We start from the raw sequence: 55,078 nt of genomic DNA on the forward strand, positions 1-55,078 counted from the left end.
CCGGCCGCCGACAAGGGTATCGAGGCGGGCGACGTGATCGTGCAGATCGACCAGACGCCGGTCTCGAAGCCCGAAGAGGTGATCCAGAAGGTCAAGGACGCCTCCAAGGACGGCAAGGCCAAGTCGGTCCTGCTGCTGGTCAACCGCCGGGGCCAGAACCGCTACGTGGCGCTCACCCCCGAAGACAAGGCCGGCTGAGCCCGCCTCCCACGACCGCGGCCTCCCCTCACCCGCCTCGCCCTGCTCGGCACCCTCTCCCCCATCCGGGGGAGAGGGTTGGGGTGAGGGGGCTGCCTCCGAAGATTGCGATCCCCAGGGTTCGTGCCATGAAGCTGCTCGTCGTCGAAGATGATCGCGAGGCCGCGGCCTTTCTGGTGAAGGGCCTGAAGGAGAGCGGCCACACGGTCGACCATGCTGCCGACGGCCGCGAGGGGCTGGTGCTGGCGACGACCGAGCGGTTCGATGCGATCATCCTCGACCGCATGCTGCCCGGCATGGACGGGCTCGCGATCGTGGCGGCGCTCCGCGCGTCCGACAATCACACGCCGGTGCTGATCCTGTCTGCGCTTGACCAGGTTGACGACCGGGTGCGCGGCCTCAAGGCCGGCGGCGACGATTATCTGACCAAGCCCTACGCCTTTTCCGAGCTCCTGGCCCGGCTCGAGTCGCTGCTGCGCCGCGGTGCCGGCGGCAAGACCGAGACCAAGCTCAAGGTCGGCGAGCTCGAGATCGACTTGCTGGCCCGCACCGTCCGGCGCGGCTCGACCGAGATCGAGCTGCTGCCGCGCGAGTTCCGCCTGCTCGAATATCTGGCGCGCAACGCCGGCCATGTGGTGACGCGCACCATGCTGCTCGAGCAGGTATGGGACTATCATTTCGATCCGCAGACCAACGTCATCGACGTGCACATCAGCCGTCTCCGGCAGAAGATCGACAAGGGCTTTGCAAAGCCGATGCTGCACACCGTCCGAGGAGCCGGCTACTGTCTCAAGGCCGCCTGATCGACCTTCTCAAGACCTCGACCTTCCGGCTCGCGGTCTATTATTTCGCGCTGTTCGCCGGCTCGATGCTGGCGATGCTGGCGCTCATTTACTGGCAGACGGTCGTCTACAGCACCCGCCAGACCGATGAGACGATCGACGCGGAGATCACGGGCCTCGCCGAGCAATATCGCGAGCGGGGCCTGGCCGGCCTGGTCGCCGTCATCAACGAGCGCTCGAACCCCGAGCGGGGCTCGAGCATGCTCTATCTCCTGACCGATTCGCGCCAGCGGCCGCTCGCCGGCAATCTCTCGCGCTGGCCCGACCTCGAGGTCGAGAAGGACGGCTGGATGCGCTTCCATTTGAGCGATTCGGGCCAGCGCGGCTCGGGCCAGCGCAGCTCAGGCCCGCACATCGCCCAGGCGACGACGTTCGTGCTGGCCGGCGGCGTGCAACTGCTGGTCGGGCGCGACCTGGCCGAGAACGTCACCTTCCGCAACCGCATCATCGTGGCGCTCGCCTCGTCCGGCGGCCTGACCCTGCTGCTCGGCCTCGTCGGCGGCATCGTCCTCTCGCGCCGGGCCTTGGCGCGCATCGACGCGATCAACCGGACCGGCGACCTCATCCGCGCCGGCGAGTTCAGCCACCGCATCCCCTTGAACGGCACCGGCGACGAGTTCGACCGGCTGGCGCAGAATCTGAACGCCATGCTCGACCAGATCGAGCGTCTGATGGCCGGCATGCGTCAGGTCACCGATAATATCGCCCACGACCTGCGCTCGCCTTTGGGCCGGCTGCGCTCGCGCATCGAGATGGCGCTCATCGAGGAACCCTCGACCGATCGCTATCGCGAGGTGCTGCAGCAGACGATCGCCGAGGCCGACCAGCTGCTCGCCACCTTTACGGCACTGCTCGACATCGCCGAGGCCGAGGCCGGCAATCCGCGTGCGCAGCTGGCCCCGCTCGACCTCACCGCCTTCGCGCGCGATCTAGCCGACCTCTACGAGCCGGTCGCCGAGGAGAAGGGGCTCCGCTTCACGATCGAGACCACGCCCCGTCCGGTCGAGGTGCGCGGCGACCGGCACATGCTGTCGCGCGCAATCGCAAACCTGGTCGAGAACGCGCTCAAATACACGCCCTCCAGCGGCGCCGTCGCGGTCCAGGTCCAGGTCGCCGGGACCATGGCGAGGCTCACCGTCAGCGACAATGGCCCGGGCATTCCGGCCGCCGAGCGGGAGCGCGTGTTCGATCGCTTCTATCGGCTCGAGGCGAGCCGGACGACCGAAGGCAACGGCCTCGGCCTGAGCCTCGCCCGCGCCGTCATCCGCCTGCACGGCGGCTCGATCGCGCTCGAAGACAATGCCCCGGGCCTCAGCGCCGTCGTCTCGCTGCCGCTCATGGTGGGGAACAACGGCGAGGGGGCGTGAGCCGCTCAGGCAAACCAGTCCTCCGCTCGCAGGCCGTCGACGCGGGTGAATTCCTTCAGATTGCCGGTGACGATGACGAGCCCTCGGCTGCGCGCATGCCCGGCAATCAGCAGGTCATAGCCCCCGATCGGAAGCCCACGACGTTCGAGCGTGGCTCGGATATCGGCCGAATGATCGGCTGCGGCCTCGTCGAACGGCAGGACTGCCAACCGGGCCGCGAACCGCTCGACCTCCTGCCGGTTCTCGATCGGCTTTGCTGACTTCGCCGCACCGTGCAACAGCTCGGTCAAGGTGATGGTTGTAATGCACAGCCCGTCGGCTTCCGCATTGAACCGTGCCCGCAAGCCAGCGGGCCGGTCGCGCAGCACACGGATGCAAAGGTTCGTGTCGAGCATATAGCGCAACATTTTAGAAGCCGCCGCGCTCCTGAACAGCCGGCTGATCGCGGTCACCAAGATCGATGCCAGGCGAATCGAAGAAATCGTCCCACACCGCATTGGCCGGCACGATGACCCGGCGAGTGCCATCCCGCAGAATCGCGACCTCCCGGACGCCTTCAGGGAACGCCACGTCCTTCGGCAGCCGAACGGCCTGAGAGCGATTCGTCTGGAACAGAGTTGTTCGGTTCATGATGCAGCGGTCCAGAGGCGGGATATCCAATATGTATATCCCGCCTCTGAGCAATTGTCCAGCCCAGTGCCCTCAATACCCGACCGTGAACCGCGCCCGGACGTGCCTCGGCTTTTCGATCTCGTCGAGCAGGGCTACCGCATAGTCCTCGTAGGAGATCCAGCTCTTGCCGTCGGCGCCGACCAAGAGCTGGTCGCCGCCGAGCCGGAAGTGCCCGGTGCGCTCGCCGGCGGTGAAGAGCGCCGAGGGGCTCAGCATCGTCCAGTCGAGATCGTCGACCCGGCGCAGCGCATCGAGGAACAGTTTGCCGCGCGTCGCCTCCTCGAGCACGAAGGCCGGGAAATCCGGCATCTCGATCAGCAGCTTGCCGGGTGCCACCTCGAGGCTGCCGGCGCCGCCCACCACGAGGTAGCGCTTGACGCCCGAGCGGCGCACCGCGTCGATCAGCAGCGCCGGATCGCTTGCGCGGAACCCGACCGTGCTCACGACCGCGTCATGGCCCGCCAGACGTGGTGCCAGCGCCGTCGGCTGGCTGGCATCCCCCACGACCGGCGTCAACCGATCCTGCGCCCGAAGCTTCGCCGGGTCGCGGGCGATGGCCGTCACCTGATGACCGCGGCCGAGCGCCTCCGCCACGAGGCGCGTCCCGACATTGCCGGTGGCGCCGATGATCGCGAGCTTCATGTCGTTGTTCCTTGTTCCCGATTGCGTGATAGTCTCTTTCTGAGACCAGCATCAGGTACGAGACGATAGAATGCCCGTAAAGACGGCAGGTTCGACGCCCATGGTTACCTCGAAGGAACCGCCTCGCCCGGCGCGCAACCCGCGCGGGGCGTCGGGCGGGGCGCCGGATTGCCCGATCCGCTCAGTGCTCGACCGCATCGGCGACAAATGGAGCTTCCTCCTGATCCTGACGCTGGCGCCGCGGCCGCACCGGTTCGGCGAGCTCCGGCGCGCGATCAATGACATCTCGCAGCGCATGCTGACGGAGACGCTGCGCAGCCTGCAGCGCGACGGCCTCATCGAACGGACTGTGTTCCCGACGACGCCGCCCAGCGTCGAATATCGCCTGACGACGCTCGGCCAATCCCTGCTCGAGCCGATGCAGGGTCTGGTCGCCTGGGCCGACCGTCAGCTGCCGACGATCGTGGCGGCCCGGGAGCGGTTCGACCGTGCGGCTCAGGACCAGGCCGCATCAGAGGCCGGACGCTCATTCGGCGCATAGCACACCCGGCCTGCCGCGCGCCGGTGGTAGGTCTCTAATGTGCCGAAATTACGGACAGTCTTATTGTACGCGCTTTGCTTGACATTACATCCCCGCCACGGCGACAAGATGGCGTCGTCATCGGTTGTTTGCGCCTTGACCACGGGCGGCCCGCTGGATCACCTGCCAGGTCGCGATGTAACTTGCCGCCCGGCATCGGCTGCCGGCGGCGTCTGAACGTCTCTCGACCGATCCGGGGGATCGGCTTGCTCTGGCTTTGAAGGTAGCGCTCGCTTGCTCGACGGTTTCGACATTCCAGGGGACGTGGCGATTGGCGTGAGCCTCCTGGGCGTCGCCTATCTTGTTGTTGCGGCCTTCGCTGTCTGGTCTTTCGGACGGCAGCGCCCGGCCGCCCCCACCCGACGCCCCTCCGTCACCATCCTGAAGCCGGTGTGCGGTGCCGACCCGGGCCTCTACGAAAACCTGCGCTCGTTCTGCCGCCAGGCCTATGACGGGCCGGTCCAGGTCGTGATCGGCGCCCATCGCGAGTCGGACCCAGCCGTCGCGATCGCGCGGCAGGTGATCGCCGACCTGCCCGACGCCGACGTAGCGCTCGTCATCGACGGCGCGCTGCCCGGCAGCAATTTCAAGATCTGCAACCTCGCCAACATGATGGCGGTGGCGAAGCACGAGGTGCTGGTCATCGCGGACAGCGACATGCGGGTCGAGCCCCATTACCTCGACGCGGTCGTGGGCCCGCTGATGCAGGCCGGCGTCGGTCTCGTCACCTGCCTCTACAAGGGCCGGCCCGAGCGCGGCATACCGTCGGCGCTGGGTGCCGCCTTCATCAACAACGGCTTCCTGCCGTCCGTGCTCGTGGGCCGGCTGTTCGGCACCGACCCCGGCTGCTTCGGCGCCACCATGGCGCTTCGCCGCTCGACGCTCGACGAGGTCGGCGGCTTCGGGGCACTCATCAACCATCTGGCCGACGACTATGTGCTGGGCATGCTCGTCCGCCAGGCCGGCTACAAAGTGGTGATCGCGCCCTACGTCATCGAGAACATCGTGCTCGAGGCGGACATGGGCGCCCTGTTCCGCCACGAGTTGCGCTGGCAGCGGACCATCCGCTCGATCACGCCTGCCGGAGCCGCCGCCTCGATCATCACCAATCCGGTGGCGCTGGCGCTGCTCGCATTGCCGGTGAGCGGCTTCGCCCAAGGCGCATGGCTGGCGCTCGCGGCCGCTCTGGCGGCCCGCGGGGCTCTGATATATACGTGCAGCCGAATGTTCGGCCTGATCCCGCTGCGTGCGGCCCTGGTACCGATCCGCGACGCCTTGTCATTCATCATCCTGGTCGCCAGCTTCTGTGGCCAGCGGGTGACATGGCGCGATCAGAGCTTCCAGGTCGATCGGCGCGGTGAACTGACTTTCGAAGGAGATCCTTTGGCATGATGAAGACCCTGTTCCTCCAGGCCCCGTCCTTTGAAGGCTTCGACGGCGGCGCGGGGTCCCGGTACCAGGCGAAGCGCGAGATCAAGTCGTTCTGGTTCCCGACCTGGCTGGCGCAGCCGGCCGCTCTCGTGCCGGGCTCCAAGCTGATCGACGCGCCGCCGGCGCGCGTCAGCCTCCAGGACGTGCTCGCCGACCAGGCCAAGGAAGGCTACGAGCTCTGCATCATGCACACCTCGACCCCGTCCTTCGCGTCGGACGTCAAGGTCGCGGAAGCGATGAAGCAGGCGAATCCGAAGCTCAAGATCGGCTTCATCGGCGCCAAGGTCGCGGTCGAGGCCGAGAAGAGCCTCGCGGCCGCACCGGTCGTCGATTTCGTCGCGCGCAACGAGTTCGACTTCACCATCAAGGAAATCGCCGAGGGTCGCGACTGGGCCGACGTCGACGGCATCTCGTACCGCAATGCCGCGGGCGAGATCGTCCACAACCGCGACCGCGCGATCCTCGAGAACATGGACGAGCTGCCGTTCGTCACCGAGGTCTACAAGCAGAACCTGCACCTCGAGGACTATTTCATCGGCTATCTGATGCACCCGTATATCTCGATCTATACGGGCCGCGGCTGCAAGTCGCGCTGCACCTTCTGCCTGTGGCCGCAGACGGTCGGCGGCCACCGCTACCGCACGCGCTCGGTCGAGCACGTGATCGAAGAGATCAAGCTCGCGAAGAAGCACTACCCGCAGGTCAAGGAGTTCTTCTTCGACGACGACACCTTCACCGACGACCTGCCGCGCGCGGAGGCGATCGCCCGCGAGCTCGGCAAACTGGGTGTCACCTGGTCGTGCAACGCCAAGGCGAACGTACCCTACGAGACCTTGAAGGTCCTGAAGGAGAACGGCCTGCGCCTGCTGCTGGTCGGATACGAGTCGGGCAACCAGCAGATCCTGCACAACATCAAGAAGGGCATGCGGATCGAGGTCGCGAAGAAGTTCACGTCCGACTGCCACAAGCTCGGCATCAAGATCCACGGCACCTTCATCATGGGCCTGCCGGGCGAGACCAAGGAGACGATCGAGGAGACGATCCGGTACGCGACCGAGATCAATCCGCACACGATCCAGGTGTCGCTGGCCGCCCCCTATCCCGGCACGTTCCTGTTCAACCAGGCGGTCGAGAACAAGTGGCTCGACATCGATCATGCCGAGCTCATCGACGAGCATGGCGTGCAGATGGCGCCGCTGCACTATCCGCACCTGTCGCACCAGGAGATCTTCGACGCGGTCGAGACCATGTATCGGCGGTTCTATTTCCGCCGGTCGAAGATCCTGTCGATCCTGAACGAGATGATCCGCAGCCCGCAGATGCTGGTCCGTCGCCTGCGCGAAGGCGTCGAGTTCTTCCAGTTCCTGCGCGAGCGCCATCAGGTCGCGGGCTGACGCGGGGCTTCGGCCTTGCGACAGCTCACCCGGCATGAAGCGGGTCATCTTCTCGGCGGACGATTTCGGTCTCGACCCGGCGGTCAATGACGCGGTCGAAATCGCCCATCGGGACGGCCTGCTCGCAGCCGCGAGCCTGATGGTTGGCGAGGATGCGGTCGAGGGCGCCGTCGCGGTAGCACGCCGGAACCCGGGCCTCCGCGTCGGTCTTCACATCGCATTGGTCGAGGCGACGCCGGTGTCGGATCCGGCGTCGATCCCCGATCTCGTCGATGCCTCCGGCCGCTTCCCCTCGGACATGGTCCGGGCGGGCTTCCGCTTCTTCTTCAAGCCCGGCGTGCGCGCCCAGCTCGCCCGCGAGATCCGGGCGCAGTTCGAGGCGTTCCGCCGCACCGGCTTGGCGCTCGACCACGCCAACACTCACAAGCACATTCACCTGCACCCGACCGTGGCCCGGCTCATCGTCGAAATCGGCCGTGACTATGGCTTGAAGGCGGTACGCCTGCCGGTCGAGCCGGGGGGCCCGGTGGCGCGGGCGGAGAATGCGGCCGCGGCCGGCGGCTTCGGCGCCGCGGCGTTGCGCACCTGGACCGGCCAGCTCAAGGCGATGCTGAAGCGCCAGGGCATGGTGACGAACGACCAGGTGTTCGGCCTCGCCTGGTCCGGCGCCGTGACCGAGGCCCGCGTCGCGGCGTTGATTCCGCATCTGCCGGACGGCGTCAGCGAGATTTATTTCCATCCGGCGACCAGCCTCACGCCCAAGCTCGCGCGCACCATGCCGACCTATCGCCATGCGGACGAGCTCGCCGCCCTCGTCTCGCCGGCAGTGAAGCGCCTCGTCGCCGCGCACGGCATCGAGTGCACGAGCTTCGGCGAATTGGCCGAGGCGACGAAGACGCGAGTCGCCGCATGATCCGCTGGGCCAGCCTATTCGGCCTCATTGGCGTGGCGCTCCTGACCGCGATCCTGGTTTACGAGGGTATCGGGCCGTTGACCTCGGCGTTGCAGACCGCCGGCGTCGGGCTCGTCTGGGCCAGCCTGTTCCATGTCGTGCCGATGATGGTGATGGCGATCGCCTGGCGCGTGCTGTTCGTGGCCGGCCCGGCGCCGTCGCTCGGCCAGATGACCTATGCGGTCTGGCTGCGCGAATCGGTCAATGGCCTCCTGCCGGTCGCGCGCATCGGCGGCGAGGTCGTGTCCTATCGGGTGCTGACCCGCATGGGCTTCCGCCCGACCCCGGTCGCGGCCAGCCTGATCAGCGACATCACGCTGACGCTCGTCAGCCAGTTCCTGTTCACGGTCGCGGGCCTGGTGCTGCTGCTCCTGCGCATCGACGACACGGCCGTGGTCTGGCGCGTGATCTTCGGGCTCCTAGCCTTCCTGCCGATGGTGGCCGGGCTGGTCGCGATCCAGCGCATGGGCATCGTCAACATGGGGGCGCAGCTGGTCGGCGCGCTCTTCGGCGAGCGCTGGGCTGACCTCGTCGGCAACGCGGCGCGGCTCGATCGGGTGCTGCGCCTGGTCTATCGCCGCCCCGGCCGGATCCTGAGCGCCATCGGCTGGCAGCTCATCGGCTGGACGCTCGGCACCGGCGAGATCTATCTGGCGCTGCAATTCATGGGCAACCCGATCGACCTCTACGATGCAGTGCTGCTCGAGTCGCTGGCGCAGGCGATCAGCTCGGCCGCCTTCGTGGTGCCGGGTGCCGTCGGCGTGCAGGAAGGCGGCTTCATCCTCTTGGGCTCGCTCCTGGGCCTCGACCCCGGCACGGCGCTGGCGGTCGCGATCGCCCGCCGCATCCGCGACGCGATCATCTTCCTGCCGGGCCTCGTCACCTGGCAGATCGCCGAAGCACACAAGCTCGTGACCCGGCGCCAGCCGGCCGAGTAGTGGCAAAGCCCATAGTGGCAAAGCGGTGGCGGCACCCCATCTAAGCAGGGCCTTTCGCCGCAACTGCAACGGGACCCGCCGCCAGATGATCGAACTCCACTACTGGCCGACGCCCAACGGGCACAAGATCACCCTGTTCCTGGAGGAGGCCGGCCTCCCCTATGAGATCAAGCCGGTCAACATCAGCACCGGCGAGCAATTCCAGCCGGACTTCCTCAAGATCGCGCCGAACAACCGCATGCCGGCGATCATCGATACCGAGCCCGCCGACGGCGGCCAGCCGATCTCGGTCTTCGAATCGGGTGCCATCCTCGTCTATCTGGCCGAGAAGACCGGCAAGTTCCTGTCGCGGGACACGCGGCAACGCTTCGATACGCTGCAATGGCTGTTCTGGCAGATGGGCGGTCTCGGCCCGATGGCCGGGCAGAACCATCATTTCGCGCTCTATGCGCCCGAGAAGCTCGACTACGCCATCAAGCGCTACGTCAACGAGACGAACCGCCTCTACGGCGTCTTGAACAAGCGCCTGGCCAACCGGGACTTCATCGTCGGCGACTATTCGATCGCCGACATGGCCTCATATCCCTGGGTCGTGCCGCACGAACGCCAGGGCCAGAATCTCGACGATTTCCCGCACCTCAAGCGCTGGTTCTACGCAATCAAGGAACGGCCGGCGACGATCCGGGCCTACGAGCGCGGCAAGGCGATCAATACGCAGCCGACGGTGAGCGAGGAATCCCGCAAGATCCTGTTCGGACAGACCGCAGCCCAGGTAAGCTGAGCAGCAGCGCCGGTGGCGCGAGCGCGCCCGGCGATCTATGATCCAAGCAGGTGCCTCAAGGCACCCGCCTCGAACCTTTACGCAAAGCTGCCCGCCGCTCGTGACCAGACGCCCAGCCGCTCCCGTCCGCCACCTTCGCCGGGGCATTGTCCGGCTGCTGGGTTCTGTCACAGTACTCGCGGCAGGATCGGCCACGGCGACGGAGCCGATGACGCTCTATTACTACGAGCGCCCGCCGTTCTCCGTCACGGCGCCGGACGGCACCGTGCAAGGCCTGGTGATCGCGCCGACGCGCGCGGCCCTCGAGCGCATCGGCATGGCCTATGTGTTCCAATCGACCTCGGTCAACCGCATCTTCGAGCTCGTCCGTGACGAGCACGGCACGGCCTGCTCGCCCGGCTGGTACTGGACCGAAGAGCGGGCACGCTTCGCCAAATTCACGAAGGCGATCTATCGCGACAAGCCGATCATCGGGATCACTCGGAAAACGCTGCATGTACCGGTCGGCACCCGGCTCGCCGATCTGCTCGCCGCAGGCACCACGCTGACGGTCACCCACGGCTTCTCCTACGGCCAGTATATCGACGGGCTGATCGCGCACGCCGACCCGAACCAGCTAATCCCGATACCGACGGGAGGGCCGCGCATGATCGACATGGTGCTGACCGGCCACACCGACCTGGCGCTGACCTCGGAAGAGGACGCCTCGGCCTATGCGAGCCAGGGCATCGGCGGCCCCGACTACCCGATCGTCCATTTTCCGGACGTGCCCATGGGCGACCCGCGCCGCATCATGTGCGCGCGCGGCGTGCCGGACGATGTGATCGAGCGACTGAACCAGGCGATCGACGGACCGTAGCGCCCAGGCTGAAAACCCAGCCAGCGGCGACCGCTACGGCTGGATTTCGGCCGGTCCGCTTTTGGGAAGGTCGCCTCGAAATCGGACATTTGTCCCAAGGCGGCAGGAATTGCGGGCCTTGGCGGCAATGCGCAACGGCGGTTCACCTCGACCGCTTGGTAAAGGCGGCGACCAGTTCGACGTGGTGAGACCAGGTGAATTGATCGACGACCCGGACGCTGTCGAGCCGATAGCCGCCATCGACAAGGATGCGGGCGTCGCGGGCAAAGGTGGCAGGGTTACAGGAAACGCCGACGAGGAGCGGCGTCCTGCTGGAAGCCAGAGTCCTGACCTGCTCCTGCGCTCCGGCGCGCGGCGGGTCGAAGACGATGGCGTCGTACCGATTGGCTTCGTCGCGGCGCAGCGGATTGAGGAAGAGATCTCGGCGTATGGCCTTTAACGGCCTTGTCCCTTTCGCCTTGTCGAGGGCGCGGACGGCGGAGCCGACGCTCTCATAGGCGTCGACCGCGCCGCGTTCCAGCATCGGGCCGGTGAAGGTGCCGCAGCCGGAAAATAGATCGGCGAATTTTCCGGTTCGCGGCAGCAGCTCCATAACAGAATCAACCAGCGCATCCTCTCCGGCTTGCGTCGGCTGCAAGAATGCGAGGGGCGGCAGGATGACGTCGAGACCGCCGAAGTGGGCACGCAGCGGGCTCAATTCGATGATGACCTCCACGGCATCGTCCGGATTGGCGCGCCAGGAAATGCGGTTGATGCCGGCTTCTCGTGCGAACTGCGCGATGGCCTCGCGCGTCCGCAAATCGGGTTTGCCTTTCTGGCCGACGGGACCGGTGATGACGATGTCGAATTGACCGTTTACAGCCTGGATGAAGGCCATTGCAGGTTTGCCTTCCTGCAAAAGCAGCGCGAGCAATGTCTTGAGCCGTTCGCGCATGTCCATGACCGCGGGATCGGCCACGAGGCAGGAGGCGATGTCGGTCATATGGTGCGCGCGGCGCCGGTAATGGCCCAAAGCAACGATATTGTTTTTCTTGTAGGCGGTGAAGGTGGCGCGGCGGCGATCCCCGGCAGGCAGGAAAACCGGATCGCGCCAGACCCTTGGCTTCAAGCCCTTGCTGCGCAAGGCATCGCGGACGATGTCGACTTTCCAGTGTCGATAGAATTCATCTTTGGCGTGCTGGAGCGTGCAGCCGCCGCAGACATCATAATTCGGGCACGGCGCTTTGGTGCGATGAGGCGAGGCCTTCATTACTTTGAGTAAATCGCCGCGCAAGACACCGTCGTCATCGCGGCGGATCGTGGCCTGGATTCTGTCGCCCGGCAGAGCGCGATCGACATAGACAGGCCTGCCTTGCGACCGGTGTATGCCGTCGCCTTTGGGGCCTAGTTCATGGATAAGAAGATCGCCGGGCATCGTTTCGTAATAGCTGCGGAATGTGGCTTCGGGGAGGCCTTCAACGGCATCACAGCAATGCCGGATGACGGTGCCGCCCTTCGTGCCCCAACTAAGATGCGTCTTGGCCTGAGTGGCCCGCGATCACGTCTTCGAACTGCTGGGCGATCCGGTTCCAGGACAATGGCCCTTCGGCCGTCTCGACGGCCTTGGCGGCGAGCATGCGGTAGAGCGCCGGTTCGGTCGCCAGCCGAGTCATGGCGGCGGCAAACGCGTCGGGCGTCATGTCGGCGGCGATGAGGCCCGTACCATAGGGTGCGATCTGCTCGACAAGGCCGCCGACCGGCGTCGCGATCATCGGAAGGCCCGCACCATAGGATGCGGCGAGCACGCCCGACTGGCTCGCCTCGCGATAGGGCGCCACGGTCGCGTCGGCCGCAGCAAAGATCCGGCCGACCTCGGTCTCGGGAATCCAGCGCTGGTCGAGCCGGACGCGCGGATCAGCCGCGATCCGCTCCGCGAGCGGGCCGAGGTCGCCGGAGCCGACGATCGTGAGCTCGAACGGTACTTGCGGATCGATGCGCTCGACCGCCGCCATCAGCAGGTCCAGCCCCTTGTACGGCAAGAGGCGGCCGAAGAAGAGGAAGCGGAACGGTCGCCCTTCCGGCCATTCGCGCGCGCGGATCGGTTCGCTATCGAAACGAAATATGCCGTGCGGGATCACCGCCATGCGCGCGGCCGGATAGCCGAAGTTCGCCCGGACGCCGGCGCCGACATGGTCCGACAATGTCACGACCCGGTCGCTCGCGCGGAGCTCGCGGGCAATCATGCGCTGGCGCAGCGGGTGGCCGTCGCCCGGATGGGACGCCGCGTCATGCACCACGGTTACGAGCCGCGCCCCCGCTGGCCGGATCAGGCCGACCATGATCGGGTTCCACAGGTGCGACATGGTCGCAATCACCGTGTCGATGCGCTGCCGCTTGAGATAGTCGCGGAACGCGGCGCGCACCGACGTAAGGCGCATGGTCGCAGCAAGGAAGCCCAAGCCGCTGCGGTAGGTGTCGATCTCCTGGGTCGGCAGGCCGAGTGCCCGGTAGGATTCCAGGATCTCAGCCTGGCGCGAGACCGAGAGCGCCGGCTCGACCCGGCCGCGCTCCGCCAGCGCCCGGGCCAACTCGAGCGTGTATTTCGGCCCGCCGCCCCGCCGCTGCCACTGCCAGAGCAGGACGCGGCTCCCGGGGCCGGTCATCGGGTGAGCCTCATCAGGCGCTGGATCTCGGCAAGGCTCGGGGCGATCCATCGGCCGCCGATCATGTGCGGGGCGCCCGCGGTCGGATCGAGCTTCACGCGATGCGCGATGCCGGCCGCCTCGCCGGCCTCGAGATCGCGCCAATTATCGCCGATCGTCCAGCTCTGCGCCGGATCGAGTCCGAGGTCGGCGATCGCCGCGTCGAACATGCCCGGCAGCGGCTTGCGGCATTGGCAGGTCCGCCGATAGGGATCGATGCCCTCGGTCGGGTGATGCGGGCAGAAATAGACCGCGTCGATCGCCGCCCCCTGTTCCGCGAGCCGCTGCCCCAGCCACCGCATCAGGATGTCGAAATCCGCCTCGGTATAGAGGCCGCGGGCGATGCCGGACTGGTTCGTCGCGATAGCAAGCGCGTAGCCCGCCGCCTTGGCGGCCCGCAGCAGGGGAAAGATGCCGTCGACGAAACGCACGTCCTCGATGCGGTAGAGGTAACCCACGTCCTCGTTGATGACGCCGTCGCGATCGAGGATGAGGCCGCGGCCGCTGGAAATCAGGCCGGACATCAGGACAGCACCTCCGCCGCCGCGAACAGATGGTCGAGATAGCGTTCCGGCGACTGCTCGGCACGCCAGACGAGCGCGTCCGCCGCCGCCGCCGCACGTGCGGCCTCGTAGCGGCGGAGCAGCCGGGCGAGCGCGTCGGCGAGATCGCCTGGCCCCCGGAACGCCTCGCCGGCCGGCGCCGGCACCTGGCGCGCGATCCACGACCCTTCGGGCGCCACCATCGGTTTGCCGGCGACGCGCGCCTGCACCAGGATGCCCGACGAGCGGATGTCGTAACGCTGGCCGTCGTAGGGCAGGACCAGCACGTCGAGCTCGGCCAGCATCTCGTAATATTGCTCGGTCGTGAGCACCCGGTCGTCGAGCGCCACCAGATCGACCGGGAAGGCGCCGAGCCGCGCGCGGGCGGCACCGATGCCGGGCTCGCCGGACGGGATGTTGAACGGCGACTGGAAGCGGAAGCGCACCCGCCCGGCCCAGCCGAGCCGGCCCGTCACCTGCTCGACCAGGTCAGGGAGATGCTGGAAGCCCTTTTCCAGCCGGGCGTTGCCGAGGTAGCCGACCGTAATCGGCGTTCCCGGCACCCGCGCCGGCGCCGCGGCGACCGCGGCCAGAATCAAATCATGGCGGAAGGCGATCGGCAGCACGCCGACCGGCCGGTCGATGAGACACCGATAGATCTCGGCCAACTCGGCCGTATCGGAATAGAAGCGGATCCGCCCGGCGGCCGGCCCCTCGAGCAGGCGGGCCAGCACCGCTTCCGGCCGACGCTCGCGCGGGCGCCCGGCGCCCAGTTCCTCGACGCGCCGCACCAGCTGCAGATGGATCCACGGCCACGGCCGATCGAGGGTGCCCAGCATGTCGACCAGGGCATCGAGCTCGTCGACGCCGATCGTGTGGACCAGCGCATGGTCGTCCGGGCCGAGCGCCAGCTGCTCGCACGCAGAGAGGAAGTCGCGGCCGAAACTGTCATCGACCGGCCGGCGCCGGCGATGCCGCTGGTTCCAGACGATGCGGACGCCGCTGTGCAGCCGGCGCGCGACGCCTTCCGGCAAGGCGGAGAGCGCCCGATAGGCGGCACGGCGCGCCCGTCCGCCCGACGTCAGGTCGTAATAGCCCTGGCCGAACCAGGGCAGGATCTCGAACTCATGGGTCGGCCCGTCATAGCCGCGGTTGGCCAGCACCGTGACCGCGACGCCCCGCGCCCGCCCGGCCGCGGCGAGCGCGCCGTCATATTCGTAATGGTGGCCGTTCAGATCGACGAGCGCGTGGTCGACGATGGCGAGTTTCATGGGAACGACGGAACGAGCCACCAATGACGGGGGAGAAGCAGCGCATCCTATAGAGGATCGGCCGCGTGCCCGAAATGGAGATTCGCATCAACCCTGCTGCGACGGGCCGGGCAGCGACGAATGGGCCAACAGCCGCAGGCGTTCGGCGCTGGCCGCATCCGCCGGGTAGAACGCCTCGATCGCCAGTTCCGAGAGCGTCACGTCGATCGGCGTGCCGAAGATCGTGGTCGTGCTGAACAGGTCAAGCGGGCCTGCCGCGGTTTCGAGCCGGAACGGCACGACGACGCCGGGCTGGTCCTGGTCGTTCGCCGGACGCGGCCCGGGCGCCGGCGGCACCGGATAGGCCTTGAGCTCGTCCATGAGGGCGACCAGGACCGGATCCGCAGTGAGCTCGACCTGCCGGCGCAGGCGGTCCAGCAGATGGTCGCGCCATTCGCGGAGGTTGAGGATGCGCGGCGCGAGCCCGGCCGGATGCAGGCTCAAGCGCAATACGTTGAGCGGCGGCGCCAGCTGTGCCGGATCGACGCCGGCAAGCAGCCGGCCGACCGCGGCGTTGGCCGCAACCAGGGTCCAATGCCGGTCGACCGCCAGCGCCGGATAGGGTTCATGGCCGGCCAGCACCAGGTCGACCGCCCGGCGCGCGGCGGCCAGCGCCGGATCGTCGAGCGCGCGCTCGGCGAAGATCGGCGCGAAGCCGGCTGCGACCAGCAGCAGGTTGCGCTCGCGCAGCGGAATGTCGAGCCGCTCGGCCAGGTGCAGCACCATCTCGCGGCTGGGCCGGGCGCGGCCGGTCTCGAGGAAGCTCAGGTGGCGCGTCGAAATGTCGGCCTCGCAGGCAAGATCGAGCTGGCTCAGCCGCCGGCGCTGCCGCCATTCGCGGATGTGGTCGCCGACCGGCCGGGCGGCGGAAAGGGAGGCGCGGGCGTAGCTCATGCCGGCGACGATAGCCGCAGCGGCCGTGCGATCCAATTACCTCGGGGGTAAAGGGACTGGTATCCTCGCTCCCCTTTCGTCATAGCCGGGCGTGATGTACGGACTTGAGACATACCTGACAGGTGTTCGGGGATGACCTGAAATTTGGAGTGGCCTGTCAGACGATCGCCTCGTAGGCCAGCCGCCAGAAGGCCGTCGCAAGCTCGGGCATGTGCGGGCTGGTCATCGGCCGCTGGGTGAGGAGGATGCCGGTGAGGCCGTGCTCCGGGTCGTTGCGCCAGGAGGTGCCGAGCCCGCCGTCCCAGCCGTAGCCGCGCGGCAGCGCCGCCTCGGGGTCCGTCGTGACCCCAAGGCCGAAGCCCCAGCCGCGCCCGTCCCAGAAGCCGGGGACGAAGGGCGAGGCAGCCTTCTGCTCAGGCGTCAGGTGATCCTGCGTCATGAGTGCCACACTCTCGGGCTTGAGGACCCGGCCGCCGCCTCCCAGCAGCATCCGCGCGAAGGCGAGATAATCATCGACCGTCGAGACGAGCCCTGTGCTGCCGCCGGGATGAACGGGCGTTTCGGGCGCCCCGGTCCATGGCACGAACCGGCCGTCGTCACCCGGCTGATAGACCCGGGCGAGCCGGTCGCGCTTGTCCGGCGGGACGACATAGAAGGTGTCGGCCATGCCAAGCGGCGTGAAGATCCGCGCTTCGAGGAAATCCGCCAGCGGGCGGGCGGCCACGCGCTCGACCAGCACGCCCAGGATCTCGCTGCCGACATTGTACATCCAGCGCTCGCCCGGCTGATGCATCAGTGGCAAGGCGCCGTAGCGCGCGACCAGCTCGTCCGGCGTCATCGCCGGCGGGATCGGGCTGGGCAGGAGACCCGCGTCGGCGATCGCGCGCTGGATCGGATAAGACGCGGACGGCGCCATGATGATGCCGAGGCCGAGCCGGAAGGTCATGAGGTCGCGGAGCGTGATGGGGCGCTGGGCCGGCACGGTATCGTCGAGCGGCCCGTCGAGCCGGCGCAGGACCCGGCGGTCGGCGAGTTCGGGCAGCCAGCGGTCGACGGGGTCGTCAAGCCGCAGCGCCCCCGCTTCGACCAGGATCATGGCCGCCGCCGCCACGACCGGCTTGGTCATGGAGGCAATGCGAAACAGCGTGTCGCGCCGCATCGGCGCTTGGGCAGCAAGCTCACGCGCGCCGGCCGCGACGACATGCACCATGTCGCCCCGCGCGACGAGCGCCACCAGCCCGGCCGCAGCGCCCTGATCGATCATGGTCCCGAGGGTCGTCGTCAGACGATCGAGCCCCGCCCTGGAAAATCCTCCTCTGCCGCCGTTGGTCATCGCGTGCCTCCCGCGTTCCGTCACAGACTGATTGCATTTTTAAATCGGTTCCGTCAAGCTCAAACCGATTGCGATATGCAAACGGTCGAGACGATTGCCGGCGCGCGCTTCCGCAACACCGAATATCATCGGTTCGAGGACGGCCGGCTCAAGACGGTCGAGGTCTATTTCGGCGAGCTGCCGGCCCGTTGAGCCGGGCGCCGCGCGCGACCGGAACCGCCGAGGCGGTCATATCATTGATGATTTAAGAAGGTGGTGCGGGCGGTCGGAATCGAACCGACACTCCTTTCGGAACCGGATTTTGAGTCCGGCGCGTCTACCAGTTCCACCACGCCCGCGTGCCTTGAAGCGACCGATCGCCTCACCCTCACAGGGTGGCGGGATCGCGGCATCGTCTTTACCGCCCTGGGGCCGGCGCTGTCAAAAGCTACCTGCGCCAAGGTGGGCACGGGCTTATAGCCGAACAGGCCCGGGTTTGGCGATGGCAAATTCGCGGGCGGCAGTTGCGTCCGGGGCACCGAGCCTGTTAGATGCCGCGGACCGCCGCCTCTTAAGGGCCGGCGCGCGGCCAAGCAAAAGGATAGGCATGCTTCGACGTCTCTACGATTGGCTCCTGCTCCAGGCCGGCAAGCCGAACGCGACCTGGGTCATGGCAGCCATCTCCTTCGCCGAAAGCTCGTTCTTTCCGCTGCCGCCGGACGTGCTGATGATCCCGATGATGATCGCCGAGCGGCGCAAGGCGTTCTGGCTGGCGGCCGTCGCCACCGCCGCCTCGGTGCTCGGCGCCTATGTCGGCTATGCCATCGGCTTCTACCTGTTCGCCAGTGTCGGCGAGCGGATCCTCGCGTTCTACGGCGCCATGGATACGTTCGAAGCGCTGCGCCAGAAATTCCTGCAGTACGGCGTCGAGATCATCGTGCTGAAAGGCATGACGCCGATCCCGTTCAAGCTGGTGACCATCGCGAGCGGCCTCGCCCGGTTCGATCTCGGGTTGTTCACCGTGGCCTGCGTCGTCTCGCGCAGCATCCGCTTCTTCCTGCTGGCCTTGATCCTGTTCTTCGTCGGCGAGCAGGCGCGCACCTTCATCGAGAAGCGCCTGATGCTGGTGACGACGGTCTCCGCAGCGATGCTGGTCTGCGGGTTCGTGCTGGTCAAGTACGTCCATTTCAGCTGACGGAAGGCACTTCCGAGCCATGCGCACCCCGCCCTTGAGCGTCATCGTCCTCGCGACCTCGATTGCCGTGCTGGCGGGGGCCTGGTTCTTCCAGCTTGTGGTCGGCCTGGTGCCATGCGAGCTGTGCCTGGCCGAGCGCTGGCCCTGGTACATCGCGCTCGTGCTGTCGGGTGTGTTCCTCGGCCTGCGCCGGCCGGAGGTCGACCGCTACGCCCCGGCGCTGCTCGGCTTGCTGTTCCTCTGCGCCACGGGCCTCGCCGCCTATCACGTCGGCGTCGAGCAGCATTGGATCGCCGGCCCCGACGCCTGCACGGTCAGCGGCAACCATCACGCCAAGACGATCGAGGAGCTGACGGCCGAGATCATGGCGGCCCCGGTCGTGCGGTGCGACGAGATCCAGTGGAGCCTCGCCGGCATATCGCTCGCCGGCTGGGATGCTATCCTGTGCGTGTGCATGGTCGTTGCCGCCTGGAACGCGCGCCGCCGCCGGCGCCTCGCCGAGGGATATGCCGCATGAGTGCCAAGCCGACCCTGAAGCGTTACCTGCCCGGCGACCCGCCGCCGGCCGAGCAGGTGAAACGCATGGTGCGCGTCGACCACGCCGGCGAGCATGGTGCGGCGCGCATCTACGAGGGGCAGTTGGCGATCCTCGGTCGGCGGCCGGTCGGCGACACGATCCGCCACATGGCGGAGCAGGAGCGCGAGCATCGCGCCGTGTTCGACCGGATGCTGGTCGAACGCCGGGTGCGCCCGACCTTGCTCGGCCCGTTCTGGGACGTGGCCGGCTATGCGCTGGGTGCGGCGACGGCGCTCATGGGTGAGCGCGCCGCGATGGCCTGCACCGTCGCGGTCGAGGAAGTGATCGACGAGCATTACCAGCACCAGGCGGACGCCCTCGGCGATGCCGAGCCGGAGCTCAAGGCCGTGATCGAGAAGTTCCAGGCTGACGAGCGCGAGCACCGCGACACCGGCTTGGCGCACGGCGCCGAAGCGACGCCCGGCTACGAGGCGCTCTCGGCTGTGATCAAGGCCGGCTCACGGCTTGCGATCTGGATGGCGACACGGATCTGAGGCGCCGGACGCAGTGCGCAAGCGCTTCGTCTTCGCCCAAGAGGACCGGCCCGGCACCGCCTGGGCGACGCGGTTCGCCGCGGGACGAGACGAGGCCCGGCGCTGGTACCTCGGGCAAGGCCTCGCCGAGCCGCCGAGTGCCGCCGAATGCCGGGCGGCGGTCAGGCAGCACATGCCGGAACTGCTTGCCGAATACGACCGTGCCTGCGCGCTCGTCGGCGCCGACGATCTCGCGCACCGCATCCTGAGCCACTATCGACCGCCGCCGCTAGCGCACGGCTGCAGCCAGGCGGTCTGGCTCGGGCCTGGCGGCCCGGCGCTGGTGCGCAACTACGACTTCGCGCTGGAGATCGTGTCCGACCGGTTCGAATTGACCCGCTGGTTCGGCCGGCGCGTCATCGCCAAGGCACAGCGGCCGTGGGGTGGCGTCATCGACGGCATGAACGAGGACGGGCTGGTCGCAAGCCTCACCTACGGCGGCAGCAAGGCGCAAGGCCTGGGCTTCTCGATCCTGCTCATGCTGCGCTACGTGCTGGAAACCTGCCGGCAGGTGGACGAGGCGATTGAGGCCCTCCTGCGCATCCCGGTGGCACTGTCGCAGAACGTGACCCTGCTCGATCGGACGGGCGCCTATGCGACCCTCTATCTCGGGCCCGGCCGGTCGCCAGCCGTCACGACGGCGCGTGTCTGCACCAATCACCAGGAGACGCCGGATCCGGCCATCCATGCCGATTCGATCCGACGCCATCATGTGCTGGAAACGGCCCTCGCCCATCCAGCAACGACGCTCGAGAGCCTGACCGCCCGCTTGCTCCAACCGCCGCTGCTCGCCCGTCGAAAGGCGTCTGCGACCGTCTATACTGCCGTCTACCGGCCAGCGGAGGGCCGCGTCGAGTATCTCTGGCCCGGGACCCGCCGATCACAAAGCTTCGAGCGGTTCGAAGCCGGCGCGCATGTCGAGGATTACGGTGCGCTCGCCGATCCGGCCGGGAACGCCGCCGCCTCGTAGTGCGTCGCGAATTCGTCGAACCGTACGAGCACGGCGCGCGCCGCCGGTTCGACGATCGCAACCGATGGGTCGGGGCCGGTGAAAGCCAGGATCCGGTCCATCGACTCCCAGAGTGTCACCGCGGTGAACTCGACCTCGCCGCCGACGACGCGCTCGAGCAGATAGGCGCCCTCATGGCCGGCCAGCTCCTTCAAATGCGGCACGACGCGCGTCGCGAAATGCCGGCGATAGGCCTCGGCTTGGCCGCCCTCGGCGGCGCCATGCCAGATCCGTGCGATCATCGCGGCCTCCTTGATGAAGCGGCGACCGCGCCTCAGCCGGCTGCGGCCTGGTCGGTCGCCTTGCGTGCCAGCTTGGTGCGGTACATAGCCCGGTCGGCCGCCTCGAGCGCCGCGGCTATGTCCTCGTCGCCGTTGAAGCAATAGGCACCGGTCGCCGCCGACAGACGGATCGCGGCCCCGTTCCACTGCAGCGGCGCCGCCTCGATCGCTTCCGCGAGCGCGCCCGCCTTTTCCTCGGCCGCCTCCTGGCCGGTCCGGACCAGCAGCACGCCGAACTCGTCGCCACCGAGTCGCGCCACCACGTCGGCATGGCGCACATGATCGATGAGCGTGCGCGCCACATGCAGCAGCGCCGCGTCGCCGGCGTTGTGGCCCCAGCGGTCGTTGATCGTCTTCATGTCGTTGAGGTCGATATAGACGATGGAGGACGCTGTGCCGTAGCGCTGGGCCAGCGCCACCAACCGCGACAATTCGCGCATGAAGGCGCGGCGATTGGCGACCGGCATCAGCGCATCTTCGTCGGCGAGCTTTTCCAGATGCGCCGCGCGCGCCTTCGCCTTGTCGAGCTCGCGCTTCAGCCGTCCGACCTCTCCCAGGAGATCCAGGAGCGCGTCCTTGAGCGGCCCCGGTACCGGGCCTTCGCCCGCCTGCTTCAAAAGCTCGTGGAGCGCCAGCGCGGGGCTGCTGCCCGCGAATGCCGCGGTTGGCGCCTTCGGGCGCCTTACCTCCTTACGCTCGGCGATCTTCAACGAAATGTCCTCGCCCCATCCCTGGCCCGACTTCCCGGCCTGCCCGCGAGCGCGCGTCGAATCGCGTCCGCGACACCGACAGCATGCACGATCCGGTGCGCTTGCCCAAATGCTTTCCGCCAATATAATGGCGCCCTCGTCAAGAACTCGTGAACTCAAGGGAAGTTTGCGCCGATGACCACAGCTGAGGCGCAAGTCGGCGTCATCATGGGCAGCCAGTCCGACTGGGAAACCATGCGGCATGCCACCGAAACGCTGGCGGCGCTCGGCATCGCGTTCGAGACTCGCATCGTCTCCGCCCATCGCACGCCGGACCGGCTCGTGACCTATGCCAAGGAGGCGCGCGGCCGCGGCCTCAAGGTGATCATCGCCGGCGCCGGGGGTGCCGCCCACCTGCCCGGCATGACGGCCGCCATGACGCCGCTGCCGGTCCTGGGCGTGCCGGTGGAGAGCCATGCGCTGAAAGGCATGGACAGTCTGCTGTCGATCGTGCAGATGCCTGGGGGAATTCCTGTCGGTACCTTGGCGATCGGCAAGGCGGGCGCGATCAACGCCGCCCTTCTCGCCGGCTCGATTTTGGCGCTGCAGGACCCGGCCGTCGCTGCGGCACTGGATCAGTGGCGCGAACGGCAGACCGGCGCGGTCGCAGAGGCCCCGCGGGACTGACCGTCCCCGGGGCTGACGGGACATCCGATCGAACCTCTTTTGACGACAGGATTAGGGCCTTCGATGCTGGCTCCCGGCGCAACCATCGGCATTCTCGGCGGCGGCCAACTGGGCCGGATGACCGCCCAGGCGGCCGCTCGGCTCGGCTTCACCACCCATATCTTCTCGAGCGAGCCGGAGTGCCCGGGCGCGCAGGTGACGCCCCTTGTCACGGTCGCCGCCCTCGATGACGTGGACGCGCTCGCCCGCTTCGCCCAGTCGGTCGATGTCGCGACCTACGAGACCGAGAACGTGCCGGTCTCCGCCCTCGAGGCGATCCTGCCGCACACACCGGTCCGGCCGGGGGTCGAGGTGCTGCGCGTGGCGCAGGACCGGCTTCGCGAGAAGGACTATCTGCGCTCGATCGATGTCGCGACCGCGCAATATCGCGAGGTCACCGGGCCCGACGCGCTCGGCCGGGCCATCCGCGACTTGGGCCATCGCGCGGTGCTGAAGACCGTGCGCATGGGCTATGACGGCAAGGGCCAGGTCATGATTACGCCGGACGTCAATCCGGCTCAGGCCTGGGCCGCGATCGCCGGTGCCGCCGACAGTGCCGGGATCGCCATTCTCGAATCCTTCGTCGACTATCGCTGTGAGATCTCGGTCGTGGTCGTGCGCGGGACAAACGGCACGATCGTCAATTACCCGGCGGTCGAGAATCAGCACGCGAACCATATGCTCGACACGACCATCGTGCCGGCGCGCATCGCGCCCGAGCTCGCCATGCGCGCCGAGGCGATCGCCCGCCACATCGCCGAAAAGCTCGACGTGGTCGGCGTGCTCGCGGTCGAGATGTTCGTGACCCATGACGACGAGATCCTGGTCAACGAGCTTGCCCCGCGGCCGCACAATTCCGGCCACTGGACCATGGACGCCTGCTACACGAGCCAGTTCGAGCAGCTGGTGCGCGCCATCACCGGCCTGCCCTTGGGCTCGACCGAGCGCCATTCCGACGCGGTCATGAAGAACCTGATCGGCAACGACATCGACCGCTGGCGCGAGATTGTCGCCGAGCCGATGAGCAAGCTGCACCTCTACGGCAAGGTGCACGCCCGCCCCGGCCGCAAGATGGGCCACGTGACGCGCCTCCTGCCGCGGCACGAGTAGAACGGCGCCTTTCCCAACCGTCATCCCCGCGCAGGCGGGGATCCAGAGCGACATATCGATAGCTCCGGCAAGGCTGCGAAAGATCATCGCTTGCCCTGGATTCCCGCCTGCGCGGGACGGCATATGGGTATGCCAACCTTTCGACTGTTCGGAAGTGGACACTTGCCCGTCCAGTTCCGGACGGTTTCACGTTACGCGACTTGGCACGTCCGTAGCTAACTTATTGATTTAAAACAAAATCGCCGCCTGGCCCGTCCGTTGCTCCTGGTCTTCTCGCAACCCTCGTTGGAGATGGATCATGAACAACGTCGCTCTCGCCTTCGCCCCGCGCGCCCTTCGTCCGGTCCGCACGGCGGCCGCCCGGAAGCCGGTTCGGGCGCGCGCCCTGCGCACGGCCAGCCGGCCGGCAGCGCTGGCTCCCTCGGCCGGCAGCCGGGTCGAGGCGCTGCTGATGGGCGTCACCTTCCTGGCGCTTGCCGGCCTCGCCATCGTCGCGGAAGCGGCCGGCGTCGCAGCCGCCCTCGTCGGGTGAGCCGCCAATCAGCGGCACGCCCGACGTCAGCGGCGCGCCTGGCGCAGGAACTCGAACGGCCCGGCCAGGTGCCGCACCGCCCGTTTCAGGCCTTGCGTCAGCTTCGGGATCTGCATGACCTCCGAAAGGCGCCGGTCGAGAAACGCGAAAGTGTCGGCCGAGCCCTCGGACGCATCGTTCAGCCAATAGAGCACGGTCGGGCCGTAGGCGGCGGCGAGCAGCCCGCGCTTGGTATAGAAGTTGAAGTCGGTCGCATTGTCGCCGGCCGCGTACCAGATGGCGTCGACCGTGCGATAGACGATCTCCGCCGCCTTGGCCGCCCCCCAGGGCGAGGCCTTGAGCGCGATCGCGCGGCGCACCGCCTCGCGATGGGGCGCCAGCGCCTCGAGCCGCGCCTTGACAGCGGCTGCGACCCGCTCGTGGGTCCGGAGCGGGGTCAGGTCCATGGCATCAAGGGTCGCGAGCATGCGCCGGTCGGCCCAATCGTCGAGCCAGAGCGCCGCCTCGCGCCCACCGTCGGGGAACAGGCGGACGATCTCGGCCTCGGCGAGGTCGATCGCCTTGGCGCCAGCCTTGAGCGCCGCCAGCGACCAGCCGTCGAACAGCACATTGGGCAGGGTCGCCTCCAGGAGCCGGTCCTTGGCGGCGACGAAATCGGCCTCGACGGTCATTCGAACTCTCCTCGCGCATAGGCGGCCAGGTCGATCGGGTGCTTCATGCCCTCTTCGATGAAGGTCAGCAGCGCCAGATCGCTCATCCGTTCGGGATAGAGCACGCCGTCCAGATGGTCGACCTCGTGCTGCACGACCCGGGCGTGGAAGCCCGACGCCGTCCGCTCGATCATCGTGCCATCGAGCGCCAGCCCGCGGTAGCGGATGGTGGTATGACGCGGCACGGCGCCGCGGAGGCCGGGGATCGAGAGGCAGCCTTCCCAGCCGAGATTGAGCGCGTCGCCGACCGGCTCGATCACCGGGTTGATAAGCGCCGTCAATGGCTGCGGCTCGTCGTCCGCCATGCCGGTCGTGCGCTCCTGCGGCACCTTGAAGATGATGACCCGGCGCGAGACATGGACCTGGGGCGCCGCCAGGCCGACGCCGCCGATGTCGTCCAGCGTCTCGGTCATGTCGCTGACCAGGGCGGCGACGTCCGGCGCCGTCGGGTCCGCGATGGGATCGGCAAGGCGGCGCAGGACGGGATGGCCCATGCGGGCGATCTTGAGGATGCTCATGATCGCGCCAGTATGGGCAGCACCTCGGTACGGGTAAAGACCCCCGGAGATTGAGCTTAGGCGGCGCGGATGCCGGCCAGGAAGGCCGACACCTCGGTGTTGAGTTGCTCCGCATTGCGCGACAGGCCGCTCGCCGCACCCAGCACGTCGGACGCGGCGGAGCCGGTCTCGGCCGCCGCCTGCCGGACGCTCGCGACGCTGGTCGAGACCTCCTGGGTGCTGCGCGCTGCCCCCTGAATGTTGCGCGCGATGTCGGCAGTGGCGCTGCGTTGCTGCTCGACCGCGGCGGCGACTGCAGCCGCAATGCCGCTGATCTCGCCGATCACCCCGCCGATCGCCCGGATCGCGGCGACCGCCTCGGCCGTCGTTTCCTGCATCCGGCCGATCTGGCTCGCGATCTCCTCGGTCGCGCGTGCGGTCTGGGTGGCGAGCGACTTCACCTCCGACGCCACCACGGCGAAGCCCTTGCCGGCCTCACCGGCGCGCGCCGCCTCGATCGTCGCGTTCAGGGCCAGAAGATTGGTCTGGGCCGCGATCTGGTGGATGAGGCCGACCACCTCGCCGACCTTCCTCGCCCCGTCGGACAGCGCCTGGACGGTGCCGTCGGTGCGGCGGGCATCCTCGACCGCGCGGCTCGCGATGCCGGCCGACTGCACGACCTGCCGGCCGATTTCCTGGATCGACGCCGACAGCTGCTCGGTCGCGGCCGCCACCGTCTCGACATTGGCCGCGGTCTCGTCAATCGCGGCGGCGACCACGGTCGACTGCTCGCCGGTCTCGGCCGCGGTCGCCGACATGGATTGCGCCGTCGCCTCGAGCTCGGTCGCGGCCGACGAGAGGACCTCGACCAGATGGCCGACCTTGACCTCGAAGCTCTCGGCCAGCTCGGCCATGGCGTGCTCCTTGGCCTCGGCGGCGCGGCGCTCGACCTCGATCCGCTCGGCCTCGAGGCGCTGCCGGTCGAGCGCGTTGAGCTTGAACACCTCAACCGCGCTCGCCATGGCACCGAGTTCGTCGTGCCGGCCCAGCCCGAAGACGGCGACCGTCGTATCGCCCTCGCTCAAGCGGCCCATGACCTCGGTGATGCGCATGATCGGCCGGGCGATCGCGCGGCCAAGCGAGTACCAGAGGGCGAGTGCCACCAGGATCAGCACCACGAGCGCGCCGATCGTCACCGCGACGGCGACGGTGACGGCACGATCCTGCGCCGCCGAGCGTGCAGCGAGCTTATCCCGCTCGAGCTTGTCGAGATCGGAGACCTTCTCGCGGATGCCGTCCATGTAGGCCCGGCCCATGCCGTTCGCCTCGATCTGGCGGGCATCGTCGCGGGTCTCGGCTTTCGCCATGTCGGCGATCTCGGTCTCGGCGATGTCGTGCTGCCAGGCGTTGATGATCGTATCCATGTCGTCGAGCGCCGCCTTGGCGTCGGCATCCGCTGCGGCGAGCGCCTTCAACCGCTCGCGGCTCTCCTTGAGCGCCTTCTGTCCGGCGGCGTAGAGATCGAGGAAGCGGTCGTCGGCGGCGATGATATAGCCGCGAATCGACGTCTCCTGGTCGACCATGCTCGCCTGCATCTCGTGCAGCGCGTCGAGCAGCGCGTGCGTCTCCTCCGTGCGGGTGCCGGTGTCGGCGATGATGCGCAGTTCGCGGAAGGTAATGACACCGCTCACCGCGAGCAGGACCACGACGACGGCGAAGGCGGCGGCGAGCTTGTGGGCGATCCTGAGATTGCCTGCGGCCTCGCGTCCGGCACGGGCTCGCCGGACAAGTATGGCGATGACGAGTGGAATCCGGGCCTTGAGCGTCTCCAGCAACGACATGGCGTCTCCCCTGTTGCCGCCCCAGGGGCGGCGTGACGGCCTTCGATCCGGGCCGTTCGATCCGTTTTCTTCGACGAGAAGAATCCGCCTGTCACTAACGTATGAGGATTAAGAATCCATGAGGATGATGGGGTTGCCCCGCATTCGCCGCTGGTCCGCCTTGCCGCACGCGCAGGCAAGACTCCCCTTTCCCTTGTGCGGCGCCGGTGCTATTAAAGCCGCTCGATCGGGGTGCAGCCTGCATCCGCGACCAATTTTTTATTCTCTCGAAGGAGCGCCGGTAAACCGTGCAAGTCCTCGTTCGCGACAACAACGTCGATCAAGCGCTGCGCGCGCTGAAGAAGAAGATGCAGCGGGAAGGCATTTTCCGCGAGATGAAGCTGCGGCGGAATTACGAGAAGCCGTCCGAGAAGCGGGCCCGCGAGCAGGCGGAGGCCGTGCGCCGTCATCGCAAGCTGCTGCGCAAGCGGATGGATCGCGAAGGCTATTAAGCCTTTCCTGACGCTTCTCGCGTCAGCGTCCTAGAGAATCACGGAGCGCCGGCGGGGCAACTTGCCGGCGCTTTCGTCGTTCAGGAATCGCCGCTGTCCGGGCGGCCCTGGGTCACTGCGTAGAAATAGTCGCGGAGCGCCGGATCGTCCTGCTGCTTGCTGTCGACCGTCATCAGCATGGTCACGGTCGTGCCGTCCTCGGACAGCGGCAGAAGCAGCCGGGCATACGAGCGCTCGCGCTCGCGCGTCGACAAAAGCAGCAGATGCAGCATCGGCTGGCGCCGCTCGACCGCCTCCGTGTAATGGGCGTGGAGCAGCGCGCCATAGGCCGGCGGCAGCATGTCGCGCGGCCGCTGGTGCGTCGGGTCGCGCCAATGGGTCGTGCAGATGGCGGTGCCGCACAGCCGGTAGCGGAAATCGGGCTCGCCCGCCGCGTCGCGAAACACGTCGGAGAGCGTGATGCGCGCCAGCGATTCGACCAGGTCGGCAGGATCGATATCGGCCCGCCGCGGGGCGAACCGGTCGCCGCGTTGCCGATGCCAATAGGCAAGCACGCGCGCCAGTTCCGGATATGTGGCATCCGTCAAATCGAGCTCGACCGATTGGATCTGCGACCCGTCGGATGCCCCTGGCCCATCAGTCACATGCGTCCTCCCGCGCCGGTGAACGGTATAGCCCGTTCCGGCGATCCTCCGAGAGCGCAATTTCTTGTTCCCCTCGGGCCAAATCAGGGAGGCATGATCGCCCAAGCGCAGAAGATGTCAGCAAAAGAAAATGCCGGCCGGAGCATTGCCCGGCCGGCATCCTGCGCCCGCGGAGGAACCGCGTCTCAGGCTTCGAGCGACTTGACGATCTCTTCCGTCATCTTCTTCGCGTCGCCGAACAGCATCATGGTGTTCGGGCGGAAGAACAGCTCGTTCTCGACGCCGGCATAGCCGGACGCCATCGAACGCTTGATGAACAGCACGGTCTTGGCCTTCTCCACGTCCAGGATCGGCATGCCGTAGATCGGCGAGGACGGGTCGGTCTTGGCCGCCGGGTTGGTCACGTCATTGGCGCCGATGACGAATGCGACGTCGGCCGCCGCGAAGTCGCGGTTGATCTCCTCGAGCTCGAAGACCTCGTCATAGGGCACATTCGCCTCGGCCAGCAGCACGTTCATGTGGCCGGGCATACGGCCCGCGACCGGGTGGATCGCGTAGCGGACGGTGACGCCTTCCTTCTTGAGCACGTCGGCCATCTCGCGGAGCGCGTGCTGGGCCTGGGCCACCGCCATGCCATAGCCGGGCACGACGATGACGCTGCCGGCATTCTTCATGATGAAGGACGCGTCCTCGGCCGAGCCCGCCTTCACCACCTGGTCGCCCTTGGCGCCGGCACCCGCGGCCGCCCCGCCGTCGGTGCCGAAGCCGCCCAGGATGACGTTGAAGATCGACCGGTTCATGCCCTTGCACATGATGTAGCTCAGGATCGCACCGGACGAGCCGACGAGCGCGCCCGTGATAATGAGCAGGCTGTTGGCAAGCGTGAAGCCGATGCCGCAGGCGGCCCAGCCCGAGTAGCTGTTCAGCATCGAGATGACGACCGGCATGTCGGCGCCGCCGATCGGCAGGATCAGGAGGAAGCCCAGCGCCAGCGAGACCAGCACCAGGAGCCAGAAGATGCCGCTCGATTGCGTGGCCATGAACAGGCCCAGGAGCACCACGATGCCGATGCCGAGGCCCAGGTTCAGCATGTGCTGGCCGGCAAACTGCAGCGGCTTGCCGCTGATGAGCGCCTGCAGCTTGGCGAACGCGATCACCGAGCCGGTGAAGGTGATGGCGCCGATCGCCGTGCCGAGGCCCATCTCCAGGAGGCTGCCGGTATGGATCGAGCCCGACGGGTCAACGATGCCGTAGCGGGAGGGCGCGTAGAACGCGGCGGCCGCGACGCAGACGGCCGAGAGGCCGACCAGCGAGTGGAACGCGGCGACGAGCTGCGGCAGCGCCGTCATCGCGATCTTGCGCGCGATATAGGCGCCGATGGCGCCGCCGATCGCGATGCCGATGACGATGAGCCAGTAGCTCTCGACCAGCGACGAGGTGAGCGTGGTGACGATGGCGATCGCCATGCCGGCGATGCCGAAGAGGTTGCCTTGGCGGCTCGATTCCGGGCTCGACAGGCCCTTGAGGGCCATGATGAAGCAGACGGAAGCGACCAGGTAGAGGAGCGCGGAAAGGTTCTCGGTCACTTGGCCGTCCTCCTTACTTCTGCTTCTTCTTGAACATCGACAGCATGCGCTGCGTCACGATGAAGCCGCCGAAGATGTTGACGGAGGCCAGCGTGACGGCCACGAAGCCCATCACCTTGGAAAAGGTGAAGTCGGCCGGGCCGGCGGCGATCAGCGCGCCGACGATGATGACGCTCGAGATCGCGTTGGTGACGCTCATCAGCGGCGAATGCAGCGCCGGGGTCACGCGCCAGACCACGTAGTAGCCGACGAAGCAGGCGAGCACGAACACGGTCAGGAAGAACACGAACGGGCTGCCGCCGTGCGCCGCCGCGGCCTGCGCCTGATCGGCGATCTGCTGGGCGAGCGCATCGAGGTTGTGCGACAGCGCCGAGGCGTCGCCGGCGAGGTCGGTCGCGCGGTGCGACAGAGAGGTCGAATCCATGGGTTGGGGGCTCCTCAGGCGGCGGGCTGGGCGGGCGAGGGTTCGGTCGGTGCCGGGGCGGGCGCCAGCGCCGGATGAACGATCTGGCTGTCGCGGGTGACAAGCGTGCCCTTGATGATCTCGTCGGCCGTGTCGATCTTGAGCCCCTTCGTCTCCTTGTCGACGATGAGGCTGAGGAAGTTGAGCAGGTTCTTGGCATAGAGCGCCGACGCGTCGGCCGCGATGCGCGACGGCATGTTGGCGTGGCCCACAAGCTTCACGCCATTCGCCGTGGTCACGATCTTGCCGAACTTGCCGCCCTCGGCGTTGCCGCCGTTCTCGATGGCAAGATCAACGATGACCGAGCCCGGCTTCATATCGGCGATCATCTCCTTGGTCACCAGCACCGGCGCCTTCTTGCCGGGGATCAAGGCCGTGCAGATGACCAGGTCCGCCTTCTTCAAGATCTCGTGGATCTTCTCGCGCTGACGGCGCTGATAGTCCTCGCTCATCTCCTTGGCATAGCCGCCGGCGGTCTCGGCCTCCTTCGCGGCCTCGGCATCGACCTCGATGAAGCTGGCACCCAGGCTCTCGACCTGCTCCTTGGCGGCGGCGCGCACGTCGAAGGCCGAGACGATGGCGCCCAGGCGCCGCGCCGTCGCGATCGCCTGCAGGCCCGCGACACCGGCGCCCATCACGGTCACGCGCGCCGGCGGGATCGTGCCGGCCGCGGTCATCATCATCGGGAAGGCATGGCCGTACTCGGTCGCCGCCTCGACCACGGCCTTGTAGCCGGCGAGGTTCGCCTGCGACGACAGCACGTCCATCGACTGCGCGCGGGTGATGCGCGGGATCAGGTCCATGCTGAAGGTGGTGATGCCGGCCTTGGCATAGGCCTCGACGTCGGCGCGGTTCTGCAGCGCGCCCAGGATCGCGACCAGCGTCACGCCGGGCTTCAGGCCCGCAAGCTCATCCGTCCCCTCGTCCGCGAGCTGCGGACGCTGGACCTTGAGCACGAGCTCCGCCCCGTCGAGTGCCGCCGCGGCATCCGGCGCCACGGTGGCGCCGGCGGCGGCATAGGCGGCGTCGGGGAAGGCAGCCGCGGTGCCGGCGTCCTTCTCGACCACGACCTCGAGCCCGAGCGCGATCATTTTCTTCACCGTCTCCGGCGAGGCTGCGACCCGCTTCTCGTGCGCGCGGGTCTCCTTGATGATGGCCACTTTCATCGGTCGTCGTTCCGTCCCTTGAAAAGAACCGGCGCCGGCAGGAGAGAGGACGCCAGCGCCACGGCGGTCCGGCGCGGGCGGCGCCGGTGCCTCACGAAACCCTTCCGGCGGCTGCGAGAATCGCATGGCTCGCCAGCCGGTCGAGCCGTTCATATCAGGTTTCACGCCGCCGCCGACGAAATTTCTGGGAAGATTTCCGGTCGGAGGCGTTTTTTCGTTGCGGCGACGAGAGGTTTTCCCCCGCTTCCGCCCGTGCTATGGCCTGTGACGGGGGGCGGACAGCGGCATGGCGGCCGGTCCCGAACATGGAAGAGCAAGGCGGGATGGAATAAAGCCAATGCCGGTCCGTTATGTCAGCACAAGGATCGCCGCGAGAGCTGCGGGCCAGGTGGTAGCGCGATGAGCGAAGCGTTCAGCGACCAGCTGGTAGCAGCACTGCCGAGACTCCGCCGCTTCGCGCGGGGGCTTGCAGGCAACGCAACTCAGGCGGACGATCTGGTGCAGGCGGCCTGTGAACGAGCGCTGACGCGTCAGCACCAGTTCCAGGAAGGCACGCGCTTCGACAGCTGGATGTTCCGGATCGTGCAGACGATCTGGATCGACCAGATCAGGGCGCGGGACGTCCGCAAGGAGGACGGCGAGATCGAGGACGATCGGTTCGGCAGCGACGAACCGATGAGGCGTGCCGAAGCACGGTTGGCGCTCGAAGAGGTCCGTCGTGCCGCGGCCCGGTTACCCGCAGAGCAGCGGGAAGCATTGATGCTCGTGACGGTGGATGGGTTCAGTTACAAGGAGGCAGCGGAGATCGCTCAGGTTCCGGTCGGTACGATCATGAGCCGTCTCGCTCGAGCCAGGGTGGCGCTGGTAGCGCTCCTGGATGCGGGCGGGGGTCTTCGGAGGAGTGATGATGATGCAGCGGCCCAGCGATGAAATGCTCGTGGCTTATCTGGACGGCGAGGTCGACGAGGCCACCGCCGTCGAGATCGAGTCGTGCCTCGAGCGGGATTCGGAGCTGCAGGCGCGGCTCCTGCTCCTGACCGAGTCCGACGCGCAGATCCGCGACGCCTTCGACGAGATCCTGCGCGAGCCAGTGCCCGAGCGGCTGATCGCGGCCGCCCGCGGCCGGACCGCTGCCCACGAGGAAGAGGAAGAGCTGCCGAGCGCCACGATCCTGTCGTTCGGCGCGCGGCTTGCCACCACGACGGCGCGCAAGGGCATCGCCAACCGGCGCTGGGGCCTGGGGCTCGTCGCAGCCGCCTCGCTGTCGTTCCTCATGATCGGTGCCGGCGGCGGCTATCTGGCCGGCATGGGCGGCGACGTGAACGTCGACGCGACCCAGCCGAACTCGACCGCGACCAGCTGGCTCGACAATATCGCCGGCTACCACAACCTCTTGATCTCGAGCGCCAACGGCGCGGAATCGACGGTATTCGACGTGCCGGCCGGCGCCGAGACAAAGCTGCCGTCCGACGTGCGCATCCCCGACCTCAAGCCCTGGAGCCTGGCCTTCCAGGGTGCCCGCAAGCTGATGGTCGAGGGCAAGCCCGCCTACCAGTTCTACTACACGACCGACAACAAGAGCCTGGGGCCGATCACCATCACGGTGACCAACACGACCCGCCCCGACTCCTCGCCGACCTTCGCCAAGCGGGCGGGCGTCAACCTGCTCTACTGGCGCCACCAGGGCCACGGCTACGCCCTCGTGGGTTCGGCCGACAAGGGCTGGATGTGGGGCATCGCCAACGACGTCGAGTTCCAGTTGAAGGCGATCTGACGGGCAGCCGTTCCAGGCGCCCTTTCCCGAGTCGCCAACGAACGCCGCCGGCCTCAGGCCCGGCGGCGTTCTCTTTGCGCCCGATTTGATAGGCGCGAGGACGCGCCGAACACCACAACACCCGCCCAGGTTTCAACCTGTGGCCAACTTCATCGCTGAATTCTGACCGAGCCCGCCAAATTGCTAACCAATTGATACGGGTTCGGCGTTACACTTCGTTCGTATGAAAACGTTTTCATGACGCTCTGCGTCAGAACGGAGCCCGACGACAGGCCATGGCCGAAATCGCGTCCCACCGCCCGCCCCTGCTCGAATCCGGTGTCCTGGCCTATCGGCTGGACCGCCGGGGCGAGCCGCGCGTACTCGTGCTGACGACGGCCAAGACCGGGCGCTGGGGCATTCCGAAGGGCCGGGTCGAGCCGCAATTCGGCTTCGCCGAGAACGCCGCCCGGGAAGCCTTCGAGGAGGCGGGCGTGCTGGGCGAGGTGGCGCCGGTGGCATCCGGCTGCTATCGCACGATGAAGCGGGTGCACGCGGTCGAGACCATGATCGAGGTCTGGGTCTACCTGATGAAGGTGACCGAGGTGCTGAAGGAATTTCCCGAGAAGGGCCGACGCGAGGTCAAATGGGTCTCGGCCGACGAGGCGGCCGAGCTGCTGCGCGAGCCGTTGCTTGCCAAGCTCTGCCACGACCTGCCGGAACGCACGAAGTCAGTCGCCTGAGACGGCGAGCGCGTCCTCCTCAAACCGCCACTTGAGCCTAACGCCGCCGCCGCTGTCCGGCTCCAGCGCCGGAATGGCCGACAGCAGCGTGCGGGTGTAGGCATCGCCGGGCGCATCGAAGATCGTATCGCGCGTGCCCTGCTCGACGATCCGGCCGTCACGCATGACGACGACCCGGTCCGCCACCTGCTCGACCACCCCCAGGTCGTGGCTGATGAACAGGCACGAGAAGCCGTGGCGCTGCTGCAGCCGGCTGAACAGGTCCAGCACCTGGGCGCGCACCGTCACGTCGAGCGCCGACACCGGCTCGTCGGCGATGACGAAGGATGGCCGCCGCACGACGGCGCGCGCGATCGCGACACGCTGGCGCTGCCCGCCCGAGAGCTCGTGCGGATAACGGTCCAGGAACGGCCGGTCGAGCCCGACCTCCGCCAGCACTTCGGCCACCCGCGTGGCCTTGTCTTGCGCGCTCAGCCCCGGCACCTGGCGCAGCGCCTCGCCGACCAGCTGGCCCACGGTCATGCGCGGGTCGAGCGAGGCGTAAGGGTCCTGAAACACCATCTGGCAGTTCAGCCGGTAGTGCCGCCAGCCCTCGTCATCGCGCGCGATAGAACGGCCGGCGAAGCGGATCTCGCCGCCCGAGGGCCGGACCAGCCCGGCGATGGCGCGGCCGAGCGTCGTCTTGCCCGAGCCGGAGCCGCCGACCACCGCCACCACCTCGCCCGGCCGGATCGAGAGATCGATGCCGTGGAGCGCCCGCTTGGGCGTGCGCCGGCCCAAGAGCCCGCCATGGCCCGGGTAATCGACCGTGAGCCCGCGCACCTCGACGAGCGGGCCCTCGTCTTGAGGCAGGGTGCGCGCCGGAGCTCGGTGCGGCATGGCGTTCAGGAGCTGCCGCGTATAGGGCTGCTGCGGTCGGGCCAGGAGCTCCGACGTCGCGTTCAGTTCTAGCAAGTCGCCCCGGCACATGACGGCGACCCGGTCGGTGTAGCGCGCGACCATGGAGAGATCGTGGCTGATCATCAGCACCGCGGTGCCGTGGTCGCGCGTCAGATCCAGCATGAGCTCCAGCACCTCGCGCTGCACGACCGCGTCGAGTGCCGTGGTCGGCTCGTCGGCGATCAGCAGCGCCGGCCGGAGCAGCATGACCGAGGCCAGCATGATGCGCTGACGCATGCCGCCGGAGAATTGATGGGGGAACGCCTCGAGTGCCGCCCTGGGATCGGCGATGCCGACGCGGGCCAGCATGTCGAGCACCGCCGCGCGGCGCGGCGCCGCGTCGCCACCACGGTGCAGGATCAGCCCCTCCTCAAGCTGCCGGCCGATGGTCATCGACGGGTTGAGCGAGGTCATCGGTTCCTGGAACACCATGCCGATCCGGCTGCCGCGCAACTGGCGGAGCGCCTTGGCGGGCAAAGCCGCGATATCCTGGCCCTCGAAGCGGATCGTGCCGGCCTGGCGCCGGATCGCCGGCGGCTCGAGCCCGATGACGGCACGGGCCAGCAGGGTCTTGCCGCTGCCGGACTCGCCGACGATGCCCAGCACCTCGCCGGCGGCGAGGGTGAGGCTCACGTCGTTGACGACGGTCTGCCCGGTGCGGCCGACGGCGAGCGTCAGGTTCCGGATATCGAGCAGCGCGCTCACAGCCCGCGCATCCTGGGATCGAACTTGTCGCGCAGCAGGTCGCCCAGCAGGTTGATGCCGAGCAGGGTCAGTGCGATGCACAGGCCCGGATAGAGCCCGAGCCAGGCAGCCTGCGCCAGGTAGGGCCGGCCGCTTGCCAGCATGTTGCCCCAGGTCGGCGCCGGCGGCGGCACGCCAAGCCCGAGGAAGCTGAGCGCGCTTTCGGCCAGCAGCACCCAGCCGAACATGGAGGTGCCGAGCACGATCAACGGGGCGAGGCAATTCGGCAGGATGTGGCGCGCCATGATGAACAGCTCCGAATTGCCCATGACGCGCGCCGCCTCGATATATTCCTTCTCGCGCAGCGACAGGACCGTGCCGCGCACGACGCGGGCGACCGACGGCGTGTAGGCGAAGCCCAGCGCCAGCACGATGCCATAGGCGTTGGCGCCGACCACGGTCAGGAGCGCCAGCGCCAGCAGGATGCCGGGAAAGGCCAGCAGCGCGTTGACGAAGGCCATGACGATCCGGTCGCTCCAGCCGCGCACGAAACCGGTGAAGACGCCGATCGCGGTGCCGGCGATAAGCGCGAAGGTGACGGTCAGCGCGCAGATCCGCACGCTGGTCGCCGCCCCGGCCATGAGCCGGCTCAGGACATCGCGGCCGAACTCGTCGGTGCCGAGCCAATGGGCGCCGCCGGGCGCGGCGAGCCGCGCCGGGAAATCGATCTTGAGCGGGTCGTAGGGCGTCCAGAAGCTGCCGAGCCCGGCCGCGACCAGCAGCAGCAGGATGAGCAGCATGGCCAGGAGCGCGTTGAGCGGCAGCCGGCTCATTCCGCGGTCACCCTGGGGTCGAACAGCGGATAGCAGAGATCGACGACCAGGTTCACCAGCACATAGACGACGGCGATGAACAGGAGGCAGCCCTGGATGACTGGATAGTCGCGCGCGAAGATCGAATCGACCAGCAGGCGGCCCAGGCCCGGGATGGTGAACACAGTCTCGACCACCGCGATGCCGCCGAGCAGATTGCCGAGCATCAGGCCGATCAAGGTCCAGGTCGGCCCGAATGCCGGCTTGAAGGCGTGGCGCCACAGGACCGCCATCTCGCTCAGCCCCTTGGCGCGGGCATGGGTGATGAAGTCGAGCCGCAGCACCTCGAGCGTGGACGCCCGCGCCATGCGCAGGATGACGCCGATCTCGTGCAGGAACAGGGTCGCGACCGGCAGCACCATATAGGCGAGCGCGCGCCCCGCATCCTCGGAGAACGAGACATAGCCCACGACCGGCAGCCAGCCGAGCTTGAGCCCGAACAGCAGGAGCAGGACGAGGCCCATCCAGAAGGCGGGGATCGAGAGCAGCAGCGTCGCGCCGCCGACCAGCACCAGGTCGGCGAGGCCGTTCTGCCGCCAGGCCGCGATCATGCCGGCGGGCACCGCGACCAGGCTCGCGAGCGTCGCCGCGGCCAGCACGATCTTGGCGCTGACCCAGAAGCGCCCGAGGATCAGCGGCAGCACCGCCTCGCCCGACGTGATCGAGCGGCCGAAATCGCCGGCCAGCACATGGCCGGACCAGATCGCGAACTGTTCGGCCAGGCTGCGGTCGAGGCCCAGGCGCTGGCGCAGGTCCGCGAGGCTCGCCGGCGTCGCCTGGTCGCCCAGCATGAGCGTCGCCGGATCGCCGGGTACCAGCCGGATCAGCACGAAGACCGACACCGCCACGATGACGAGCGTCGGCAGCGCCATCAGGATCCGGTTGAAGACGAAGCGCAGCATGGGCGCGGACCGATCCCCGCGGCCACTAGAAGGCCGCGAGCGTGACCGGATCCTCGGCCAGGCTGTAGCGGGTGAAGCAGCGGTTGAGCGCCGGTAGCGGCGCCACTTCGAGCGAGCCCTTGGCCGGCTCCATGACCACCATGGCGACGCTCGCCGACAGATTGCCGCCGCTGCCCAGCCGGGGCGGCCGGCACACGGAATAGGGCGTACCGAACGTGTCGAACAGCGCCGTCTTGAGATCGTCGGGCCCGAGCTTCGGCCCGGCGGCGTCGAGCAGCTTCCGGACGCGCCAGTCGCGATAGAAGCTCTCCGGCACGTTCGGAATGCCCGTGTCCTTGAGCTTGGCGAGCGCCACCGGGCTCGTCCAGTGGTTGGCGTGCACGATCACGCCGTCCGTCGGATAGACCGGGAAGGCCTCGTCCGGCGCGCATTCGAAATCGATCGCGAAGCCCAGGGTCGTGCTCACCATCATGTTGTTGGAACAGGCCTTTGGCGTGGTCGCGATCGCGCGCATGGCGAAGGCGAAATGCTCCTGCTCCAGCACCTTGCGCCGGATGAGCGACAGCGGCACGCCGTCCTGCGTAAAGTCGCGGTCGGACTCGAGATAGTTGGCGGTGATCGCGATGCCGGCCGCGTTCAAACCGCTGCGGGCCAGGCCGCCCGCCTCGACGAAGGTCAACATGTCCGGCCCGTCGTCGCGGCGCACGCGGAGCACGATCGCGGTCTCGGCGCATTCGGCGCGCCAATCCCAGTTCTGGCCATGGACGATGGCGCCGGTGGCGCTGCGCTCCGGCAGGATGACGGCGCCGGTGCAGCCGTCGTCCGGTTCGGCCGGTTCTTGCGCCGGGGCTGTGGCCCGCTCGCGCCGGGCCTCGGCGATCACCTCGGTCCGCGCGTTGATCATGATCACGTCCTCGAACGGCACGCGGGCGCCGTCGGCGATGCCGCGCATCTCTTCGAGGTACTGCTCGCCGAAGCCGGCGATGCCGGCCGCGAAGCGCTGGATCAGACGGCTCTTGCCCGGCGCGTCGTAGCCGAGCTCGTCGAGCGTCCGGCCATAGAGCCTGGCGCTCGCCGCCACCAGCCCGGGCACCGCCGCACCATATTGCCGGCCGCGGTCATAGGGCGTGCCGGAGACCGAGACGAATGGGAAGGACGTGATGGGCTCTGACATGGGCTTCAATCCTTCGTTCAATTCATTCCGTCATTCCCGCGAAGGCGGGAATGACGAGCTAACATCCTGCTTCAATTCGCGACGCTGACGCCCCACAGGCGCTGCTTGCCTTCCCAATAGGGCGAGCCGTGCACGCGCTTGCCTTGCGCTGAGAATTCGATGCCGTTGAACAGGATGACGAGCGGCGTGTCGGCGAGTTGGCGGCTGTGGAGCTCGTCGAACAGCTTCTGCCGCTCGGTCGGGTCGGACACGACGAACGCCTTGTCGAGCAGCGCCTGCGCTTCCGGATTGTCCCAGACCTTGCGCGGCTGCGTGTCCTTGGGCCCCATGAACTGCTCGTAGCTCAAGGCCGGGTCGAGGCGCGAGGAATAGCTGAAGGACATCATCTGGTAGTTGCCCTTGTTGTAGCGGTCGAGTTGGGTCGCCCACTCCAGCACCTCGATCTCGGCGTTGATGCCGACCGACTGCAGCATCGCCTGGGCCATGACCGCGACCGGGAAGCTCGGCACGGTCAGGCGTTTGTTGGCGATGATCTTGATCGGCTCGCCCTTGTAGCCGGCCTCGGCCAGGAGCTTCTTCGCCTTCGCCTGGTCGTAGGTGTAGCCCTCCTGCTGGACCGCATCCGAATAGGCGGACGAGAGCGGCACGGCGGAATTATGCGGCTTGCCGAGCCCGTTCGACGCGGCGGCGACCAGTTGGCCGATATCGAGCGCCGCCGCGATTGCCTGCCGCAGCTTTGCGTTCTTCAGCACCGGATCGCGCGTCTGGAACAAGAGGACGTGCTTCACCGCCGAGGTCGGCGTCAATACCTGGACCGTGCCGCTCTTCTCGAGCTCGGGCGCATCGGAATCGAGGATCTGCGCAATGTCGATGGCGCCGGACAAGAGGCCGGCCTTGGCGGTCGAGGCATCGGGCACGACCAGGAACTTCACGTCCTTGACGAGCGGCTTCTTGTTGCCGAGATAGCCGTCGACCTTGTCGCCGGGCGGCGAGACGTAGTCGTCGAACCGGGTCACGGTCACATATTCGCCGCGCTTCCAATCGACGAGCTTGAACGGCCCGGTGCCGACCGGCCGGTTCCAGCTGCCGTCCGGATTGATCGAGTCCTTGGAGAGGATCGCGGTCATGCCGCAGTCGGTCCGCGCCATGGTGTCGAGGAACAGGGCCGCGGGCTTGTCGATCGTCATGACGAAGGTCTGGGCGTCGGGAGCCGTCGCCGAAGTGACCTTGATGCCGTTGCGCCCGTCGAAATCGGCGAGGCAGCGCCATTCGGTCTTGGGATCCATATAGCGCTGCCAGCTCCACAGCACGTCCGCCGAGGTCATCGGGGCGCCATTGTGGAACTTGACGCCTTTGCGCAGGTGGAACGTGTAGGTCTGCCCATCGGCCGAGAGATCGACCTTTTCGGCGAGCAGCGGGCCGACCGAGCCGTTCTCGCGATAGCCCACCAGGCCCTCGACCATGTTGAGCACGACGCCGTCGGTATTGTCGTCGCGATTGACGCCCGGGTTGGTGCTGCGGATGTCGGCGTTGAGCGCCACCGTGACCGATTGAGCCGTGGCAGATTGGGCCCTGGCCTCACCGGTGGCGATGAGGCCCGTCGCGAGGACGAGGGCTGGAAGGCAATGCCGAAGGCCGTAAGCGCGCATCACTGGTTCCCTGCTGCCTGTTCTCATTGCCGTTCCGCTTGGCGCATCGCCGCGAGCGTGTCCGCGAAGAACCCCTTCACCGTCTCGACCGCGCGCAGGCCGTCGTGCGCCATGCCGGCGACGAGATCGAAGCGCACCGAGATGCCAGCCGCCTCGAACGAGTGGCAAAGGCTCGCGAGCCGTTCGGGCCGGGTGCGCCCGGCGTCATTGGCGCCCGGCATCCAATGCCGACCGCCCTCGCGATGGGTGATCTCCCAGGTCTCAATATCGGCCGAGCCCACGACCATCTGCACCGCGACCTTCGCCATGGCGGCCGGGTCGACGGCGACGCCGAAGCGGGCCTCGACATCGCGCGTGCCGACCCACCAGTCGCGCGTCGGATCGAGCAGCGTCACCGATCCGGGTGCGCCGATCGAGACGGCCCAGAGCCGGTCCGGATGCAGCATCAGGAAGCGATGGGCGAAATGGCCGCCGCCCGAATAACCGAACAGCGCGAAACGGTCGAAGCGCCAGCCGTACTTGGCGCCGACCTCCGCCACCATGTCGAGGAGCACCCGGTCGTACCGGATGTCGCCCTCGGCCATGTACTTGAAGCCGTCGCGGTTGCCGTCGCCCTGGACGCCGATCGGGAACAGCGGCGCCAGGATCACGCAGCGGTTCCAGCGGCCGAACTCGGCGAAGGCATTGCGGTACTCGACGAACGAGCGGCCAGTGCCGTGCATGGCGACGATGAGCTCGGGCGCGGTCTCAGCCTCGGCAATATCCGGCGGCACGTAAAGGCAATAGCCGAAGCGCGGGTCGCTGCGGCTCGCGAAGATCGGCGTGCTGCCGAGATCGTACATGGCGCGCCCACGCCGGGCAGCATCGGCGACGGCGGCATCGGTGAAAGCGGGGATTTCCTGTGGCGACATTATTGGTTCCATAATTGGCGCCAATTATAATGCATGTTGATGACACCCCCGGCAAGCCGGTATGGAACCGTCCCGACATAGAGCCTTCAGGGGGCGAAAGGCGGCGACGAGCGATGAAGAATGCTGCAACCACGACCGGGCGGGCCGAAGATGCAGCGGACATGCTGGCGCGCGACATCCATTCCGGCCATTTCGGACTTGGCACCTGGCTGAAGCAGATCGACCTGGAGAAGCGCTACGGCTGCACGCGCATCGAGGTCAGGCGCGCGCTCGACAAGCTCGTCGCCAAGCGCCTGGTCCAGCACATCCCGAACCGCGGCTATCACGTCTACCAGCCGGACCAGCGCCAGACCGACGAGATCCGCGACGTGCGCGTCGTGCTGGAGACGGCGGCGGCCGACAGCATCGTCGAAGCGGCCGACGCGGCCGCGATCGCGGAACTGCAGGCGCTCGCCCAGCGCTTTGCCGAACTCGTGCTCGACGGCACGCTGCTCGAGCAGTACGAGGCGAACATCGCGTTCCACACGCGCCTCGCCCGGCTCTGCACCAACCGCGAGCTCGGCAACCTGATCCTGGAATTCCGCGGCCGCGGCCCCTCGGCCCCGCTCGAGCAATGGAAGACCCGCGCCCGCGTCGAGCAATCCGCCCGCGAGCATTTCCTGATGATCGACGCGATCGCGGCCCGCGACGCGGACGCACTCAAGCGGATCATTCGCGCCCATATCCGGCAGACGGCGGAGGGGATGGGCTGATTCCCAAGACCTCCCCGGCCATCATCCCACGCCGCGGATCGCGATCCCGAGCCGGACCAGGCGGATCAGCAGGGCCGAGAGCAGACGCATGTCGGCCGGCATGTGCGAGCGCCAGACGTCGAGCGACAAGACGATGCGTACCTCGTCGCTGTCGTTCCAGGCCTCGTGCAGGAACGTATCGTCCCATAGCAGGAACTGCCCCTCGTCGAGCCGGTGCTCGACCTCGTCGACCTTGAGCACCGCCGCCGGCCGGCCATCCTCCGCGCGCGGCATCGAGAGCATGAGATAGAACCGGATGATGCCGCGGATCGGCCCGCGATGGGGCGGGATATGCTTGCGCGGCCCAAGGAACGAGAAGGAGGCCGACAGAACGTCCGGCATCCCGCGCACCAGGGCGGCGAGCCGCGGGCAGGCCGCCATGTTCCGGGGCTGCTCGACGCCGTAGGCCTTGAGAATGAACATGCGCCAGTCGCGACCGTCGTTCGCCGAGATCGATGCCTGCTCCGGCATGATTTCATGAAAGCGCGGCACCTCGGCGAGCCGGCGTCGGACTGCGAGCGCTTCGTCCCGGATTGTCCGCCACTCGGCGGCGAACGCGGCGCCCAGCGGGAAATCGCGGTCGAGATCCAGCACGGGCGGTCCCGAAATCCGCCGATCGTAGAGCGCCCGCACGCCATCCACCGCCAGGTCGTAGGAAAGCGTCATCGACCGCTCCGAGACATCGCCCTCGAAAACTCAACGCTCGGTCACGAGGATAGGTCCCTCGGTGACATGCGGCGGATCGGCCTGCCCGCGTCGAGCGCCGGCTATGGCACCGCGAGCAGCGGCTCCGGCTGCACGTCGGCCTCGGTCGTGGCCCCGGTCGGCTGCGGCACGGTTTATGAGGTATCGCCCTAGGCGACCTGCGTCGTCGCAAAAAGCTCGAGCCGAGGTCGGGCATGACCTCGGCTCGAAACGCTGCCGACTAGAGCCGGATCGGACTGGGTGAAATCGCTTTGCGGTTCCGCCCAGTCCGTGAATCCGTCTCTCAACTCAAATATTTAGAGCGACGGTTCAGATCAGGTTGACCGCCACATCGATGTTGCCGCGCGTGGCCTTCGAATAGGGGCAGATCTCGTGCGCGGCATGCACGAGATCGAGTGCCGCGTCGCGCGCGACGCCCGGCAGGCTGACGTCGAGGCGCGCCTGCAGGAAATAGGCGCTGCCGGTCTTGCCCAGGTCGACCTCGATGTCGACGGCGAGATCGGCCGGCAACTTTACCTTCCGCTCAGCAGCGGCGAGCTCGATCGCACCCAGGAAACAGGCTGACCAGGCGCCCGCGAACAATTGCTCGGCGGTCGGATGGGCCTCGACGTCCGCGAACCGGTATTCCGGATGGCTGCCCTTGCTGGGCGACGAGAGCTCAAGGTTGACGCGGCTGTTGTGGCCGCTGGCCGTCGTGTGGGTCTTGCCGGTGAGGAGGACGGTTTCGATCTTGGACATGGTGGGCTCCTTGCTGAAGGGTCTTAAAATCGGATCCGATTAGATCGGATGCGATGTTATTTATGGCACACAAACCCACATGTCAAGCCTTCCGATTTAATCGGATGCGATTTATATAGGTGTGAGACGCTCGACGTTGCGTTCACGAGGCTGACGATGAATCCAAAGACCAGGCCGCCCGCCGCCCCGGCCCTGCCCAAGCTGGCCGATTTCCTCTGTTTTGCGGTCTATTCGGCCAACCTCGCCTTCGGCCGGGCCTATAAGCCGATCCTGGACGAGCTCGGCCTGACCTACACGCAGTACATCGCGATCGTGGCACTGTGGGAGGAGGACGAGCAGACCGTAAGCGGCCTCGGCCAGAAGATGTTCCTGGAGTCGAACACGCTGACGCCGATCCTGAAGAAGCTCGAACAGATGGGCTACCTTACCCGCCGGCGCGCCCAAGAGGATGAGCGGCAGGTCGTGGTCAGCCTGACCGACGCCGGCCGCCGCGTGCGCGAGCGGATCCAGACCGACACGCTGAACGAACAGACCGGCCTCACGCCCGACGAGTTCGCGACGCTCCAGAAAGCCGTCGCCAAGCTGCGCGACAATCTGCTGACAGCGGTGGAGGGGAAGTGATCCCATTCGTCATTCCCACGAGAGGCGGGGAATGACGAATGTTTAGACCCGCCTAGAACCCGACCTCCTCCACCATCTTCGAGAGCACCGTGTGCGCATCGAAGAATTCGTTCGCGACCTCGATGGCGCCGATCGAGTGCTGGGCGTAGTCGGTGTTGATGCGGGCGACGGCGTCGCGCACTTCTTCGAGCGAGGAGAACGGGAACAGGCCCTTGCCGGTCTCGATGAATTTCGAGAAGCCGGTCTCCTGCGTGATGACCGGCCGGCCGGCGGCCAGGTAGCAGACCGAGCGGTCGGAGAACCAGCCGCTGTTGGGGCGCACATAGATGTCCTTCGCCACCGTGAACTCGCCGCGCGAGGTCACGACGAAGTCGCGATAGGACTGCATGTCTGCCGAGACCGGGACCGGATCGACGATGTCCCAGCCGCCGTCCCTGACCCGTTCGGCCACGTCCGGCGTCGGCGGCGTCATGGCGAGGCGGAACGGCTGCATCACCGCGCGCGGCAGGTCGAGGTATTTCAGGAAATTGACGTGCTTCGACCAGCGATAGGTCTCGCCGCCGACCTCGATGTCCTTGCCCTTGTTCTCCCAGGTCGCGATCGAGGAATAGAACGGCCCGGCGGCGACGCAACCGGCGTCCCACAGGTCGACCAGCACCGGCGGCCGGGTCTTCCGCCAGTCGAACTTGACGATCGGCACCTTGCAATCCTCGTTGCCGAGGTTTTCGCCATAGGTGAAATGGTGCGTGTGCAGGCCCAGGTACTCGAGCGACTCGGCGTTGCCCGAGGCGACCTTGGCCTGCTCGAACACCGGGTCGGTGTCGACGAAGATGCGGACCGGGCATTTCAGATGCTCTTCCCGGAGCCGCGTGGCGCCGCACAGGTTGAAGAGCGCCGATGCCTCGCCGTAGAGCGCCATCAGCCGCTCCTTGGAGATGCCGTGCACCTCGTCCTTGGCGGCGTCCCAATAGGCCCAGCGGTCGCCCAGGTCGAACCGCTCCATCATCGTCTTCACGAACTGGACGTTGTAGCTGCAGTCCTCGACGATCGAGAATTGCCGCGGATCGTACGGGTTGGCGCCCGAATCCTCGATGTACCAGACGTCGTAGCCCAAGCGGCGCAGCCCCAGCACATAGTGGAGCGCCTGCCAGGCGATACCGGCCAGCGGAATCTGTCCGGCGAGATGCAGGACGAGAACGGTCTTCTTGTTAGACGCCAACGTGCGTCTCCTCGGTGAGATCGAACTGGGTATCGTAGAGCTGCCGGAACAGCCCGTTGCTGCGGTGCATCAAATCATCGAAACGCCCGGCCTCGGCAATCACTCCATCCTTGAGGACGAGAATCACATCGGCCCGGCGCACGGTCGAGAGCCGGTGCGCAATGACGAAGGTGGTGCGGCCCTGGGTCAAGCGCCGGATGCCGGCCATGACGAGCGCCTCCGTTTCGGCGTCGAGCGCCGAGGTCGGCTCGTCCAGAATCAGGATCGGCGCGTCGCGCAAGAGGGCACGCGCGATGGTGAGCCGCTGCTTCTCGCCCTCGGAGAAGGTCGCCCCGCCCTCGCCCACGAGCGTGTCGTAGCCCTCGGGCAGGGTCTCGATCAGGCGGTCGATTTCGGCGAGCCGCGCCGCCGCTCGGATCTCGTCCAGGCTCGCCTCGGGCCGGCCATAGGCGATGTTCTCGCGCACGCTCAAGGGGAAGACGAGCGGCGGCTGCAGCACCATCGCGACCTGGCGGCGGAGCGAGCGGATCTCGTAGTCGCGCGCATCGACGCCGTCGATCAGGATCGACCCCAAGCTCGGATCGAAGAAGCGTGGCACGAGGCCCAGGAGCGTCGACTTGCCGGCGCCGGTGGCGCCGACCAGCGCCACGGTCTGGCCCGGCTCGACCGCAAGCGTGATGCCGCGCAGCACCGACTGGTCTGCCCGATAGCGGAACTGGACGTCGCGCCATTCGACCCGGCCCTCGGCACCCTTCGCCGGAAAAACCCGGGAGCCGTCCTTGAGATCGGCCTCGGTCTCGAGGATCTCGAAGCAGCGGTGGGCGCCGACCCGGGCGCCCGCGATCAGGCCCCAGCTCTGGGTAATCTGGTTCACGGGTCCATAGAGCTGGCCGAGATATGTGGTGAACACGAGCAGCGTGCCGATCGACAGCGCGCCGGAGAGTACCTCGTGCGCGCCGACATAGATGACGAGAGCCGTGCCGAGCGCCATCAGGGTTCCGATCACCGCGGTATAGAGCGTCTGCCAAGAGTAGAGCTTGAGATGCGCCCGGAGTGCGGCGCCGCTCACAGCCATGAAGCGGCGATGCTCGTCCTCTTCCTTGGTGAAGGCCTGGACGAGCTTGATCGAGCCCAGGCCCCAGTGTGCCACCGAATAGACCAGGCTGTCGTTGTCGCGCGCCACCGTCGCGATGGCGGCGATCTTGCGGTTGAAGAGGCCGATCAGCACGAACAGGATCGGCACGATGGTGAGCGAGACGAGCGTCAGCTCCAGATCGATCGGCGCCAGCACGCAGATCATGCCGATCAGGAGCACGAATGCCTGCAGGATCGGCAGCGCGCCGTTCATGATCATGGTCTGGACCGCATAGCTGTCGGCGGTCACCCGCATCATGAGGTCGCCGACGCGCTGGCGGCTGTGATAGGCCAAGGACAGGCGCTGCAGATGGGCATAGAGCCGGGCGCGCAGGTCGCTCACCATGCGCTGGCCAAGCCAGATCGCCATGGCGTTGTAGACGACGGTGAGGCCGCCGCTCAGCAGATATATGACGACCAGCGCCGTGACCGCGGCCGCGACCAGGCCCGACGCCGACCACCCGGCGATGCCGGGGGCAAGCCAGGTGAGCGGCCCGGCCGCGATCGGCTGGCCGCTCAAGGCATTGTCGACGACGATCTTGAGCGGCCAGGGCTTCAAGAGCTCGAAGCCCAGGAGGACGAACACCTGGACGAGCGCCAGCGCCAGGAGCTGCGTATAAGGCCGCACATAGCCCGATATTTTCCAGGCAAGCCCGGTCACGGCCTCGTCCCTCGGGTCAGCCGGCCTTCCGGCCGGTCATAGGCGTGAGCTTCGCCTTGCGCGCGACCTCGTCGATCACCCGGTTCATGATCCGGCCGAAGCGCCAGGTCTGGTCGGCGATATAGCCGAAATTCGCGAGGCCGGCGGCGGCGATCAGGAAGGCCGGCACCGGCAGGCCCACGACGAGCGCCGCCGCCGTGGCGCCGGCGTAGCAGCGCAGCACGAAGGACGCGAGGCGCGACAGGCGCATGGCGCAGCGCACCCTCAGCACACGCTTCTCGCCGCCGTGGTTCTCGGTCACCGCCATGACGAAGGCCCGGCTCCAGAGGCCGCGCGCGATCTTCAGGTCCCAGTCGCTCCAGCCCTCGTCGGTCTGCAGGAAATATTTGCGCGGGATGAGGAACTCCATGAGGCCCGCGAGCAGCACTTCCTTTTCTTCGTAGTTCTGGCCCCAGTATGAGAAGAACAGCGCGCGGTTGCGCCAATCGATCTTGGCCGGCGCCAGCGGGCCATCGGCCTCGCCCGGCAGAGTGTCCGCCGCATTCGATTCCTTGACCCGCCACTTGATCCGGGTCCAGCCGCGCAGGATCGGCCCCAGATAGATCAGGCACGCGATGAGCGCCCGCGCCTTCAAGCTGCGGAAGCGCGGGTCGATCGGCGCCTTCAAGGCGCCCGAGACGCACATGGCCCAGGTCGTGAGCAACGGCACCCACAAGAGCAGCCACCAGCCGCCGGCGACGAGGCCGGCGAACGCCAGCACGATCGCGACGATATTCCATTCGAACGTCAACGGCAGGAAAGCGGCGAGCGACGAGGGCGGCTCGTACATGGTCTGGAACAGGCCGCGGCCGAACACGCCGGAATAGATCACCGGCCGGCGCGAGAGCAGCAGCGAGGCTGAAAGGTCGCCGTAGATGCGGCCCAGCCATTTCGCCTGGCCGAACAGGTTGAAGCGCAGCGGATGCTTCGAATAGACGAGCGCCTCGGCCTTGCCGTAGCCCTTCTGCTGGTTGAGGTAAGCCTCGACCGTGTTGCGCCGGAAGTGCCAGACCACGGCCGCCGGCGCGAAACCGATCGTGTAGCCGGCATTCTGAAAGCGCCAGCAGATGTCGACATCGTCGCCGGCCGCGCGATAGACCGGGTCGAAGCCGCCCAGTTGCAGCAGCACGTCGCGCCGGAACGCCATGTTGCAGCCGGCGATGTGCTCCGCCACTTCGTCCGACACCAGCACATGGGTCGGCCCGCCCGGCGAGACCGCGACCGCAGCCGGCACGAGATCGTCCTCGGGCGGCGGGAAATTGGGCCCGCCGACCGCGGCCAGCCCCTTGTGCTGCATCTTGGCGACGAGATAGGTCAGCCAGTCCTTGTCGGCGACGCAGTCCGAGTCGGTATAGGCCACGATCTCGCCGGTCGCCATCTCGGCGCCGACGTTGCGCGCGACCGACAGGCCCTTGTTCGGCTGGCTGATGATCTTGCAATAGTCGTAGCGCTGCGAGATTTCGAGCGTCCGGTCGGTCGAGCCGTCGTTGACGACGATGACCTCGTAGTCCGGATAGTTGAGGTGCTCGAGCGAGGCCAGGCACTGGTCCATGGTCCGATCGGCGTTGTAGGCGCAGACCACGACCGAGACGCGCGGGTAATGCGGCAGCGCCGGCGGCAGCGGGCCCTGGTAATTGGCCGCGACCGCCTCGAACGCCGGCTTCTTCCGCCGGTCCCGGTCGACGATGCCGAATTCCCAGTCTTCGATCAGGTGGCCGCCGGTGAACCATTCATCGGTCCAGGCGAAGACGCAGGTGCCGGCGCAGCCGAGCTCGAACGCGGTCCGCACCTGCCAGCCGATCGTCTCGGCCTGGTGGTCCTTACCCTCGCGCATCGAGTCCATGCCGAACTCGGTCAGCACCAGCGGCCGGTCGACCGCGAGATTATGGAGCCGCGCGATATAGCGCCGGAACGCCGATTCGTTGTGCAGATAGACGTTGAAGCACAGGAAATCGGTAAAATCGACCGTCAGGTATTCGGTCGACGGGAAATTCGCATAGGAGACGAGGCCGGTCGGATCATAGGCCTTCACCTCCTTGACCAGATCGACCAGGAAGGCGCGCACCTTGTCCGGCCCGTGCCAGCGGATCATGTCGGGCGGGATCTCGTTGCCGATCATGTAGGCGAGGAGCGCCGGATGGCGCCCGAGCGAGCGCACGCCCGCCATCACCATGCGGCGGATCTCGGCCTTGGTCGCCTCGCTGTCGAGGAAGGTGATGTGTTGCGACCAAGGAATGCCGGCGAGCACGCGCAAACCATGTTCGGCGGCGATGTCCAGGAGCCAGACCGGCGGCACGGTGAAGACGCGGAGCGTGTTGACGCCGGCCTCGGCCATGAGCGCCATGTCCTGGCGCACGCGCTCGGCCGGTGGGAATTGCGTGCCGTCGGCGCCGACGGGGAACGGCCCGTAGGTCACCCCCTTGAGGAAGAACTTGGCGTCGCCGGTGAAGAAGAACTTGCCCTCGACCCGGACCCGCTCGAGCGCCGCCGCCCGGAGCGTCTTCGGCCGCGGCTCGACCAGCCGCAACGCCGGCGCCGACGCGTTCGATGCCTCCCGCGCTGTGCCGTCCTCAGCCCGCACGACGATCGCGTCTTCTTCGTTCAATGCCATTCTCGTCCCGACCCCGAAGCCAAATGTGCGCCCGCATTCCCCGGTTCCCCGACCGGCACCCAGATACCGGTGTGAAAGAGCCTTTCCGACACCGGATTGTCAAATACCGAACGGTTTCTTCCCCGGCCGTTATTCCCGCGCGAGCGAAAGTCCCGCTGTTTTCCTGTCGTCATGGCCGGGCTTGACCCGGCCATCCACGCCTATCGGCCAGCCGCCGTTCGGCGGAAAAACGTGGATCCCCGGGTCAAGCCCGGGGATGACGGATGAGTGGGTGATCTGCCGTCTTTCTCCCTACTTCCCCCGCTGATGCCAGGCCCAGGCGGTGCGGATGATGCTGTCGATGTCGGACATCACCGGCTTCCAGCCGAGCAGCTGGTTGGCTTTCGCGGGATTGGCGACGAGCTCCGGCGGGTCGCCGGCCCGGCGGCCGACCTCGCGCCGCGGCACTTTGCACCCGGTCACGCGCTCGACCGCGTCGATCACCTCGCGCACGGAATTGCCGGTGCCGGTGCCGAGATTGAGCTGGGTCGTCTCCCCGCCGTCGAACAGATAGGCGAGCGCCTTCACATGAGCGTCGGCCAGGTCCTGGACATGGATGTAGTCGCGGATGGCAGTGCCGTCCGGCGTCGGGTAGTCGGTGCCGTAGACGTCGATCGCAGCACGCCGGCCCGACGCGGCGTCGAGGATGAGCGGGATCAGATGGGTTTCCGGATCGTGCTCCTCGCCGATCTGGCCTTCTGGATCGGCGCCGCAGGCGTTGAAATAGCGCAGCGAGACCGAGCGGATGCCGTGAGCCGGCCCGTACCAATGGAGCGCCCGCTCGATCATGAGCTTGGTTTCGCCATAGGGGTTGATCGGCCGCTGCAGCGTCTCCTCGGTGATCGGCATCCGGTCGGGCATGCCATAGGTCGCACAAGTCGACGAGAACACGATCTGCTTGACGCCGGTCGCGCGCATGGCGTCGAGGATCGACAGCGACCCCATCACGTTGTTGTGAAAATAGATTTCCGGCTTGGTCACGGATTCGCCGACATAGGCGAAGGCGGCGAAATGGACGATGGCCTCGATCGCCTCGTCCCGGATCACCTGCTCGAGCTTGGCAGTGTCGAGGATGTCGCCCTCGACGAACGGGCCCCATTGGACCGCGTGGCGATGGCCGTAGACCAGGTTGTCGTAGGTCACGGGGCGATAGCCGGCCCGCGCCAGGGCTTTGGCGGTGTGACTGCCGATATAGCCGGCGCCGCCGGTCACCAGGATGTTTTTCGCCATCAGTCTCGTCGATCCTCTGGAAGGATTGCGTCCCGCGCCGCCGATCCGTCCCGACCGACAACGGGCCAACCGGCCGGTTTCTTCCCAACCGGGCCGAGCAGGGCCGAGAGGCTCTTTCTCACGATCGCCCGCCCCGTCGCCAGCCCTTTCGATGCCGTCTGAAAATGTCACGCTGCAGTGCGGAATTTTCCCGGAGGTGGCAGCGTTGTTGGCCGGTACCCCGCGCTCCTGCCCGGGCCCGACCAGCCCCGGTCGGGCCTCTGCCGGTTGTTTTTCCGGTGGAATGCTCAGCGGATTTTGCTTGGCGGGCGGGTGTGTGATGGGGCATGTCGGAGCGGGTGTCGGCGATTGGCCTCCGGGGCGGTTGGCCCGGAGGCGGGTGGCCGGGTGCCCGGGTTAGCGCGAGGAGAATGAGATGCGGATTGCGGTCATCGGGACGGGGTATGTCGGTCTCGTCTCTGGGGCTTGCTTCTCGGAGTTCGGCACGTCGGTGGTGTGCGTCGACAAGGACGCCTCCAAGATCGAGCGGATCAATCGGGGCGAGATGCCGATCTACGAGCCGGGCCTGGACGATCTGGTGGCGCGCAACGTGAAGGAGGGGCGGCTCGAGTTCTCGACGGACTTGGCGGCGTCGGTCAAGGGCGTGGACGCGGTGTTCATCGCGGTCGGCACGCCGTCCCGGCGCGGCGACGGCCATGCCGATCTCTCCTATGTGTTCGCGGCGGCCGAGGAGATCGCCAAGGCGCTCGACGGCTATGCCGCGATCGTGACCAAGTCGACGGTGCCGGTCGGCACGGGCCGCAAGGTCGCCGAAGTGGTGATGAAGGCGCGGCCGGACCTGGAGCTGGGCCGCGACTTCGACGTGGTGTCGAACCCGGAGTTCCTGCGCGAAGGCTCGGCGATCGAGGATTTCATGCGGCCGGACCGCGTCGTGGTCGGCACGCTCGACGGGGCGACCCGCGGGCGCGAGGTGATGCGGGCGCTCTACCGGCCGCTGGCCTTGATCGAGAAGCCGGTGCTCTTTACGGCACTCGAGACGGCCGAGGTCATCAAGTACGCCGCCAACTGCTTCCTTGCGACCAAGATCACCTTCATCAACGAGATGGCCAACCTGTGCGAGCAGGTCGGCGCCGACGTGCAGGACGTCGCCAAGGGCATCGGCCTCGACAACCGCATCGGCAACAAGTTCCTGCATGCCGGCCCCGGCTACGGCGGCTCGTGCTTCCCGAAGGACTGCCTGGCACTGGTCAAGACCGCGCGCGATGCCGGTGCCCCGATCCGCATCGTCGAGAGCGTCATCGAGGTGAACGAGGGCCGCAAGGTCGACATGGCCCGGCGCATCGTCGATGCGCTCGGCGGCGACGCCAAGGGCAAGCGGGTCGGCCTGTTGGGCCTGACGTTCAAGCCCAATACCGACGACATGCGCGACAGCCCGAGCCTCGCCATCGTGCCGGCGCTCCTGGAAGCCGGCGCCAGCATCCGCGCCTACGACCCGGAGGGCATGCACGAAGCACAGAAGCTCCTCTCCGGCATCGAATACGCCGCGGACGCCTACGACGCCTTGAAGGACGCCGACGTGCTCGTGTTCTGCACCGAGTGGAACCAGTTCCGCTCGCTCGACTGGACCCGCGTCCGCCAGGCCATGCCCGGCCGCATCATCGTCGACCTGCGCAACATCTATGACCCCACCCGCGTCGCTCGCGAAGGCTTCACCTATCATTCCATCGGGCGGAAGGCCGCAATCCCGGCATAAGAGGTCTGGCCCAACCGGACCCGAGAAATCGAGAGCTGTACATCATGAGTCTGACCCGCAAGCGCGTTCTGGTCACGGGGGGAGCCGGGTTCCTCGGCTCCCACCTGTGCGAGCGGTTGATCGAGCAGGGGCACGATGTGCTCTGCGTCGACAATTACTTCACCGGCCGCAAGGACAACATCGCCCATCTGCTCGATAATCCGAACTTCGAGGCGATGCGCCACGACGTCACCTGGCCGCTCTATGTCGAGGTCGACGAGATCTACAATCTCGCCTGCCCTGCCTCGCCGGTGCACTATCAGTTCGACCCGGTGCAGACGACCAAGACCAGCGTCTTGGGCGCCATCAACATGCTGGGCCTGGCCAAGCGCGTGAAGGCCAAGATCTTCCAGGCGTCGACCAGCGAGGTCTACGGCGACCCGACGGTCCATCCGCAGACCGAGGACTATCGCGGCAACGTCAACCCGATCGGCCCGCGCGCCTGCTACGACGAGGGCAAGCGCTGCGCCGAAACCCTGTTCTTCGACTATCACCGCCAGCACGGCACGCGCATCAAGGTCGTGCGCATCTTCAACACCTACGGGCCGCGCATGCACCCGAACGACGGGCGCGTGGTGTCGAACTTCATCGTCCAGGCCTTGAGGGGCGAGGACATCACCGTTTATGGCGATGGTAGCCAGACCCGCGCCTTCTGCTATGTCGACGACCTGATCGAAGGCTGGCTCCGGCTGATGGCGACACCGGACGCGGTGACGGGCCCGATCAACATCGGCAACCCGCACGAGATTCCCGTGCGCGAGCTGGCCGAGCGGATCATCAACATGACCGGCTCCAAGTCCAAGATCGTCACGCGTCCGCTACCGGCCGACGACCCGCTACAGCGCTGCCCCGACATCACGGAGGCGAAGCGCCTGCTCGATTGGCAGCCGACCGTGCCGCTCGAGGTCGGCCTCGCCCGCACCATCGCCTATTTCGACGGGCTCTTGACCCGCAGCGGCGAGCGCGGCGCGGACTAGACGGATCGGGTTGAGTGGAGTCGCGTGGCGATCCACTCAACCTGTGAATCCATCTCTAAATCAAATAACGAGCGCGACGTCGGCCAGTCGCCTCTCCGCCGTTGATGTCGTCGTCCTCGGCGACGCGATCGCATTCGGCTATTCCCGCGACCCCCGCTAGCACCACACTCCCGTGCCGGTGCTCGGCATGCGGGATCCCGGACGCAACAATTTTTCGACGTTGCCGGAATATCCCGACCATCGAGCGAATCTCCATCAGGGGCTCTCTGCATCGAAGCCAGAGGAGATGGATCATGTCTCGCGCAAAGACTGGCCGCGCCAACCTGAATACGGCATCTGTCGGAATGGTTTACCCAACCCTGCCCGCCTCCTCGGCAGGGAGCTATGCGAGGCACAGGGCAAGAATCGTCCCGCTTCTGCGCGGCACCGCGCTTGTAGCGGCGCTCGCCTTCGTCCCGCTGCATATGGCGGCGGCGGACGCCTTCCTGCCGCAGATCGTGATCTCTTCGACGGTGCCGGCGAATGGCGACGAAAATCCCTATGGCGTCGCGGTCGTGCCTTCCGGTTTTCCGTCGGGAGCCGCGATTAAGCCCGGCGACATCCTGGTGTCGAACTTCAACAACGCGAACAATCCGCAAAATACCGGCAATTTGCAGGGCACCGGTTCGACCATCATCAAGCTGACGGCGAACGGCAAGATCGCACCGAACGGCTCGGCATCGGTCTTCTTCCAAGGCGGTGCCGGTTTGGGACTGACGACGGCCCTGGGCGTCTTGCGAAAGGGCTTCGTCATCGTCGGAAACGTGCCGACATCCGACGGCACCGTCGGGACCATCAAGCCCGGCTCCCTGCTCGTCATCGACCGCAACGGCAAACTGTTCGCGCAAATCCCGGCCACTCCGGCGACGACCCTGAACGGCCCCTGGGATCTGACGATCTTCGACGAGGGCAGCATCGCGCTGCTTTTCGTCTCCAATGTCCTGGACGGCACCGTCTCGCGCCTCGATCTCATCATCGGGAACAACAGCTTCCAGGTGACCAGCGCCACCCGGATCGCCTCCGGCTATACGCATGTGCCGAACGCCTCAGCCCTCGTCCTCGGCCCGACCGGGCTCGTATTCGATGCAGAGAATGACGCTCTCTTTGTCGCCTCGACCGGCGACAACGCGATCTACAAGATCGACAACGCCGGCGCGAGGACGCAACCCGTGACGCGCGGCGCGCTCGTCACCCAGGACCCGCATCTTCGCGGTCCGCTGGCACTCGCCCGGGCGCCCAACGGCGATTTGCTGGCGGCGAACGGCGACGCGGTGAATGCGGATCCGACGCATCCGAGCGAGATCGTCGAGTTTACCCCGTCCGGCCAGTTCGTGACCGAGTTCAACGTCGATGCCGCGCAAGGTGGCGCTTTCGGCATCGCCGTCGGGCGGACGCCGGCAGGCGCTGCCA

The 55,078-nt window shown here is 67.3% G+C and carries 57 protein-coding genes and 1 tRNA gene (2 of these 58 only partly in view); 27 read left to right on the forward strand and 31 right to left on the reverse strand.

Features of this window, described 5'->3' with window-relative positions:
* The 3 genes from IEY58_RS25320 to IEY58_RS25330 all read left to right on the forward strand — a co-directional run.
* Nucleotides 1–198, forward strand: partial view of a DegQ family serine endoprotease gene (locus IEY58_RS25320; protein ID WP_229743944.1) — the 3' portion only. 1,383 nt of this gene lie to the left of the window's left edge; the window shows 198 of its 1,581 coding nt (coding positions 1,384–1,581); its start codon lies off the left edge, out of view; it ends in the stop codon at nucleotides 196–198.
* 128 nt (nucleotides 199–326) lie between these two features.
* Entirely contained in the window at nucleotides 327–1,001 is a 675-nt protein-coding gene (locus IEY58_RS25325; protein WP_189050942.1) for a response regulator transcription factor, read from the forward strand.
* Nucleotides 1,002–1,075: 74 nt separating this feature from the next.
* On the forward strand, nucleotides 1,076–2,407 hold the full coding sequence (locus IEY58_RS25330; RefSeq protein ID WP_229743945.1) for a sensor histidine kinase: 1,332 nt from the start codon (nucleotides 1,076–1,078) through the stop codon (nucleotides 2,405–2,407).
* Nucleotides 2,408–2,412: 5 nt separating this feature from the next.
* Here IEY58_RS25330 and vapC read toward each other — a convergent pair whose 3' ends face one another.
* From vapC to IEY58_RS25345, 3 genes are read right to left on the reverse strand one after another with little or no spacing between them, the layout of a single operon-like run.
* On the reverse strand, nucleotides 2,413–2,859 hold the full coding sequence (gene vapC, locus IEY58_RS25335; RefSeq protein ID WP_456057532.1) for a type II toxin-antitoxin system tRNA(fMet)-specific endonuclease VapC: 447 nt from the start codon (nucleotides 2,857–2,859) through the stop codon (nucleotides 2,413–2,415).
* Entirely contained in the window at nucleotides 2,816–3,067 is a 252-nt protein-coding gene (gene vapB / locus IEY58_RS25340) for a type II toxin-antitoxin system VapB family antitoxin (RefSeq protein WP_322112044.1), read from the reverse strand. Before vapB ends, vapC begins: the two co-directional genes overlap by 44 nt.
* Before the next feature lie 42 nt (nucleotides 3,068–3,109).
* The gene (locus IEY58_RS25345; protein ID WP_189050944.1) at nucleotides 3,110–3,721 is read right to left on the reverse strand and encodes an NAD(P)-dependent oxidoreductase; all 612 of its coding nucleotides are present in this window, start codon (nucleotides 3,719–3,721) and stop codon (nucleotides 3,110–3,112) included.
* A gap of 100 nt (nucleotides 3,722–3,821) precedes the next feature.
* On the opposite strand from IEY58_RS25345, the gene IEY58_RS25350 reads away from it, so the two are divergent.
* The 7 genes from IEY58_RS25350 (at nucleotide 3,822) to IEY58_RS25380 (ending at nucleotide 10,656) form a co-directional block, all read left to right on the forward strand.
* A complete protein-coding gene (locus IEY58_RS25350) occupies nucleotides 3,822–4,262 on the forward strand; it encodes a winged helix-turn-helix transcriptional regulator (protein WP_189050945.1) in 441 nt (146 codons plus the stop codon).
* Nucleotides 4,263–4,535: 273 nt separating this feature from the next.
* The gene (gene hpnI, locus IEY58_RS25355; RefSeq protein ID WP_189050946.1) at nucleotides 4,536–5,693 is read left to right on the forward strand and encodes a bacteriohopanetetrol glucosamine biosynthesis glycosyltransferase HpnI; all 1,158 of its coding nucleotides are present in this window, start codon (nucleotides 4,536–4,538) and stop codon (nucleotides 5,691–5,693) included.
* Complete coding sequence (gene hpnJ, locus IEY58_RS25360) at nucleotides 5,690–7,126, forward strand: hopanoid biosynthesis associated radical SAM protein HpnJ (RefSeq protein ID WP_189050947.1); 1,437 nt, start codon at nucleotides 5,690–5,692, stop codon at nucleotides 7,124–7,126. The genes hpnI and hpnJ overlap by 4 nt, the downstream gene beginning before the upstream one ends.
* Before the next feature lie 34 nt (nucleotides 7,127–7,160).
* Nucleotides 7,161–8,039, forward strand: coding sequence for a hopanoid biosynthesis-associated protein HpnK (gene hpnK, locus IEY58_RS25365; RefSeq protein WP_189050948.1), 879 nt, complete (start codon nucleotides 7,161–7,163; stop codon nucleotides 8,037–8,039).
* Nucleotides 8,036–9,016, forward strand: a complete 981-nt coding sequence (locus IEY58_RS25370) for a lysylphosphatidylglycerol synthase domain-containing protein (protein ID WP_189050949.1) — start codon at nucleotides 8,036–8,038, stop codon at nucleotides 9,014–9,016. Before hpnK ends, IEY58_RS25370 begins: the two co-directional genes overlap by 4 nt.
* Before the next feature lie 85 nt (nucleotides 9,017–9,101).
* Nucleotides 9,102–9,797 (forward strand): glutathione binding-like protein, encoded by a 696-nt coding sequence (locus IEY58_RS25375; RefSeq protein WP_189050950.1) that lies wholly within the window; start codon nucleotides 9,102–9,104, stop codon nucleotides 9,795–9,797.
* 208 nt (nucleotides 9,798–10,005) lie between these two features.
* Complete coding sequence (locus IEY58_RS25380) at nucleotides 10,006–10,656, forward strand: substrate-binding periplasmic protein (protein WP_189050951.1); 651 nt, start codon at nucleotides 10,006–10,008, stop codon at nucleotides 10,654–10,656.
* Between the two features lie 142 nt (nucleotides 10,657–10,798).
* On the opposite strand, the gene IEY58_RS25385 is transcribed toward IEY58_RS25380, so the two are convergent.
* From IEY58_RS25385 to IEY58_RS25415, 7 genes are all read right to left on the reverse strand, one after another.
* A complete protein-coding gene (locus IEY58_RS25385) occupies nucleotides 10,799–12,070 on the reverse strand; it encodes a class I SAM-dependent RNA methyltransferase (protein ID WP_189050952.1) in 1,272 nt (423 codons plus the stop codon).
* Nucleotides 12,071–12,161: 91 nt separating this feature from the next.
* Complete coding sequence (locus tag IEY58_RS25390; RefSeq protein WP_189050953.1) at nucleotides 12,162–13,298, reverse strand: glycosyltransferase family 4 protein; 1,137 nt, start codon at nucleotides 13,296–13,298, stop codon at nucleotides 12,162–12,164.
* Nucleotides 13,295–13,861, reverse strand: a complete 567-nt coding sequence (locus IEY58_RS25395; protein WP_189050954.1) for a D-glycero-alpha-D-manno-heptose-1,7-bisphosphate 7-phosphatase — start codon at nucleotides 13,859–13,861, stop codon at nucleotides 13,295–13,297. The genes IEY58_RS25390 and IEY58_RS25395 overlap by 4 nt, the downstream gene beginning before the upstream one ends.
* Complete coding sequence (locus tag IEY58_RS25400; protein WP_189050955.1) at nucleotides 13,861–15,150, reverse strand: glycosyltransferase family protein; 1,290 nt, start codon at nucleotides 15,148–15,150, stop codon at nucleotides 13,861–13,863. Before IEY58_RS25400 ends, IEY58_RS25395 begins: the two co-directional genes overlap by 1 nt.
* Nucleotides 15,151–15,237: 87 nt before the next feature.
* Nucleotides 15,238–16,119, reverse strand: a complete 882-nt coding sequence (locus IEY58_RS25405) for a helix-turn-helix domain-containing protein (protein ID WP_229743946.1) — start codon at nucleotides 16,117–16,119, stop codon at nucleotides 15,238–15,240.
* A gap of 121 nt (nucleotides 16,120–16,240) precedes the next feature.
* Nucleotides 16,241–17,416, reverse strand: a complete 1,176-nt coding sequence (locus IEY58_RS25410; RefSeq protein ID WP_189050956.1) for a serine hydrolase domain-containing protein — start codon at nucleotides 17,414–17,416, stop codon at nucleotides 16,241–16,243.
* Between the two features lie 253 nt (nucleotides 17,417–17,669).
* Nucleotides 17,670–17,754 (reverse strand) — tRNA-Leu (locus tag IEY58_RS25415).
* A gap of 248 nt (nucleotides 17,755–18,002) precedes the next feature.
* Between IEY58_RS25415 and IEY58_RS25420 the strand changes: the two genes are divergently transcribed.
* From IEY58_RS25420 to IEY58_RS25435, 4 genes are read left to right on the forward strand one after another with little or no spacing between them, the layout of a single operon-like run.
* Nucleotides 18,003–18,590 carry a YqaA family protein gene (locus IEY58_RS25420; RefSeq protein WP_189050957.1) on the forward strand — a complete coding sequence of 196 codons (588 nt, stop codon included), beginning with the start codon at nucleotides 18,003–18,005 and terminating at the stop codon, nucleotides 18,588–18,590.
* A gap of 19 nt (nucleotides 18,591–18,609) precedes the next feature.
* Complete coding sequence (locus IEY58_RS25425) at nucleotides 18,610–19,107, forward strand: disulfide bond formation protein B (RefSeq protein WP_189050958.1); 498 nt, start codon at nucleotides 18,610–18,612, stop codon at nucleotides 19,105–19,107.
* On the forward strand, nucleotides 19,104–19,661 hold the full coding sequence (locus IEY58_RS25430) for a demethoxyubiquinone hydroxylase family protein (RefSeq protein ID WP_189050959.1): 558 nt from the start codon (nucleotides 19,104–19,106) through the stop codon (nucleotides 19,659–19,661). Before IEY58_RS25425 ends, IEY58_RS25430 begins: the two co-directional genes overlap by 4 nt.
* 13 nt (nucleotides 19,662–19,674) lie before the next feature.
* Nucleotides 19,675–20,670, forward strand: coding sequence for a C45 family autoproteolytic acyltransferase/hydolase (locus IEY58_RS25435; RefSeq protein ID WP_189050960.1), 996 nt, complete (start codon nucleotides 19,675–19,677; stop codon nucleotides 20,668–20,670).
* Here the strand turns inward: IEY58_RS25435 and IEY58_RS25440 are convergent.
* Both IEY58_RS25440 and IEY58_RS25445 read right to left on the reverse strand, forming a co-directional pair.
* A complete protein-coding gene (locus IEY58_RS25440; RefSeq protein ID WP_189050961.1) occupies nucleotides 20,625–20,951 on the reverse strand; it encodes an antibiotic biosynthesis monooxygenase in 327 nt (108 codons plus the stop codon). The genes IEY58_RS25435 and IEY58_RS25440 overlap by 46 nt on opposite strands.
* A gap of 32 nt (nucleotides 20,952–20,983) precedes the next feature.
* Entirely contained in the window at nucleotides 20,984–21,700 is a 717-nt protein-coding gene (locus IEY58_RS25445; protein WP_189050962.1) for a GGDEF domain-containing protein, read from the reverse strand.
* 174 nt (nucleotides 21,701–21,874) lie between these two features.
* On the opposite strand from IEY58_RS25445, the gene purE reads away from it, so the two are divergent.
* From purE to IEY58_RS25460, 3 genes are all read left to right on the forward strand, one after another.
* The gene (gene purE / locus IEY58_RS25450) at nucleotides 21,875–22,366 is read left to right on the forward strand and encodes a 5-(carboxyamino)imidazole ribonucleotide mutase (protein ID WP_189050963.1); all 492 of its coding nucleotides are present in this window, start codon (nucleotides 21,875–21,877) and stop codon (nucleotides 22,364–22,366) included.
* A 63-nt stretch (nucleotides 22,367–22,429) separates the two neighbouring features.
* A complete protein-coding gene (locus tag IEY58_RS25455) occupies nucleotides 22,430–23,515 on the forward strand; it encodes a 5-(carboxyamino)imidazole ribonucleotide synthase (protein WP_189050964.1) in 1,086 nt (361 codons plus the stop codon).
* A gap of 298 nt (nucleotides 23,516–23,813) precedes the next feature.
* On the forward strand, nucleotides 23,814–24,047 hold the full coding sequence (locus tag IEY58_RS25460; protein WP_189050965.1) for a hypothetical protein: 234 nt from the start codon (nucleotides 23,814–23,816) through the stop codon (nucleotides 24,045–24,047).
* 26 nt (nucleotides 24,048–24,073) lie between these two features.
* On the opposite strand, the gene IEY58_RS25465 is transcribed toward IEY58_RS25460, so the two are convergent.
* Genes IEY58_RS25465 through IEY58_RS25475 form a run of 3 tightly spaced genes read right to left on the reverse strand, consistent with a single transcriptional unit; the run spans nucleotide 24,074 to nucleotide 27,095 of the window.
* Entirely contained in the window at nucleotides 24,074–24,718 is a 645-nt protein-coding gene (locus IEY58_RS25465; RefSeq protein WP_189050966.1) for a COQ9 family protein, read from the reverse strand.
* Entirely contained in the window at nucleotides 24,715–25,275 is a 561-nt protein-coding gene (gene def / locus IEY58_RS25470) for a peptide deformylase (RefSeq protein ID WP_189050967.1), read from the reverse strand. The genes IEY58_RS25465 and def overlap by 4 nt, the downstream gene beginning before the upstream one ends.
* Before the next feature lie 56 nt (nucleotides 25,276–25,331).
* Complete coding sequence (locus tag IEY58_RS25475) at nucleotides 25,332–27,095, reverse strand: methyl-accepting chemotaxis protein (RefSeq protein WP_189050968.1); 1,764 nt, start codon at nucleotides 27,093–27,095, stop codon at nucleotides 25,332–25,334.
* 287 nt (nucleotides 27,096–27,382) lie between these two features.
* Here IEY58_RS25475 and rpsU point away from each other — a divergent pair, with 287 nt between their 5' ends.
* Entirely contained in the window at nucleotides 27,383–27,586 is a 204-nt protein-coding gene (rpsU, locus tag IEY58_RS25480) for a 30S ribosomal protein S21 (RefSeq protein WP_189050969.1), read from the forward strand.
* 80 nt (nucleotides 27,587–27,666) lie between these two features.
* Here rpsU and IEY58_RS25485 read toward each other — a convergent pair whose 3' ends face one another.
* From IEY58_RS25485 to IEY58_RS25500, 4 genes are all read right to left on the reverse strand, one after another.
* A complete protein-coding gene (locus tag IEY58_RS25485; RefSeq protein ID WP_189050970.1) occupies nucleotides 27,667–28,230 on the reverse strand; it encodes a PAS domain-containing protein in 564 nt (187 codons plus the stop codon).
* 185 nt (nucleotides 28,231–28,415) lie between these two features.
* A complete protein-coding gene (locus tag IEY58_RS25490) occupies nucleotides 28,416–29,762 on the reverse strand; it encodes an NAD(P)(+) transhydrogenase (Re/Si-specific) subunit beta (RefSeq protein ID WP_229743957.1) in 1,347 nt (448 codons plus the stop codon).
* A 67-nt stretch (nucleotides 29,763–29,829) separates the two neighbouring features.
* Nucleotides 29,830–30,240 carry an NAD(P) transhydrogenase subunit alpha gene (locus IEY58_RS25495; protein ID WP_189050972.1) on the reverse strand — a complete coding sequence of 137 codons (411 nt, stop codon included), beginning with the start codon at nucleotides 30,238–30,240 and terminating at the stop codon, nucleotides 29,830–29,832.
* Between the two features lie 14 nt (nucleotides 30,241–30,254).
* Nucleotides 30,255–31,445, reverse strand: a complete 1,191-nt coding sequence (locus IEY58_RS25500; protein WP_189050973.1) for a Re/Si-specific NAD(P)(+) transhydrogenase subunit alpha — start codon at nucleotides 31,443–31,445, stop codon at nucleotides 30,255–30,257.
* A gap of 399 nt (nucleotides 31,446–31,844) precedes the next feature.
* Between IEY58_RS25500 and IEY58_RS25505 the strand changes: the two genes are divergently transcribed.
* The 3 genes from IEY58_RS25505 (at nucleotide 31,845) to IEY58_RS25515 (ending at nucleotide 33,941) form a co-directional block, all read left to right on the forward strand.
* The gene (locus tag IEY58_RS25505) at nucleotides 31,845–32,375 is read left to right on the forward strand and encodes an RNA polymerase sigma factor (RefSeq protein WP_189050974.1); all 531 of its coding nucleotides are present in this window, start codon (nucleotides 31,845–31,847) and stop codon (nucleotides 32,373–32,375) included.
* On the forward strand, nucleotides 32,350–33,219 hold the full coding sequence (locus IEY58_RS25510; protein WP_189050975.1) for an anti-sigma factor family protein: 870 nt from the start codon (nucleotides 32,350–32,352) through the stop codon (nucleotides 33,217–33,219). Before IEY58_RS25505 ends, IEY58_RS25510 begins: the two co-directional genes overlap by 26 nt.
* Before the next feature lie 275 nt (nucleotides 33,220–33,494).
* Nucleotides 33,495–33,941, forward strand: coding sequence for an NUDIX hydrolase (locus IEY58_RS25515; RefSeq protein ID WP_189050976.1), 447 nt, complete (start codon nucleotides 33,495–33,497; stop codon nucleotides 33,939–33,941).
* Here IEY58_RS25515 and IEY58_RS25520 read toward each other — a convergent pair.
* The 6 genes from IEY58_RS25520 to IEY58_RS25545 all read right to left on the reverse strand — a co-directional run bounded on the left by IEY58_RS25520 (nucleotide 33,930) and on the right by IEY58_RS25545 (nucleotide 41,072).
* A complete protein-coding gene (locus IEY58_RS25520) occupies nucleotides 33,930–35,585 on the reverse strand; it encodes an ABC transporter ATP-binding protein (RefSeq protein ID WP_189050977.1) in 1,656 nt (551 codons plus the stop codon). The two genes, IEY58_RS25515 and IEY58_RS25520, sit on opposite strands and share 12 nt — an antisense overlap.
* Complete coding sequence (locus tag IEY58_RS25525; RefSeq protein WP_189050978.1) at nucleotides 35,582–36,397, reverse strand: ABC transporter permease; 816 nt, start codon at nucleotides 36,395–36,397, stop codon at nucleotides 35,582–35,584. The genes IEY58_RS25520 and IEY58_RS25525 overlap by 4 nt, the downstream gene beginning before the upstream one ends.
* A complete protein-coding gene (locus IEY58_RS25530; RefSeq protein WP_189050979.1) occupies nucleotides 36,394–37,338 on the reverse strand; it encodes an ABC transporter permease in 945 nt (314 codons plus the stop codon). The genes IEY58_RS25525 and IEY58_RS25530 overlap by 4 nt, the downstream gene beginning before the upstream one ends.
* A gap of 25 nt (nucleotides 37,339–37,363) precedes the next feature.
* A complete protein-coding gene (locus IEY58_RS25535) occupies nucleotides 37,364–38,512 on the reverse strand; it encodes a C45 family autoproteolytic acyltransferase/hydolase (RefSeq protein ID WP_189050980.1) in 1,149 nt (382 codons plus the stop codon).
* A gap of 71 nt (nucleotides 38,513–38,583) precedes the next feature.
* The gene (locus tag IEY58_RS25540) at nucleotides 38,584–40,161 is read right to left on the reverse strand and encodes an ABC transporter substrate-binding protein (RefSeq protein ID WP_189050981.1); all 1,578 of its coding nucleotides are present in this window, start codon (nucleotides 40,159–40,161) and stop codon (nucleotides 38,584–38,586) included.
* Nucleotides 40,162–40,184: 23 nt separating this feature from the next.
* Entirely contained in the window at nucleotides 40,185–41,072 is an 888-nt protein-coding gene (locus tag IEY58_RS25545; protein ID WP_189050982.1) for an alpha/beta hydrolase, read from the reverse strand.
* Nucleotides 41,073–41,185: 113 nt separating this feature from the next.
* Here IEY58_RS25545 and IEY58_RS25550 point away from each other — a divergent pair, with 113 nt between their 5' ends.
* On the forward strand, nucleotides 41,186–41,824 hold the full coding sequence (locus tag IEY58_RS25550) for a GntR family transcriptional regulator (protein ID WP_189050983.1): 639 nt from the start codon (nucleotides 41,186–41,188) through the stop codon (nucleotides 41,822–41,824).
* A gap of 21 nt (nucleotides 41,825–41,845) precedes the next feature.
* Here the strand turns inward: IEY58_RS25550 and IEY58_RS25555 are convergent, their stop codons facing one another.
* Complete coding sequence (locus IEY58_RS25555) at nucleotides 41,846–42,529, reverse strand: aspartyl/asparaginyl beta-hydroxylase domain-containing protein (RefSeq protein WP_189050984.1); 684 nt, start codon at nucleotides 42,527–42,529, stop codon at nucleotides 41,846–41,848.
* Nucleotides 42,530–42,595: 66 nt separating this feature from the next.
* Between IEY58_RS25555 and IEY58_RS34685 the strand changes: the two genes are divergently transcribed.
* A complete protein-coding gene (locus tag IEY58_RS34685; protein ID WP_268237595.1) occupies nucleotides 42,596–42,721 on the forward strand; it encodes a hypothetical protein in 126 nt (41 codons plus the stop codon).
* 156 nt (nucleotides 42,722–42,877) lie between these two features.
* Here IEY58_RS34685 and IEY58_RS25560 read toward each other — a convergent pair whose 3' ends face one another.
* Nucleotides 42,878–43,306, reverse strand: coding sequence for an Ohr family peroxiredoxin (locus IEY58_RS25560; RefSeq protein WP_189050985.1), 429 nt, complete (start codon nucleotides 43,304–43,306; stop codon nucleotides 42,878–42,880).
* Nucleotides 43,307–43,462: 156 nt separating this feature from the next.
* On the opposite strand from IEY58_RS25560, the gene IEY58_RS25565 reads away from it, so the two are divergent.
* Complete coding sequence (locus IEY58_RS25565; protein WP_189050986.1) at nucleotides 43,463–43,927, forward strand: MarR family winged helix-turn-helix transcriptional regulator; 465 nt, start codon at nucleotides 43,463–43,465, stop codon at nucleotides 43,925–43,927.
* A gap of 52 nt (nucleotides 43,928–43,979) precedes the next feature.
* Here the strand turns inward: IEY58_RS25565 and IEY58_RS25570 are convergent, their stop codons facing one another.
* From IEY58_RS25570 to galE, 4 genes are all read right to left on the reverse strand, one after another.
* A complete protein-coding gene (locus IEY58_RS25570; protein WP_189050987.1) occupies nucleotides 43,980–45,146 on the reverse strand; it encodes a hypothetical protein in 1,167 nt (388 codons plus the stop codon).
* Nucleotides 45,136–46,941, reverse strand: a complete 1,806-nt coding sequence (locus IEY58_RS25575) for an ABC transporter ATP-binding protein (protein WP_229743947.1) — start codon at nucleotides 46,939–46,941, stop codon at nucleotides 45,136–45,138. Before IEY58_RS25575 ends, IEY58_RS25570 begins: the two co-directional genes overlap by 11 nt.
* Before the next feature lie 16 nt (nucleotides 46,942–46,957).
* Nucleotides 46,958–49,585, reverse strand: coding sequence for a glycosyltransferase (locus IEY58_RS25580; RefSeq protein WP_229743948.1), 2,628 nt, complete (start codon nucleotides 49,583–49,585; stop codon nucleotides 46,958–46,960).
* 297 nt (nucleotides 49,586–49,882) lie between these two features.
* Nucleotides 49,883–50,860, reverse strand: a complete 978-nt coding sequence (gene galE, locus IEY58_RS25585) for a UDP-glucose 4-epimerase GalE (RefSeq protein ID WP_189050988.1) — start codon at nucleotides 50,858–50,860, stop codon at nucleotides 49,883–49,885.
* A gap of 415 nt (nucleotides 50,861–51,275) precedes the next feature.
* On the opposite strand from galE, the gene IEY58_RS25590 reads away from it, so the two are divergent.
* From IEY58_RS25590 to IEY58_RS25600, 3 genes are all read left to right on the forward strand, one after another.
* Complete coding sequence (locus tag IEY58_RS25590; protein ID WP_189050989.1) at nucleotides 51,276–52,613, forward strand: UDP-glucose dehydrogenase family protein; 1,338 nt, start codon at nucleotides 51,276–51,278, stop codon at nucleotides 52,611–52,613.
* 44 nt (nucleotides 52,614–52,657) lie between these two features.
* Nucleotides 52,658–53,629 carry a UDP-glucuronic acid decarboxylase family protein gene (locus IEY58_RS25595; RefSeq protein ID WP_189050990.1) on the forward strand — a complete coding sequence of 324 codons (972 nt, stop codon included), beginning with the start codon at nucleotides 52,658–52,660 and terminating at the stop codon, nucleotides 53,627–53,629.
* A gap of 293 nt (nucleotides 53,630–53,922) precedes the next feature.
* Nucleotides 53,923–55,078: the 5' portion of an NHL repeat-containing protein gene (locus IEY58_RS25600; RefSeq protein ID WP_229743949.1), read on the forward strand. Its footprint extends 74 nt past the window's final position; the window shows 1,156 of its 1,230 coding nt (coding positions 1–1,156); the start codon lies at nucleotides 53,923–53,925; its stop codon lies beyond the right edge, outside the window.

Source organism: Aliidongia dinghuensis, from assembly GCF_014643535.1.
GTDB classification, from domain to species: domain Bacteria; phylum Pseudomonadota; class Alphaproteobacteria; order ATCC43930; family CGMCC-115725; genus Aliidongia; species Aliidongia dinghuensis.

Bases quoted from the DNA above. Each gene is read 5' to 3' on its own strand.
- IEY58_RS25515 (WP_189050976.1), top strand. From the start codon at position 33,495: ATGGCCGAAATCGCGTCCCACCGCCCGCCCCTGCTCGAATCCGGTGTC.
- IEY58_RS25395 (WP_189050954.1), bottom strand. From the start codon at position 13,861: ATGTCCGGCCTGATTTCCAGCGGCCGCGGCCTCATCCTCGATCGCGAC.
- IEY58_RS25565 (WP_189050986.1), top strand. From the start codon at position 43,463: ATGAATCCAAAGACCAGGCCGCCCGCCGCCCCGGCCCTGCCCAAGCTG.
- IEY58_RS25385 (WP_189050952.1), bottom strand. From the start codon at position 12,070: ATGCCCGGCGATCTTCTTATCCATGAACTAGGCCCCAAAGGCGACGGC.
- IEY58_RS25460 (WP_189050965.1), top strand. From the start codon at position 23,814: ATGAACAACGTCGCTCTCGCCTTCGCCCCGCGCGCCCTTCGTCCGGTC.
- IEY58_RS25345 (WP_189050944.1), bottom strand. From the start codon at position 3,721: ATGAAGCTCGCGATCATCGGCGCCACCGGCAATGTCGGGACGCGCCTC.
- IEY58_RS25380 (WP_189050951.1), top strand. From the start codon at position 10,006: ATGACGCTCTATTACTACGAGCGCCCGCCGTTCTCCGTCACGGCGCCG.
- IEY58_RS25555 (WP_189050984.1), bottom strand. From the start codon at position 42,529: ATGACGCTTTCCTACGACCTGGCGGTGGATGGCGTGCGGGCGCTCTAC.
- IEY58_RS25420 (WP_189050957.1), top strand. From the start codon at position 18,003: ATGCTTCGACGTCTCTACGATTGGCTCCTGCTCCAGGCCGGCAAGCCG.
- IEY58_RS25495 (WP_189050972.1), bottom strand. From the start codon at position 30,240: ATGGATTCGACCTCTCTGTCGCACCGCGCGACCGACCTCGCCGGCGAC.
- IEY58_RS25550 (WP_189050983.1), top strand. From the start codon at position 41,186: ATGAAGAATGCTGCAACCACGACCGGGCGGGCCGAAGATGCAGCGGAC.
- IEY58_RS25500 (WP_189050973.1), bottom strand. From the start codon at position 31,445: ATGAAAGTGGCCATCATCAAGGAGACCCGCGCGCACGAGAAGCGGGTC.
- IEY58_RS25425 (WP_189050958.1), top strand. From the start codon at position 18,610: ATGCGCACCCCGCCCTTGAGCGTCATCGTCCTCGCGACCTCGATTGCC.
- IEY58_RS34685 (WP_268237595.1), top strand. From the start codon at position 42,596: ATGCGGCGGATCGGCCTGCCCGCGTCGAGCGCCGGCTATGGCACCGCG.
- IEY58_RS25330 (WP_229743945.1), top strand. From the start codon at position 1,076: ATGCTGGCGCTCATTTACTGGCAGACGGTCGTCTACAGCACCCGCCAG.
- IEY58_RS25410 (WP_189050956.1), bottom strand. From the start codon at position 17,416: ATGACCAACGGCGGCAGAGGAGGATTTTCCAGGGCGGGGCTCGATCGT.
- IEY58_RS25540 (WP_189050981.1), bottom strand. From the start codon at position 40,161: ATGCGCGCTTACGGCCTTCGGCATTGCCTTCCAGCCCTCGTCCTCGCG.
- IEY58_RS25400 (WP_189050955.1), bottom strand. From the start codon at position 15,150: ATGAAACTCGCCATCGTCGACCACGCGCTCGTCGATCTGAACGGCCAC.
- hpnJ (WP_189050947.1), top strand. From the start codon at position 5,690: ATGATGAAGACCCTGTTCCTCCAGGCCCCGTCCTTTGAAGGCTTCGAC.
- IEY58_RS25325 (WP_189050942.1), top strand. From the start codon at position 327: ATGAAGCTGCTCGTCGTCGAAGATGATCGCGAGGCCGCGGCCTTTCTG.
- def (WP_189050967.1), bottom strand. From the start codon at position 25,275: ATGAGCATCCTCAAGATCGCCCGCATGGGCCATCCCGTCCTGCGCCGC.
- hpnK (WP_189050948.1), top strand. From the start codon at position 7,161: ATGAAGCGGGTCATCTTCTCGGCGGACGATTTCGGTCTCGACCCGGCG.
- IEY58_RS25510 (WP_189050975.1), top strand. From the start codon at position 32,350: ATGATGATGCAGCGGCCCAGCGATGAAATGCTCGTGGCTTATCTGGAC.
- IEY58_RS25590 (WP_189050989.1), top strand. From the start codon at position 51,276: ATGCGGATTGCGGTCATCGGGACGGGGTATGTCGGTCTCGTCTCTGGG.
- IEY58_RS25545 (WP_189050982.1), bottom strand. From the start codon at position 41,072: ATGTCGCCACAGGAAATCCCCGCTTTCACCGATGCCGCCGTCGCCGAT.
- IEY58_RS25560 (WP_189050985.1), bottom strand. From the start codon at position 43,306: ATGTCCAAGATCGAAACCGTCCTCCTCACCGGCAAGACCCACACGACG.
- galE (WP_189050988.1), bottom strand. From the start codon at position 50,860: ATGGCGAAAAACATCCTGGTGACCGGCGGCGCCGGCTATATCGGCAGT.
- IEY58_RS25535 (WP_189050980.1), bottom strand. From the start codon at position 38,512: ATGTCAGAGCCCATCACGTCCTTCCCATTCGTCTCGGTCTCCGGCACG.
- IEY58_RS25440 (WP_189050961.1), bottom strand. From the start codon at position 20,951: ATGATCGCACGGATCTGGCATGGCGCCGCCGAGGGCGGCCAAGCCGAG.
- IEY58_RS25530 (WP_189050979.1), bottom strand. From the start codon at position 37,338: ATGCTGCGCTTCGTCTTCAACCGGATCCTGATGGCGCTGCCGACGCTC.
- IEY58_RS25490 (WP_229743957.1), bottom strand. From the start codon at position 29,762: ATGGCCCTCAAGGGCCTGTCGAGCCCGGAATCGAGCCGCCAAGGCAAC.
- IEY58_RS25370 (WP_189050949.1), top strand. From the start codon at position 8,036: ATGATCCGCTGGGCCAGCCTATTCGGCCTCATTGGCGTGGCGCTCCTG.
- IEY58_RS25475 (WP_189050968.1), bottom strand. From the start codon at position 27,095: ATGTCGTTGCTGGAGACGCTCAAGGCCCGGATTCCACTCGTCATCGCC.
- IEY58_RS25525 (WP_189050978.1), bottom strand. From the start codon at position 36,397: ATGAGCCGGCTGCCGCTCAACGCGCTCCTGGCCATGCTGCTCATCCTG.
- IEY58_RS25505 (WP_189050974.1), top strand. From the start codon at position 31,845: ATGAGCGAAGCGTTCAGCGACCAGCTGGTAGCAGCACTGCCGAGACTC.
- IEY58_RS25375 (WP_189050950.1), top strand. From the start codon at position 9,102: ATGATCGAACTCCACTACTGGCCGACGCCCAACGGGCACAAGATCACC.
- purE (WP_189050963.1), top strand. From the start codon at position 21,875: ATGACCACAGCTGAGGCGCAAGTCGGCGTCATCATGGGCAGCCAGTCC.
- IEY58_RS25350 (WP_189050945.1), top strand. From the start codon at position 3,822: ATGGTTACCTCGAAGGAACCGCCTCGCCCGGCGCGCAACCCGCGCGGG.
- IEY58_RS25595 (WP_189050990.1), top strand. From the start codon at position 52,658: ATGAGTCTGACCCGCAAGCGCGTTCTGGTCACGGGGGGAGCCGGGTTC.
- IEY58_RS25430 (WP_189050959.1), top strand. From the start codon at position 19,104: ATGAGTGCCAAGCCGACCCTGAAGCGTTACCTGCCCGGCGACCCGCCG.
- IEY58_RS25455 (WP_189050964.1), top strand. From the start codon at position 22,430: ATGCTGGCTCCCGGCGCAACCATCGGCATTCTCGGCGGCGGCCAACTG.
- IEY58_RS25390 (WP_189050953.1), bottom strand. From the start codon at position 13,298: ATGACCGGCCCCGGGAGCCGCGTCCTGCTCTGGCAGTGGCAGCGGCGG.
- IEY58_RS25465 (WP_189050966.1), bottom strand. From the start codon at position 24,718: ATGACCGTCGAGGCCGATTTCGTCGCCGCCAAGGACCGGCTCCTGGAG.